This window comes from Candidatus Pantoea symbiotica, assembly GCF_056491525.1.
Window position 1 is genome coordinate 3,722,234 of sequence record NZ_JBSZHR010000002.1, and the last position, 57,671, is coordinate 3,779,904.

The 57,671-nt window shown below is 55.6% G+C and carries 53 protein-coding genes (2 of these 53 running past the window's edge); 21 read left to right on the top strand and 32 right to left on the bottom strand.

Features of this window, described 5'->3' with window-relative positions:
• From proP to ACXIZX_RS17990, 3 genes are all read left to right on the top strand, one after another.
• Positions 1-1,181, top strand: the 3' portion of a protein-coding gene (proP, locus tag ACXIZX_RS17980) for a glycine betaine/L-proline transporter ProP (protein ID WP_008108164.1). It extends 325 nt beyond the left edge of the window; only the last 1,181 of its 1,506 coding nucleotides appear in the window; the start codon falls outside the window, past its left edge; its stop codon occupies positions 1,179-1,181.
• A gap of 116 nt (positions 1,182-1,297) precedes the next feature.
• Positions 1,298-2,275 carry a porphobilinogen synthase gene (hemB, locus tag ACXIZX_RS17985; RefSeq protein WP_008108163.1) on the top strand — a complete coding sequence of 326 codons (978 nt, stop codon included), beginning with the start codon at positions 1,298-1,300 and terminating at the stop codon, positions 2,273-2,275.
• Positions 2,276-2,384: 109 nt separating this feature from the next.
• A complete protein-coding gene (locus ACXIZX_RS17990) occupies positions 2,385-3,356 on the top strand; it encodes a GGDEF domain-containing protein (RefSeq protein ID WP_008108162.1) in 972 nt (323 codons plus the stop codon).
• 30 nt (positions 3,357-3,386) lie between these two features.
• Here the strand turns inward: ACXIZX_RS17990 and ACXIZX_RS17995 are convergent, their stop codons facing one another.
• Positions 3,387-4,409, bottom strand: coding sequence for an alpha/beta fold hydrolase (locus ACXIZX_RS17995; protein ID WP_479404662.1), 1,023 nt, complete (start codon positions 4,407-4,409; stop codon positions 3,387-3,389).
• Between the two features lie 317 nt (positions 4,410-4,726).
• Between ACXIZX_RS17995 and ACXIZX_RS18000 the strand changes: the two genes are divergently transcribed.
• Positions 4,727-5,218, top strand: a complete 492-nt coding sequence (locus ACXIZX_RS18000) for a helix-turn-helix domain-containing protein (protein WP_179453150.1) — start codon at positions 4,727-4,729, stop codon at positions 5,216-5,218.
• A 111-nt stretch (positions 5,219-5,329) separates the two neighbouring features.
• Here the strand turns inward: ACXIZX_RS18000 and yfaU are convergent, their stop codons facing one another.
• The 6 genes from yfaU to ACXIZX_RS18030 all read right to left on the bottom strand — a co-directional run bounded on the left by yfaU (position 5,330) and on the right by ACXIZX_RS18030 (position 11,400).
• A complete protein-coding gene (gene yfaU / locus ACXIZX_RS18005; protein WP_258144112.1) occupies positions 5,330-6,130 on the bottom strand; it encodes a 2-keto-3-deoxy-L-rhamnonate aldolase in 801 nt (266 codons plus the stop codon).
• A gap of 13 nt (positions 6,131-6,143) precedes the next feature.
• Positions 6,144-7,430, bottom strand: coding sequence for an MFS transporter (locus tag ACXIZX_RS18010; protein WP_179453096.1), 1,287 nt, complete (start codon positions 7,428-7,430; stop codon positions 6,144-6,146).
• A 48-nt stretch (positions 7,431-7,478) separates the two neighbouring features.
• Positions 7,479-8,681 (bottom strand): L-rhamnonate dehydratase, encoded by a 1,203-nt coding sequence (rhmD, locus tag ACXIZX_RS18015; RefSeq protein ID WP_179453097.1) that lies wholly within the window; start codon positions 8,679-8,681, stop codon positions 7,479-7,481.
• A 13-nt stretch (positions 8,682-8,694) separates the two neighbouring features.
• Entirely contained in the window at positions 8,695-9,477 is a 783-nt protein-coding gene (locus tag ACXIZX_RS18020; protein ID WP_154194003.1) for an IclR family transcriptional regulator, read from the bottom strand.
• A 177-nt stretch (positions 9,478-9,654) separates the two neighbouring features.
• Positions 9,655-10,236, bottom strand: coding sequence for a CCDC90 family protein (locus tag ACXIZX_RS18025; protein ID WP_479404663.1), 582 nt, complete (start codon positions 10,234-10,236; stop codon positions 9,655-9,657).
• A 162-nt stretch (positions 10,237-10,398) separates the two neighbouring features.
• Positions 10,399-11,400: a GlxA family transcriptional regulator gene (locus ACXIZX_RS18030; RefSeq protein ID WP_479404664.1), complete on the bottom strand. Its 1,002-nt coding sequence runs from the start codon at positions 11,398-11,400 to the stop codon at positions 10,399-10,401.
• A gap of 100 nt (positions 11,401-11,500) precedes the next feature.
• Between ACXIZX_RS18030 and ACXIZX_RS18035 the strand changes: the two genes are divergently transcribed.
• Positions 11,501-12,196 carry a cysteine hydrolase family protein gene (locus ACXIZX_RS18035; protein ID WP_179453100.1) on the top strand — a complete coding sequence of 232 codons (696 nt, stop codon included), beginning with the start codon at positions 11,501-11,503 and terminating at the stop codon, positions 12,194-12,196.
• Here the strand turns inward: ACXIZX_RS18035 and ACXIZX_RS18040 are convergent, their stop codons facing one another.
• Complete coding sequence (locus ACXIZX_RS18040; protein ID WP_061719844.1) at positions 12,197-12,544, bottom strand: hypothetical protein; 348 nt, start codon at positions 12,542-12,544, stop codon at positions 12,197-12,199.
• 215 nt (positions 12,545-12,759) lie between these two features.
• On the opposite strand from ACXIZX_RS18040, the gene ACXIZX_RS18045 reads away from it, so the two are divergent.
• Entirely contained in the window at positions 12,760-14,106 is a 1,347-nt protein-coding gene (locus ACXIZX_RS18045; RefSeq protein WP_479404665.1) for a hypothetical protein, read from the top strand.
• On the opposite strand, the gene ACXIZX_RS18050 is transcribed toward ACXIZX_RS18045, so the two are convergent.
• Positions 14,103-15,287: a BaiN/RdsA family NAD(P)/FAD-dependent oxidoreductase gene (locus ACXIZX_RS18050; protein ID WP_071531663.1), complete on the bottom strand. Its 1,185-nt coding sequence runs from the start codon at positions 15,285-15,287 to the stop codon at positions 14,103-14,105. The genes ACXIZX_RS18045 and ACXIZX_RS18050 overlap by 4 nt on opposite strands.
• A 242-nt stretch (positions 15,288-15,529) precedes the next feature.
• Between ACXIZX_RS18050 and pitA the strand changes: the two genes are divergently transcribed.
• The gene (gene pitA, locus ACXIZX_RS18055) at positions 15,530-17,029 is read left to right on the top strand and encodes an inorganic phosphate transporter PitA (protein ID WP_139221449.1); all 1,500 of its coding nucleotides are present in this window, start codon (positions 15,530-15,532) and stop codon (positions 17,027-17,029) included.
• Between the two features lie 57 nt (positions 17,030-17,086).
• Here the strand turns inward: pitA and uspB are convergent, their stop codons facing one another.
• On the bottom strand, positions 17,087-17,422 hold the full coding sequence (uspB, locus tag ACXIZX_RS18060; protein WP_008108136.1) for a universal stress protein UspB: 336 nt from the start codon (positions 17,420-17,422) through the stop codon (positions 17,087-17,089).
• A 417-nt stretch (positions 17,423-17,839) separates the two neighbouring features.
• Between uspB and uspA the strand changes: the two genes are divergently transcribed.
• Positions 17,840-18,277: a universal stress protein UspA gene (gene uspA / locus ACXIZX_RS18065; protein ID WP_007889892.1), complete on the top strand. Its 438-nt coding sequence runs from the start codon at positions 17,840-17,842 to the stop codon at positions 18,275-18,277.
• Between the two features lie 67 nt (positions 18,278-18,344).
• Here uspA and rsmJ read toward each other — a convergent pair whose 3' ends face one another.
• From rsmJ to ACXIZX_RS18085, 4 genes are all read right to left on the bottom strand, one after another.
• A complete protein-coding gene (rsmJ, locus tag ACXIZX_RS18070; RefSeq protein WP_479404666.1) occupies positions 18,345-19,094 on the bottom strand; it encodes a 16S rRNA (guanine(1516)-N(2))-methyltransferase RsmJ in 750 nt (249 codons plus the stop codon).
• A gap of 8 nt (positions 19,095-19,102) precedes the next feature.
• Complete coding sequence (gene prlC / locus ACXIZX_RS18075) at positions 19,103-21,145, bottom strand: oligopeptidase A (RefSeq protein ID WP_479404667.1); 2,043 nt, start codon at positions 21,143-21,145, stop codon at positions 19,103-19,105.
• 140 nt (positions 21,146-21,285) lie between these two features.
• Positions 21,286-22,734, bottom strand: coding sequence for a hypothetical protein (locus tag ACXIZX_RS18080; protein ID WP_479404668.1), 1,449 nt, complete (start codon positions 22,732-22,734; stop codon positions 21,286-21,288).
• A gap of 163 nt (positions 22,735-22,897) precedes the next feature.
• A complete protein-coding gene (locus tag ACXIZX_RS18085) occupies positions 22,898-23,347 on the bottom strand; it encodes a hypothetical protein (RefSeq protein WP_231103509.1) in 450 nt (149 codons plus the stop codon).
• 329 nt (positions 23,348-23,676) lie between these two features.
• Here ACXIZX_RS18085 and ACXIZX_RS18090 point away from each other — a divergent pair, with 329 nt between their 5' ends.
• Both ACXIZX_RS18090 and ACXIZX_RS18095 read left to right on the top strand, forming a co-directional pair.
• Complete coding sequence (locus ACXIZX_RS18090) at positions 23,677-24,519, top strand: 23S rRNA (adenine(2030)-N(6))-methyltransferase RlmJ (protein ID WP_007889903.1); 843 nt, start codon at positions 23,677-23,679, stop codon at positions 24,517-24,519.
• 39 nt (positions 24,520-24,558) lie between these two features.
• Positions 24,559-25,371 (top strand): lysostaphin resistance A-like protein, encoded by an 813-nt coding sequence (locus tag ACXIZX_RS18095; RefSeq protein WP_479404669.1) that lies wholly within the window; start codon positions 24,559-24,561, stop codon positions 25,369-25,371.
• Here ACXIZX_RS18095 and rnz read toward each other — a convergent pair.
• Positions 25,368-26,279 carry a ribonuclease Z gene (rnz, locus tag ACXIZX_RS18100; protein WP_179453107.1) on the bottom strand — a complete coding sequence of 304 codons (912 nt, stop codon included), beginning with the start codon at positions 26,277-26,279 and terminating at the stop codon, positions 25,368-25,370. The two genes, ACXIZX_RS18095 and rnz, sit on opposite strands and share 4 nt — an antisense overlap.
• Before the next feature lie 126 nt (positions 26,280-26,405).
• Between rnz and gorA the strand changes: the two genes are divergently transcribed.
• Entirely contained in the window at positions 26,406-27,758 is a 1,353-nt protein-coding gene (gene gorA, locus ACXIZX_RS18105) for a glutathione-disulfide reductase (protein WP_479404670.1), read from the top strand.
• A 54-nt stretch (positions 27,759-27,812) separates the two neighbouring features.
• On the opposite strand, the gene dinD is transcribed toward gorA, so the two are convergent.
• Complete coding sequence (gene dinD, locus ACXIZX_RS18110; RefSeq protein ID WP_479404671.1) at positions 27,813-28,673, bottom strand: DNA damage-inducible protein D; 861 nt, start codon at positions 28,671-28,673, stop codon at positions 27,813-27,815.
• A gap of 348 nt (positions 28,674-29,021) precedes the next feature.
• Between dinD and ACXIZX_RS18115 the strand changes: the two genes are divergently transcribed.
• Positions 29,022-29,954: a nucleoside recognition domain-containing protein gene (locus ACXIZX_RS18115; protein WP_479404672.1), complete on the top strand. Its 933-nt coding sequence runs from the start codon at positions 29,022-29,024 to the stop codon at positions 29,952-29,954.
• A 259-nt stretch (positions 29,955-30,213) separates the two neighbouring features.
• Positions 30,214-30,993 (top strand): L-threonylcarbamoyladenylate synthase, encoded by a 780-nt coding sequence (locus tag ACXIZX_RS18120; protein ID WP_479404673.1) that lies wholly within the window; start codon positions 30,214-30,216, stop codon positions 30,991-30,993.
• A 61-nt stretch (positions 30,994-31,054) separates the two neighbouring features.
• Here the strand turns inward: ACXIZX_RS18120 and ACXIZX_RS18125 are convergent, their stop codons facing one another.
• Positions 31,055-31,876, bottom strand: a complete 822-nt coding sequence (locus ACXIZX_RS18125) for an SDR family oxidoreductase (protein WP_479404674.1) — start codon at positions 31,874-31,876, stop codon at positions 31,055-31,057.
• Positions 31,877-31,971: 95 nt separating this feature from the next.
• Between ACXIZX_RS18125 and ACXIZX_RS18130 the strand changes: the two genes are divergently transcribed.
• On the top strand, positions 31,972-32,874 hold the full coding sequence (locus tag ACXIZX_RS18130) for a LysR family transcriptional regulator (protein ID WP_479404675.1): 903 nt from the start codon (positions 31,972-31,974) through the stop codon (positions 32,872-32,874).
• Position 32,875: 1 nt separating this feature from the next.
• Here the strand turns inward: ACXIZX_RS18130 and ACXIZX_RS18135 are convergent, their stop codons facing one another.
• The gene (locus ACXIZX_RS18135; protein ID WP_008108119.1) at positions 32,876-33,517 is read right to left on the bottom strand and encodes a hydrolase; all 642 of its coding nucleotides are present in this window, start codon (positions 33,515-33,517) and stop codon (positions 32,876-32,878) included.
• Positions 33,518-33,770: 253 nt separating this feature from the next.
• Here ACXIZX_RS18135 and ACXIZX_RS18140 point away from each other — a divergent pair, with 253 nt between their 5' ends.
• On the top strand, positions 33,771-34,688 hold the full coding sequence (locus ACXIZX_RS18140) for a bestrophin family protein (RefSeq protein WP_323275472.1): 918 nt from the start codon (positions 33,771-33,773) through the stop codon (positions 34,686-34,688).
• 89 nt (positions 34,689-34,777) lie between these two features.
• Here the strand turns inward: ACXIZX_RS18140 and ACXIZX_RS18145 are convergent, their stop codons facing one another.
• From ACXIZX_RS18145 to ACXIZX_RS18160, 4 genes are all read right to left on the bottom strand, one after another.
• Positions 34,778-35,674 (bottom strand): alpha/beta hydrolase, encoded by an 897-nt coding sequence (locus ACXIZX_RS18145; RefSeq protein ID WP_036649417.1) that lies wholly within the window; start codon positions 35,672-35,674, stop codon positions 34,778-34,780.
• Positions 35,675-35,834: 160 nt separating this feature from the next.
• A complete protein-coding gene (locus tag ACXIZX_RS18150) occupies positions 35,835-36,182 on the bottom strand; it encodes a hypothetical protein (protein WP_137386704.1) in 348 nt (115 codons plus the stop codon).
• A gap of 26 nt (positions 36,183-36,208) precedes the next feature.
• Positions 36,209-37,558: a cation:proton antiporter gene (locus ACXIZX_RS18155; RefSeq protein WP_061719793.1), complete on the bottom strand. Its 1,350-nt coding sequence runs from the start codon at positions 37,556-37,558 to the stop codon at positions 36,209-36,211.
• A gap of 53 nt (positions 37,559-37,611) precedes the next feature.
• Complete coding sequence (locus ACXIZX_RS18160) at positions 37,612-38,817, bottom strand: MFS transporter (RefSeq protein WP_479404676.1); 1,206 nt, start codon at positions 38,815-38,817, stop codon at positions 37,612-37,614.
• Positions 38,818-38,909: 92 nt separating this feature from the next.
• Between ACXIZX_RS18160 and ACXIZX_RS18165 the strand changes: the two genes are divergently transcribed.
• A complete protein-coding gene (locus ACXIZX_RS18165; RefSeq protein ID WP_479404677.1) occupies positions 38,910-39,842 on the top strand; it encodes a LysR family transcriptional regulator in 933 nt (310 codons plus the stop codon).
• A gap of 79 nt (positions 39,843-39,921) precedes the next feature.
• Here ACXIZX_RS18165 and ACXIZX_RS18170 read toward each other — a convergent pair whose 3' ends face one another.
• From ACXIZX_RS18170 to ACXIZX_RS18205, 8 genes are all read right to left on the bottom strand, one after another.
• The gene (locus ACXIZX_RS18170) at positions 39,922-40,431 is read right to left on the bottom strand and encodes a TIGR00645 family protein (protein ID WP_008109449.1); all 510 of its coding nucleotides are present in this window, start codon (positions 40,429-40,431) and stop codon (positions 39,922-39,924) included.
• Between the two features lie 54 nt (positions 40,432-40,485).
• On the bottom strand, positions 40,486-43,158 hold the full coding sequence (kdpD, locus tag ACXIZX_RS18175) for a two-component system sensor histidine kinase KdpD (RefSeq protein ID WP_479404678.1): 2,673 nt from the start codon (positions 43,156-43,158) through the stop codon (positions 40,486-40,488).
• Positions 43,159-43,203: 45 nt separating this feature from the next.
• Positions 43,204-43,773, bottom strand: coding sequence for a potassium-transporting ATPase subunit KdpC (gene kdpC / locus ACXIZX_RS18180; RefSeq protein WP_479404679.1), 570 nt, complete (start codon positions 43,771-43,773; stop codon positions 43,204-43,206).
• 11 nt (positions 43,774-43,784) lie between these two features.
• Positions 43,785-45,833, bottom strand: coding sequence for a potassium-transporting ATPase subunit KdpB (kdpB, locus tag ACXIZX_RS18185; RefSeq protein WP_154193973.1), 2,049 nt, complete (start codon positions 45,831-45,833; stop codon positions 43,785-43,787).
• Positions 45,834-45,840: 7 nt separating this feature from the next.
• Positions 45,841-47,520: a potassium-transporting ATPase subunit KdpA gene (kdpA, locus tag ACXIZX_RS18190; RefSeq protein ID WP_008109453.1), complete on the bottom strand. Its 1,680-nt coding sequence runs from the start codon at positions 47,518-47,520 to the stop codon at positions 45,841-45,843.
• On the bottom strand, positions 47,520-47,609 hold the full coding sequence (kdpF, locus tag ACXIZX_RS18195) for a K(+)-transporting ATPase subunit F (RefSeq protein WP_081113208.1): 90 nt from the start codon (positions 47,607-47,609) through the stop codon (positions 47,520-47,522). The genes kdpA and kdpF overlap by 1 nt, the downstream gene beginning before the upstream one ends.
• Before the next feature lie 109 nt (positions 47,610-47,718).
• Positions 47,719-48,882: an HD-GYP domain-containing protein gene (locus ACXIZX_RS18200; protein ID WP_008109454.1), complete on the bottom strand. Its 1,164-nt coding sequence runs from the start codon at positions 48,880-48,882 to the stop codon at positions 47,719-47,721.
• 163 nt (positions 48,883-49,045) lie between these two features.
• Positions 49,046-50,425: an MFS transporter gene (locus ACXIZX_RS18205; protein ID WP_479404680.1), complete on the bottom strand. Its 1,380-nt coding sequence runs from the start codon at positions 50,423-50,425 to the stop codon at positions 49,046-49,048.
• Positions 50,426-50,838: 413 nt separating this feature from the next.
• Here ACXIZX_RS18205 and ACXIZX_RS18210 point away from each other — a divergent pair, with 413 nt between their 5' ends.
• Positions 50,839-51,753, top strand: coding sequence for a sugar ABC transporter substrate-binding protein (locus tag ACXIZX_RS18210; RefSeq protein ID WP_479404681.1), 915 nt, complete (start codon positions 50,839-50,841; stop codon positions 51,751-51,753).
• 93 nt (positions 51,754-51,846) lie between these two features.
• Here the strand turns inward: ACXIZX_RS18210 and ACXIZX_RS18215 are convergent, their stop codons facing one another.
• Positions 51,847-52,341, bottom strand: coding sequence for a GNAT family N-acetyltransferase (locus ACXIZX_RS18215; protein ID WP_479404682.1), 495 nt, complete (start codon positions 52,339-52,341; stop codon positions 51,847-51,849).
• Positions 52,342-52,405: 64 nt separating this feature from the next.
• Here ACXIZX_RS18215 and ACXIZX_RS18220 point away from each other — a divergent pair, with 64 nt between their 5' ends.
• Positions 52,406-54,238, top strand: a complete 1,833-nt coding sequence (locus ACXIZX_RS18220; protein WP_061719804.1) for an ABC transporter ATP-binding protein — start codon at positions 52,406-52,408, stop codon at positions 54,236-54,238.
• Here ACXIZX_RS18220 and ACXIZX_RS18225 read toward each other — a convergent pair.
• On the bottom strand, positions 54,235-55,359 hold the full coding sequence (locus ACXIZX_RS18225) for a GNAT family N-acetyltransferase (RefSeq protein WP_479404683.1): 1,125 nt from the start codon (positions 55,357-55,359) through the stop codon (positions 54,235-54,237). The two genes, ACXIZX_RS18220 and ACXIZX_RS18225, sit on opposite strands and share 4 nt — an antisense overlap.
• Positions 55,360-55,659: 300 nt before the next feature.
• Here ACXIZX_RS18225 and ACXIZX_RS18230 point away from each other — a divergent pair, with 300 nt between their 5' ends.
• From ACXIZX_RS18230 to ACXIZX_RS18240, 3 genes are all read left to right on the top strand, one after another.
• Positions 55,660-56,559: a LysR family transcriptional regulator gene (locus tag ACXIZX_RS18230; RefSeq protein WP_154193954.1), complete on the top strand. Its 900-nt coding sequence runs from the start codon at positions 55,660-55,662 to the stop codon at positions 56,557-56,559.
• Between the two features lie 99 nt (positions 56,560-56,658).
• Positions 56,659-57,600, top strand: a complete 942-nt coding sequence (locus tag ACXIZX_RS18235) for a glutathione S-transferase family protein (RefSeq protein ID WP_179453123.1) — start codon at positions 56,659-56,661, stop codon at positions 57,598-57,600.
• A gap of 11 nt (positions 57,601-57,611) precedes the next feature.
• Positions 57,612-57,671, top strand: partial view of an alpha/beta hydrolase gene (locus tag ACXIZX_RS18240; RefSeq protein ID WP_479404684.1) — the beginning only. The gene runs 546 nt beyond the window's last position; 60 of the gene's 606 nt are visible here — the first part of the coding sequence; the start codon lies at positions 57,612-57,614; the stop codon falls past the right edge of the window.

Below are 57,671 nucleotides of genomic sequence, written 5' to 3' on the forward strand. Positions count from 1 at the left end.
TCAGTACCTTCTGTATTGGCTTGATACCCTCTTATGCCTCCATTGGTATCTGGGCACCGATCCTGCTGCTGTTGGCAAAAATGGCGCAGGGCTTCTCGGTCGGCGGTGAATACACCGGCGCATCGATCTTCGTTGCCGAGTATTCGCCTGACCGTAAGCGCGGCTTTATGGGCAGCTGGCTCGACTTCGGTTCGATTGCGGGATTCGTGCTGGGTGCGGGCGTTGTGGTACTGATCTCTACCATCATCGGTGAAGAGAAGTTCCTCGAGTGGGGCTGGCGCATTCCGTTCTTTATCGCGCTGCCGCTCGGCATCATTGGTTTATATCTGCGTCATGCGCTGGAAGAAACGCCGGCGTTCCAGCAGCACGTTGAGAAACTGGAACAGGGCGACCGTGAAGGACTGCGCGATGGCCCGAAAGTGTCGTTTAAAGAGATCGCGACCAAACACTGGAAAAGCCTGTTGGCCTGTATCGGTCTGGTAATTGCCACCAACGTCACCTACTACATGCTGCTGACCTACATGCCGAGTTATCTGTCGCATAACCTGCACTACTCGGAAGATCACGGCGTGTTAATCATTATCGCCATCATGATGGGTATGCTGTTTGTGCAACCAGTGATGGGTATGCTGAGTGACCGTTTTGGCCGTCGTCCGTTTATCATCATTGGTTCTATCGCGCTGTTTGCCTTCGCGATACCGTCCTTTATGCTGATCAATAGCGGCGTGTTGGGCCTGATTTTTGCCGGTCTTCTGCTGATGGCGGTGATTCTTAATGCCTTTACCGGTGTGATGGCGTCGTCGCTACCTGCGATGTTCCCAACCCACATTCGCTACAGCGCCTTAGCAAGTGCCTTTAATATCTCGGTGCTGATTGCCGGTTTAACGCCGACACTCGCCGCGTATTTAGTAGAAGCCACTAACAATCTGTATATGCCGGCTTACTATCTGATGGTTGTCGCGGTGATTGGTTTGATTACCGGTATCTACATGAAAGAGACCGCTAACAAGCCGCTGCGTGGTGCTACTCCGGCTGCGTCGGATCTCGAAGAAGCGCGTGAAATCCTGCAGGAGCATCACGACAACATCGAGCAGAAAATCGAAGATATTGATGACGAGATCGCCAAGCTTGAGGCGAAACGTAAAAACCTGGTGCAGCAGCACCCGGACATCAACGAGTAATCTTCCCCACTCCCGCCGCCCGGCGGGAGTTTTCGTTTCCGCACACAATCCTTCATGCGCAGTGCCGAAAAGGGGTAAACTATTGCCACTTTTTTAACCTGCATAAGTTGTAGAGCATGTCTGAATTTAATCTGATCCAGCGCCCAAGAAGGCTGCGCAAAAGCGCGTCAATGCGCGAAATGTTCCAGGAATCCAACCTCAGCATCAACGATCTGGCGCTGCCGATCTTCGTTGAAGAAGGCGTGGACGATTACGTGCCAATTAACGCCATGCCGGGCGTGGTGCGTATTCCAGAAAAACGTTTGGCGTATGAGATCGAACGTATTGCTAAAGCGGGTATTCGTTCAGTGATGACCTTCGGCATTTCCCACCATACCGATGCCACCGGCAGCGATGCCTGGAACGAAAACGGTTTGGTGGCGCGTATGTCGCGTATCTGCAAAGACACCGTGCCAGAAATGATCGTGATGTCTGATACCTGTTTCTGCGAATACACCAGCCACGGCCATTGCGGCGTGCTGTGCGATCACGGCGTCGATAACGACCAAACGCTGATTAATCTCGGTAAGCAAGCCGTGGTGGCAGCGCAAGCCGGCGCCGACTTTATCGCCCCTTCTGCCGCGATGGATGGCCAGGTGAAAGCCATTCGCCAGGCGCTCGACGCCGCAGGTTTCACCGACACCGCTATCATGTCGTATTCGACCAAGTTCGCCTCCTCCTTCTACGGCCCGTTCCGTGAAGCAGCAGGCACCGCGCTGAAAGGCGATCGTAAGACTTATCAGATGAATCCAATGAACCGCCGTGAAGCGCTGCGCGAGTCGCTGCTTGATGAAGCGGAAGGCGCAGATTCACTGATGGTGAAACCAGCGGGTGCTTATCTCGATATCCTGCGCGATATCCGCGAACGCACCACGTTGCCGTTGGCGGCGTACCAGGTGAGCGGTGAGTACGCGATGATCAAATTCGCCGCACAGGCGGGCGCCATCGACGAACGTAATGTGGTTCTGGAAAGCCTGGGCGCGATTAAACGTGCCGGTGCCGATCTCATTTTCAGCTATTTTGCCCTTGATCTCGCCGAGCAAAAAGTGCTCTGATTATCATTACGCCTGGCAGCGGACATCGCATCCCGTTGCCAGGCGCTTTCAGCCTTTATGGCACCAACACCAGTGTTTCAGTAATTCCATAATTAATAAGAGTAACGCGATGAAAGCACCTGCACTGCCTGCGGACGAGTCACATCGTCTGGCCCAGTTACGTGCGCTCAACATTCTGCACACGCCGGCAGAAGAGCGTTTCGACCGATTAACCCGCCTTGCCCGTCGTTTGTTTGGCGTGCCCGTCGCGCTGGTCAGCCTGCTGGAAGAGGACCATCAGTGGTTCAAATCAGCGGCCGGTTACGCTGCTGCAACCGCACCACGTAATACCTCATTTTGTGGCCATGCAATCCTGCAAGATGATGTGATGGTGGTTGAAAACGCGCTAGAAGACGAACGTTTCCACGACAACCCGTTGGTGAGCGGCGAAAACAGCCCTGTGCGTTTTTACGCCGGGTGTCCACTGCGCACGCCCGCCGGAGCCAAAATCGGCACGCTGTGTATTATCGATCACCATGCACGCCAGTTTGATGCCGACGATATTCATACACTGCGCGATTTGGCCGCAATGGCGGAAGCGGAGCTGGTGGCTTTCCAGACCGCGACCTCAGATGAACTGACGCAAATCACCAATCGCCGCGGCTTTATGACGCTCGGCCAGCTGGCGCTGAATGAGTGCCAGGTGAAGCAGTTACCCGCCAGCCTGACGTTCCTCGATCTCGATCGCTTCAAAGCCATTAACGATACGCTCGGCCATCGCGAAGGCGACCGCGCGCTGATGGATTTTGCCGATGCCATGAAAGTGAGTTTCCGCCACGCGGATATCTTTGCCCGTTTGGGTGGCGATGAGTTTGTGGTGCTGTTTAACGGCTTGCAGCTCGCCGATGCCGAGGGCGTGTTGGCGCGCTTTGATGGTTTCCTGCAACAGCAAACGCAGAATCTGGAGCGGCGTTACGCCCTGCACTTCTCATCGGGGATTGTTGAGTTCGATCCTGACCATCCGCAATCGCTGGAACAATTGCTGGAAGGTAGCGACGAACGGATGTACGCCGCTAAGAATGGGAAAAAGAAGCTGAGTTGATGTTGGTCGCCATGAATGGCGACCCTACGGTTAATTGCCAGCTAAATCCGCGATTAATGTCTGATTAAACTTCTGCGGCTCTTCCATTTGCGGCGCGTGGCCCATGCCGGGGAATTCGATTAAGCGTGCGCCGGGAATCAGCTGCGCCACCTGCTTGCCCAGCACGTTGTAATGTCCGAGTTTTGCTTTCACGTCCGGCGGCGCGATATCGCTGCCAATCGCCGTGGTATCAGCGGTACCAATCATTAAGGTGGCTGGCACGCGCAGATCTTTAAATTCGTAATAAACCGGCTGCGTGAAGATCATGTCGTAGATTAACGCCGAGTTCCACGCCACTTTCTTGTGCCCCGGTCCGCTGTTTAGTCCGGCCAGCATATCGACCCATTTGTCATACTCCGGCTTCCACTGGCCGCTGTAATAAGTCTGCTGTTCATACTTCTTGATACCCGCCGCATCCAGCTTGAGTTCACGTTGATACCACTGATCCACCGAGCGCCACGGCGCGCCTTTGGCTTTCCAGTCTTCTAAACCAATGGGATTAACCAGCACCAGCTTCTGCGTTTGCTGTGGATACATCAGCGCATAGCGCGTCGCCAGCATACCGCCGGTGGAGTGCCCAACAATAATGGCGTTGTCGATACCTAGCTGCTGCAACAGTTGATGGGTGTTCTGCGCCAACTGCTGAAAGGTGTATTGATAGTTAGCTGGTTTGGTTGAGCTGCAGAAGCCAATCTGATCCGGCGCAATCACCCGATAACCTTTCTGGCTCAGCGCTTTGATGGTGCCGTCCCAGGTTGCGCCGCAGAAGTTCTTGCCGTGCATCAGCACCACGGTTTTGCCGTTGGCCTGCTGCGTAGGTTTGACATCCATATAACCCATGCTCATCGCTTGCTGCTGCGAGGTGAAGTTAAAGTGCTGCAGCGGATAGGGATAGTTGAAACCTTCCAACTGCTCGCCATACACATTGGCAGCGAGCGCCGGGGCGGTACCACAAAGCGCCATCGACGCCAGAATAATGGCAAGTGACTGTTTTGGCTTGAAACGAAAATCCATAGCGCCATTCCTCAAGAGTGAAAACCTTCAGTCTGGCACGTTAATTCGCGTTAAGTATTGATGAAGTGTGCCGCCAAAAAGCACGACTTTTACTATTAAGCATCTCAATGCGATGAAAAATTTGAGTTAATAATAACGTCCGTTATTACGATAAATATTCAACACCATCACAACAAGAAAACCTGTAAATTCACGAAAACCAAGACCGGTCTTGATGACAAATAACAAAATAGTTCAATAATCAGAAAACTTTACATTAATTGCAGAATGGAAAGATTAATTAAATTACACTCTGTGCGTGTTAATGGAGGACTATGATGACACAGCAAAAATACAATGAAGGGGTAATTGATTCGGTAACCGAATGGATTATGGCTAACCTGGATCAACGTTTAAGCATCGATGATATCGCACTGAAGTCCGGCTATTCTAAATGGTATTTACAGAAACTCTTCGCCCGCTATCACAATGAAACGCTGGCACGCTACATTCGTAAAAAGAAACTGGTTCACTGTATCAATGATTTAAAAGACAGCAATGCGCCGATTATCAGTCTGGCGGTTAAATACCATTTCGAAAGCCAGCAATCCTTTACTCGATCGTTTAAGCATGTATTGGGCTGCACGCCGCTGTATTGCCGCAAGCGCCAGCTCGATGATGAAACCAAACAAGCAATGCGTGAAAGTAGCGATCCCTGTGTGCTGTGTCGTCAAGCGGGTTTTGATGCCACAGAACGTGCTAAAGAGATTGTTACGCCGCTAGCGCGCAACGATAGATTTCTGCCCCGGCTCAGCTGTGTGATGCGTTGATAAATAACGGTTCTTTTATTAACGCCTTTTGACGTCAACAGACTTATTCATTTCAATTAAATGATATATTTCATCAATGAAAAACGGATGGCGCACCATCCGTTTACTCATTTAGTAGTTCGATTTATTCGGCGCGATTAAACGCTTTTTAAAATGCGCGAGCCGATTATCCAGAGCATCGGTATAAAGCATGGTATCCACACCAACAGCAACAAAGTTTGCCCCCCAACTGATGGCGCGTTCTGCCATTTCAAGATTCACTGCCAGAAAACCGGCCGCTTTTCCTGCGCTGCGGATGCGTTTAATACTGTGCTCAATCACCTTCTGCACTTCAGGATGCGCTGCATTATCGGGATAACCTAATGAGGCGGATAAATCTGCCGGGCCAATAAATATCCCGTCAACGCCTTCTACTTCCAGTAACGCATCCAGATTATCAATCGCCGTTTTGCTTTCGGCCTGAATCAACAGGCACAACTCTTCATTGGCGCGCGCCATGTAATTTTCAACGCGTCCCCAACGTGCCGCCCGCGCCACGCCCGCTCCGACGCCGCGCGTACCGTAAGGCGGATAGCGCGTCGCCTGCACCAACGCTTTTGCCTGCTCGGCGCTGTCGATCATCGGTACCAGCAAGGTGCGCGCACCGATATCCAGCACCTGCTTAATCAGTGCGGTCTGGAATTCAATCGGGCGAATCACAGGCTGGCTGCGATAAGGTGCAACCGCCTGCAATTGATGATAGAGATCCTGCACGGTATTCGGGGCGTGTTCGCCATCAATCAGTAACCAGTCGTAGCCGCTGGTGGCAGCAATTTCGGCCAGATACGACGATGTACTGCTCAGCCACAAACCAATCTGCGTTTCACCTTTAGCCAATCCGGCTTTGAAAGGATTTTTTAATGGGTCCTGCATAGCTTCTCCTTATTCAATGACTTGGCTGCTGAGAGTGCGGCAACTGACGCTCCACTTTCAGGCTGAGGATAATGATTGAACCGATGGCGGCAATCAGCGCCAGCGCCAGCAATCCAGCGGCACTGCTGTTAAATTGCATCTCGGCATTTACGCGAATCAACGGCGCGAGGAAGCCACCCACAGCACCAAACAAGTTGACGAAGCCGATGCCTGCCGCCAGCGCGGTACCAGAAAGCAGCTGCGTCGGCATGGTCCAGAACACCGGTTGCACGGCAATAAACCCCACCGCCGCGACGCTAAGCGCGATGATGGCCAACAGCGGCGAAACTAATCCGGACAAACCAATCCCGACCGCCGCCGCCAGCAACGTAAACGCCGCCACCCGGCGACGCTCGCCACTGCGATCGGAATAGCGTGGAATCAGCCAGGTACCAAACAGCGCCGCAACCCACGGAATCGCCGCCACCAGCGAGGCGAGGAAACCGACTTTAGTGCCCAACAGCGCCGCCACTTGCGATGGCAGGAAGAAGATCAGTCCATATACCGCAATCTGGATGGTCATGTAGATGATGGCGAGTTGCCAGACGCGACCATTGCGCAGCGCATCACGCAGGTGTGCAGTCGGCTTTTGCTGCTCTTCGCTGTCCAGCTGACGTTGCAGCGCCTGCTTCTCCTCTGCGCTGAGAAAACGCGCTTTTGCCGGCGTGTCGTCGATATAGCTGAAGGTGAAAACACCGGCCGCTACAGCCAGCAATCCTTCAATGATAAACATCCAGAACCAGCCGGGATGACCCAGTACGCCGTGCATTTCCAGCAGTGCGCCAGAAAGCGGTGAACCCAGCGTCAACGCCAGCGGCGCGCCCATATAGAACAGCCCCATTACGCTGGCGCGCTGCTGCTGCGGAAACCACAGCGAGGTGAGATAAATCATGCCGGGGAAGAAACCCGCCTCAGCGGCGCCGAGCAAGGTACGCACCAGCAGGAATTTGGCTTCGGTATCAGCAAACGCCATCGCCGCCGAAAGAAATCCCCACAGCAGCGTGGTGCCGCCAATCCAGCTGCGCGCGCCGAATCGCTTCATCAACAAATTGGCTGGTACGCCAAGCAGCGCGTACACCACAAAGAAGATTCCGGCACCTAACGCGTAAGCTTCATTACTCAGACCGGTATCAAGTTGATACGCCTCTTTAGCGAAACCGATGTTGGCGCGATCGAGAAACGCCAGCACGTAGAGCATCAACATGAAAGGAATAAGACGTGCGCGGTTCTTTTTAACCGCGCTTAACACCAGATTATCCATGGTAAAACCCTCACGCACGGCTGCGACGCGTCGCCGCAGCCGCTGCGATTAGTGTTGATAAGGACGCTTCAGTCCATCGCGATTCAGTTCCACGCCGAAGCCCGGTTTATCCAGCACCGTTTTGTGCATGCGACCGTTGACCGGCACCGGTTCGTTGATCAGCAGCGGATCAAACTGCGGGCGCAGCGTACTGCAATCCGGGCTGGTCATCAGGAATTCACTGAATGGGCTGTTGGTGAAGGTGATCACCGCATGATGCGAGTAAACTGAAGAGCCATGCGGCACCACCAGCTGACCGCGTGATTTCGCCAGCGCCGCTACCTCAACCAGCGTGGTCAGGCCGCCGCACCAACCCACATCCGGCTGCAGAATATCGATGCCGGTTTCTGCCAGCGTGCGGAACGATTGCAGCGTGCCGTGATGTTCACCGCTGGTGATCAACATGCCCTGCGGCGCTTGCTGTTTAAGCTGTGCGTAACCTTCAAACTGTTGCGGCGGCAAACACTCTTCCAGCCACTTGACGTTATAAGGCGCGCAGGCGTGTGCCAGTTTGGTGGCGAAATTGACGTCCTGACTCATCCAGCAATCAAGCATCAGCCAGAAATCCGGGCCGCAGGTTTCGCGATAGTGAGCGATGCGCGCTACCTCTTTTCGGATGCCTTCATCGCCATCATGTGGTCCCCACTGCACCGCCATTTTGCCGCCGATAAAGCCCATCTTCTGCGCCAGATCCGGACGCGCGCCGGTGGCGTAGAACTGCAGTTCATCGCGCACCGCGCCGCCCAGCAGTTTGTAGACCGGCAGATCGGTGACTTTGCCGAACAGATCCCACAGCGCCAAATCGACACATGAAATGGTGTTCATCACCAACCCGCCCGATCCGGCGTAGTACATGGTGGCGTTCATCATCTGGTCGTGGATCAGTTTTATATCGCTAACGCAGCGCCCTTCGAGGAAACGATTGAGATGCTTTTCCACGATGAAACAGCCCATTTCGCCACCGGTGGTAATGGCGAAACCGGTTTGACCGTTATCAGCTTCAACTTCAACGATCAGCGTGCCTAACACGTTGATGCCAAAGGATTGACGCGACTGCTCATACTGTTTGTATTTGCTCATTGGCGTGGCGACGTGGTCGTCAATCCAGTGATTAGCACCTTGATCGTGATAATCGCCGCCAGCCGCCGCTTTATCAGCGGTAGCGCCACCGGCAAAGTAGGCGCGGACAGTTTTAATTTTAGGTAGGGACATGCTCTTCTCCTGGTTACGAGGCGTGTTTTTCCGCCGGGCTACGCCAGCCCAGCAGACGGGAAATATCGCGGGCGCAGGCAATGACCTGACCAGCAAGGTAATCGCGTTTGTCGTCGTCAATCTCGAGTCGGGTGCCGACCAGTGAAATGGCGGCAACTAATTGCTGGCGGGCATTGAAAATCGGCGCGGCAACGCAGCGCACATCGGGATAATCTTCACCGTTATCAAAGCTCCAGCCCTGACGGCGAATGCGTGCCAGCTCGGTGCGGAGCGCGTCGGCATTGCGCAGCGAGGTTGGCGTCACAGCCACAAAGCGCATGTCGCTAATGATGCGTTCCTGCTCTTCAGGCCGTTGCCAGGCCAGTAAACATTTGCCAATGCCCGAGCGATAGAGCGACAGGCTTTTCCCTTCGTGCGAGCGCACGCTGATGGTGGCAGCTGATTCGAGTTTGAGGATGTAGCAGGCGTGGCCGCCATCGAGGATGCCGAGGTGACACAGCAGATTGGTCTGCTGCATTAAGCGCGTCAGACGTGGACGCGCGATATCGCGGATATCCATGTGCTGCAACGCGTGGCCGGCAAACTCCACCAGCCGCGTCCACAGGCAGTAGTTGTTGTTGCGATCGATGGTGATCAGACGCTGTTTTTTCAATTCAGCGAACAGCAGATAGGCGCTGCTTTTGGGAAGCGCCAGCGTTTCAATGATCTCGGCGGCGCTGCACGGTCCGTGCTGGGCAATGTAGTCGAGAATCGCAATGGCGCGCGTCAGCGCCGGGACGGGCGTAATTTCCAACATGCTGGACTCCAGTCTGATGATCTGGAGCGCAGTGTTGTGGTTTTAACCTCTAAGAAGTGTGCGCCGCTTCAAATTACGTGGCGCACAGTGCATTTGGCGGCAACGGGTATGCGGGAATGTGAATCGCGCCGCGCTACGAGTACAGCCGACTGTACTTGCAGCGCAGAATCAGGAAATTTAAGAGAAAATGTATTTGATGGCTGCAATGACCATCGTAGTGGCCATCACCATTAACAAACGCTTTATCCAGCGCATATCGGTTTTCAGGGCAGAGACATCGGCTTTGATAACCTCAATGTCTTTTTCAATGCGATCAAGGCGAGCTTCGACTCTGGTCAGGCGCACATCTAACGCTTTTATTTCACCACTTAGTCGAATATCCAGATCTTTAATCGCATTAGTAAGCCGAAAATCAAGCTCCCTAATTACACCACTAAGTCGGTCATCCAGTTCTCGAATAGCACCGCTAAGCCGATCATCTAGCTCTTTAATCGCACCAGTAAGTCGAACATCCAGTTCTCTAATATCGCCACTTAGCCGGTCATCTAGCTCTTTAATCACACCGATAAGTCGAACATCCAGTTCTTTAATACTCCCTGTAATGCCTTCTCCGGCCTTCATCAAATCAGAACGAGACAACGCATTATCCTGCTGCATTTCGGTAAAGATCTCGACCATGGCTTCAGCCTGCTGGTCGCTGACGCCGGCCAGCTGCAGTGCTTTAAAAGCTTTATGTGTATTCATCATCGCGAGTGTCATCCGTGAAGCTCCTGAGTTGAGGTGAGGCGTAAGCCGACATCTTGCTCAGCGAGCGATTGTTGCACCATGTGACTGTTGGTATTTTGCGTGGCGCTGCGAAAAATATCAATTAGTACAACAAGTAACGTACAGGCGGATGCGGGGCATCTCGCAAAATTGGCGTCAGGATCTGCCGCGAAAAGTTTTGCGGTATTGCAGCGGGGAGGTGTTGAGTTGCTTCTTGAAATGACGGCGCAGCATCAGCGGCGAGGAAAAACCCGCTTTTTCGGCAATCAGTTCTACCGGCTGATCGGTTTTCTCGAGAAAACGCTGCGCCATTGCCAGGCGCTGATTGACTAACCACGTGCTAAAACAGCCACCGGTCGTTTGATTGAAGCGCCGGGTAAAACTGCGGCGGCTCATCAAGGCTTTATCCGCCAGTTGTTCCAGCGTGAGCGCCTGCTGCAGATTTTCTGTCGCCCAACTCAGCGCCGACATAAAACGATCGTTGCCCGCCGAATGATAAACCGGCTGTTCAATATATTGCGCCTGCCCGCCCTGCCGATGCGGCGGCACGACCAGCATCCGCGCCACGCTGTTAGCCACATCGACACCGCACTGTTCGCGCACCAGATGCAGACAGCAATCAATGCTCGCCGCCGTACCCGCTGAGGTCACAATTTGACCTTCGTCGATATACAGCACGTCGCGATCAATCGCCACATCCGGATAGAGCCGTTCGAAATCTGCCATCCAGCGCCAGTGCGTGGTGGCGCGGCGCTGACTTAATAATCCGGCGGCACCTAATACGAATGCACCAAGGCACAAACCCACCACCTGCGCACCGCGCTGCGCCGCCTGCTGCAAGGCGTGCAGTAATTCTGCCGGTGGCAGCACGTCAGGATCGCTCCAGCTTGGCACCACCACCACATCAACATCGGCCAGTTGATCTAAGCCGTGTTCGGCCAGAATGGAAAAGCCACTGTTGGTTTTTAACGGTCCGGGATGCGTGGCGCAGATCAGCAACTGATAGCACAACGCGCCGTCATCCTGAGCGGCTTTTTCAAACACCGCGCAGGGCACCGAAAGGTGGAAGGGAATGATGTCATCGAACACCACGATACCCACTTTGATGGGCGCAGCCGTGCCTGGCATTTTTGGCGCAAATTGAACGCTATTTGTCATCCGTTGTACTCCTTCACTCACGGCGAAATCGCCATACTGCACCACATCGGAGGCCGCGCTGGCCTCTTCTTTCCGCTAAACCATCAAAGGATTATTACTCATGAAAAACATTTTCGCTTCAGGAACCTTAGCGCTGGCCATGGCGATGTCTGGCAATGCGTTCGCCGCCGAGACTAAGTCAGAAAAAGCACCAACCATCCGCACCATGAGCGGCGCCACTGCTTCCACTTCACTTAACGCGAAGCAGACCGCGGTGATTGTCATTGATATCCAGAACGAGTATTTCCCGGGCGGCAAGATGCCGATTCCCGATGGCATGCAGGCGCTGAACAACAGCAAACGTCTGGTGGCATTCGCGCATAAACACAACATGCCAGTGTTCTTTGTGCAGCATTTGGGTGAGGCGAATGGCCCGCTGTTTGCCAAAGGCAGCCGTTTCGCCGAGTTTCACAAAGATTTGCAGCCGGCTAAAGGTGACCGCGTGATCAGCAAAGCCACACCAAGCTCGTTTGTGGGCACAGACCTGCAGAAACAGCTGGATTCGTTGGGCATCAAACAGTTGATTGTCACTGGCCTTATGACGCATATGTGCGTGTCATCAACCGCACGTGACGCCGTGCCGCTGGGGTATTCGGTGATCATTCCGGAAGATGCCACCGCTACACGCGATTTGGCAACCTGGGACAATAACGTGGTCGATCACAAAGTGTTGCAGCAAGCCGCACTGGCGGGTGTGGCAGATGTGTTCGCAGAGATTAAAACCACCGATCAGGTGCTTGCACTGCCGGTGCAATAATCACTGCACCGGCTGGCCCGGTAGCAATTTCTCAGACATCAAACGGCGGCAGGAGAGATTTTCCTGCCGCGCTTGCTGCTGCTGTTCGGGCGACAAATCCTGCCACACCGCTTGCAGATGATCAGCCAAACCCTGCTGGAAATGAATCTTCTGCAATGCGTAATCTGAATTACTGCCTTCAATTATCTGCTGCATATCCTGCGCGGTATTGCCGCGTCCATCGTGAGTCAGCGTACAGAACATGGCGATGTAATAACCTTTATCCTCGTCGCTGTAATGCGGCATCAGCCACCAAACCGCCGCACTGATGATGATCAGCAACGGCACAATGAATTTGAGTTTTAACATGAATGGTTTATCCGCTGGAAATAGGAAACGCGCGATAGTAACAGCATTCGGCTGGCCGCACATATTTTGCCGGTCGCATCAATAACGTAACCAGTTAACTGTGATCAGCTTCTGAGCAATTCATTTTGCCCGTCAAAACAAGACAGGTCTTAAATAGCTCGACTAACAGGTCACTATAAGTTGCAAACCCTTTCGCAATAAATCGACCAGATACGATGAACCTGACTCAGCTGACGCTGGCTATCGGTGCACTTTGTAGCTTCGAGCCGTTATATGCTAAAGAGATAAAACCCTTTTCTTCAGACACTCCACCGCTTCCTGTAAACCCCCTTTCTCACTCATCAACCGAAGCGGTTTCAGCGCCTTTATCCGAGCATCCCCATTCCGATTCGCTGTTGCATAACGCTAAACATGCAGCCGCTGACAGCTTAAAAATGGTGGGGAAATTTTTCGCACGTAACAGCTGGTATGATGATTTCAATCCGGCGGCCAGCCGTCCGCATTTTCAGGGAAAGCTTGCCGGTAGCAGGCCCCATTTATTTTGGTTTTACCGGCTGCAGAGCTCAGTGATTGCTCCGCTTCCACCCGATCCGGATCTGATCGACCCCGTGCTCGACGGCAATCCACCTCCCCCACCGCCGCCCGTCGTGCCAAGGCCTAAGCCACAAATCCCAGCCTATGCCGCTCTGCCTGCCGCACTCTTTGGTATGGATGAAAATCTGCAAACACGCTTCATCTATGATGCACAACTTGCAGGCCGGGATGGTCGCCCTAACCTGTTCATTTCGGGTTTTAGCGTTGATGAGCGTTATCGCAGCGAAGCCAATCACAACCAAAGTGAAAACCACTACTATGGCTGGCTGATCGGCTTACGTGGATTACTGACGGAAGATGAGCAACGACAGCTGGCGCTGAGTGTGGCGATCAGTAAAGGTCACTTCACTCTGGAGCCTTCACAGTCCAACGGCAACAGCCACGGGCAGGTTGATACTCAAGGTATCAATGCGATGTTGAGCTGGCAGCCACAGTATGGCCTGCAACTGGCTCTGCCGATTAGCTTCGGTCACTATCGCGGCAATATAAGCAGTGATGAAAAAGATAAAGTGGCGCAGGTAAAAGCCCGCAGCGTTAATATAGGTGTGGATGTTGGCTGGCGCTGGCAAGAAGGTTCACATGCGTTCACGCCGATGTTGGGCACCACAATGCAATGGGCACGCATCAAGGATATTCATGACAACGACAATCTACATATTGGTTATTCGCAGCAAAAACAGCTGCAGTTCTCTGGCGGTATGAAATATGACTTCAGCCCGACAGATAGCCTGAAATTTGGCCTTGAAACACGCTATATGCAGTACAACGGCCATGCGGGCAATGTTGCGGTAGATAAAGATAATCTGCGTACTGGCCGAGGCGGTAAGCACCTGCAATTTAGCGGCAACGTTGGCTGGCAACTGACTAAGAATGTTCAGCTTAATAGCCAGCTTAAGTGGCAACATCGCCTAAATCAGGAAGGTGCCAGCAACTGGCAGACACAACTGGGTGTAAAGATTGCCTTCTAAAGCGCCTGCGCACACGCCCAGGCTGAACTCCACGCCCACTGGAAGTTGTAGCCACCCAGCCAGCCGGTAACATCCACCACTTCGCCGATAAAGAACAAGCCCGGCACACCGCGCGCTTCCATGGTTTTTGATGACAGCTGGGTAGTGTCAACGCCGCCCAGCGTCACTTCGGCGGTGCGATAGCCTTCGGTACCGTTCGGCTGTACGCGCCACTGATGCAGCGTATTAACCAGCTCGCCCTGCTGCTTGCTGTTCAGCTGCTTCAGTGTGACGTCAGGAATCTGCTTCAGCTCCTGCAGCACTTCCACCAAACGTTTTGGCAGAATCTTCGCCAGGCTGTTTTTCAGGCTGAGGTTGGGATGCGCCTCGCGCTGCACATTGACGAAATCATCCAGCGAGGTGGCGGGTGACAAATCAATGGTGACGAATTCACCTGGCTGCCAGTAGCTGGAGATTTGCAGCACCGCAGGGCCCGATAAGCCGCGATGGGTAAACAGCATCGCCTCTTTAAATAAGGTGCCATCCTGCGCGGTGATGGTGGTTGGCAGCGCCACGCCCGACAGCGTGTTGAGCTGTTCCAGCAGTGGTTTATGCAGGGTGAACGGCACCAAAGCCGCGCGCGTGGGGAACACTTTCAGGCCGAACTGTTCCGCCACTTTGTAGCCAAACGGCGTGGCGCCGAGGCCCGGCATCGAGAGCCCGCCGCTGGCGATCACCAGTTTTTCAGCCTGCACCGAAGTACCGTTCAGCTGTAAGGTATAGCCGCTGTCGTCGCGCTCGACGCTCAGCACTTCACTGCGCAGGCGCAACGTCACCTGACCGGCATCACACTCTTTCAACAGCAGATCGACAATCTGCTGCGCGGAGTCATCGCAGAATAATTGTCCCAGCGTTTTCTCGTGATACGCAATGCCGTGACGATTGACCAGATCGATGAAATCCCACTGGTTGTAACGCGCCAGCGCCGATTTGCAGAAATGCGGATTGTGCGACAGGTAGGCCGCCGGTTCGGTGTGCATATTGGTGAAGTTGCAGCGACCGCCGCCCGACATCAAAATTTTGCGACCGGCTTTTTTGCCGTTATCCAGCAGCAGCACGCGGCGACCCAATTGTCCCGCCTGCGCCGCGCAGAACATGCCAGCTGCACCTGCACCAATAATGATAACGTCAAACTTTTCCACTGCTTTTATCCGCCTTGCCCGAAAGGCGCTGATTGTAGGGATTTGCGGCTTTTAGCGCCAGCTTCAAAAAAATGCCGTAAATGTGTCATAATGTAACTCACTAATTTTTAGCCGTTTTCAGCTAAATCTATACGCTGCATTACAATTTTAAGACAATAAAGAGCTATATTTTTCTTTCATATCGCGCACGTTGTCGCAGATAATGCGCCGCGTTCATGTCCTCCCAAAATGGCGTAACGTTTATGCTACATCTGTTTGCTGGTCTCGACCTCAGTACCAGCCTGTTACTGATTCTTGCTCTGCTGTTTGTATTGTTTTACGAAGCAATCAACGGTTTTCACGACACTGCTAACGCGGTCGCGACTGTCATTTATACCCGTGCGATGCGGGCGCAACTGGCGGTTGTCATGGCGGGTGTTTTCAACTTCTTAGGTGTTTTGCTTGGTGGATTGAGCGTGGCGTACGCCATCGTTCACATGCTTCCGACCGATTTACTGTTGAATGTCGGTTCGGCCCACGGTCTCGCCATGGTCTTCTCCATGCTGCTGGCCGCGATTATCTGGAACCTCGGCACCTGGTATTTGGGTTTGCCCGCCTCCAGTTCTCACACATTGATTGGCGCTATCATCGGTATTGGTCTCACCAACGCCCTGATGACCGGCACCTCGGTGGTTGACGCGCTCAACCTGCCGAAAGTCATCAATATCTTCATGTCCCTGATTCTTTCACCGATTGTAGGTCTGGTGATTGCAGGCGGTCTGATCTTTATCCTGCGTCGCTACTGGAGCGGAACCACCAAACGTTCCCGCATCCACATGACGCCTGCTGACCGTGAAAAGATTGATGGCAAGAAAAAGCCACCGTTCTGGACGCGCATTGCCCTGATCGTTTCCGCGATTGGCGTGAGCTACTCACACGGCGCTAACGATGGTCAGAAAGGCATCGGCCTGATTATGCTGGTGCTGATCGGCGTTGCGCCGGCGGGATTTGTGGTGAACCTGAATGCGTCAGGTTATGACATCACCCGCACCCGTGACGCAGTCAATCATCTGGAGCAGTATTATCAGCAGCACAACGAGTCGCTGACGCACATGATGCAGCTGGCGCCGCCTGTGGTACCAACGCCGGATGAATCGCTTGGCGGTCCGCAGGAGTTCCATTGCGACAGCAGCCGTGCGCTGCAGGCAATCGATCGTGCGCAGCTGCTGCTTAACAACCTGCAGAGTTACGATCAGCTGACGGTTGATCAACGCAGCCAGATGCGTCGTCTGCTGCTGTGCGTTTCCGATACCGTGGATAAAGTGGCCAAGCTGCCGGAAACCAGCGCGGAAGATAAGCGCTTCCTCAACAAGCTGAAAAGCGATTTGCTGGGCACCGTTGAGTACGCTCCGATCTGGATTATTGTTGCTGTGGCGCTGGCGCTGGGCATCGGTACCATGATTGGCTGGCGTCGTGTTGCCACCACCATTGGTGAGAAAATCGGTAAGAAAGGCATGACTTATGCGCAAGGTATGTCGGCGCAGGTAACAGCCGCAGTATCGATTGGCGTGGCCAGTTACACCGGTATGCCGGTTTCGACCACGCACATTCTGTCATCGTCGGTGGCCGGTACCATGCTGGTTGATGGCGGTGGATTGCAGAGCCGCACCATCAAAAATATCGCTATGGCGTGGGTGTTCACCTTGCCGGTGTGTATTTTGCTGTCAGGTGCGCTCTACTGGATTGCACTGAAACTGATCTAAGCAAAGCGCAGAAATATTCCAGGGCGACAGCGATGTCGCCCTTTTTTATTGCCGTTTTCATTGCCAAATCGCCATCGCAATCAAACTCACCACCACCAAAAAACAGAGCCCGCTGGTCAGCACAAACTGCCCGCGCACCCGCTCACAGCGGCGAATGAACTCGTCGTCATGATGATCGTGATAGCGCTTCTCCCAGATATAGCGCACCAGCCGCACCTGCTTACTCGGCTGCCCGTGCGACGTGAAGAAACCCGCGCCATCCACATATTGATATAACAGCGGATCGCAACCGCGCAAAACGGCCAAAAGTGAGCGCAAAGAAGAGAAATAGCGCGCCATATTCACCAGACAAACCACACACAGAGCCCAAAAAAGCGCGATAGTGCTGATCATGTTCCCCTCCCGGCTGGAGCCACAACGACGTCGAACGCAGCGGGGAATTGCTGTAGACGCCGCACGGGAAATAAACCAGCCACTGAATGATGTCGATTGCATTGTTGTTATGCGAACCTGAGTGCGCGACTCATACGGCAGTGGCACTTATTTTCAGTGTAGGAGATCTGTTCAATTTTTTTCCAGCGATGATTTTCGTTCAGGGCGAGTGAAAAAGCCAATAACGCTTGATCTTCCTCACATGCGAACTTTCGCTTGCAGCATTTGTTAACAACTCTGGCTATACTCAGGACATAACAAAAACCGCCTGCAAGGCTGAAAAATTGGTTGGTGGCGCTTCATCGCCGTCTCGCGCAAAGGAATCGCCTACCGTGAAAGCAGGAAGATTGCCCCGAATCTTGAGAAAGGAGTTTTATCATGGCTTATAAACACATCCTGATTGCAGTAGACCTTTCCCCGGAAAGCCAGTTGCTGGTTGATAAAGCCGTTTCGCTGGCCCGTCCTTATGATGCAAAAATCTCGCTGATCCACGTTGATGTGAACTATTCAGACCTGTATACCGGGCTGATTGACGTCAATCTGGGCGACATGCAGAAGCGTATTTCTGAAGAGACGCACACCGCACTGAAGGAGCTTTCGATCAATGCCGGTTATCCGATCAGTGAAACCCTGAGCGGCAGCGGTGATCTTGGCCAGGTGCTGGTGGATGCGATTAAGAAATATGATGTAGATTTGGTGGTGTGTGGTCACCATCAGGACTTCTGGAGCAAGCTGATGTCATCGGCGCGCCAGTTAATTAACACCGTGCACATCGACATGTTAATTGTTCCGCTGCGCGACGAAGACGAAGAATAAAAATCAGGCCGGTTTACCGGCCTGATTTTTTTGTAGCGGCGCAATTTATTGCGCGTTGTTTGCGTAATTACCCAAGCGGCGGATAAATATCAAAACGATGGCTTTTGGTCACCACCGCATCCTGCGTTACCACGCCCGCTAACGGCGGCGCATAATCCGGACGCTTCACCACAATGCGCTTCTTCGCCAGCCGGCGCGCCGGTTCCAGCAACGCATCCGCATCGTCATCCGCACCGACCAGCGACTGAAACACGCGCATCTCTTTCTTCACCATCGCGCTTTTCTGGCGATGTGGATACATCGGATCGAGATAGACCACATCCGGCGCGGGCGTGATATCGCTCAGCGCTTGCTGGCTGACGGCGTGTAGCAGCGTAAGCCGATCGCGCAGCCAGCCGCCAATTTCCGCATCCTGATAGCCGCGACGCAAACCATCGTCCAGCAAGGCAGCTACTACCGGATGACGCTCCAGCATGCGGACGCGACAGCCCAGCGCCGCCAGCACAAACGCATCGCGCCCTAAACCGGCCGTCGCATCAACCACGTCTGGCAGATAACCGCTTTTAATGCCAACCGCTTTCGCCACCGCTTCGCCGCGACCGCCGCCAAACTTGCGCCGATGCGCCATCGCGCCCGAAACGAAATCCACGAAGATGCCGCCGAGTTTCGGCTCATCCCGCTTACGCAGCTCAAGGTGCTCGGCGGTTAACACCAGCGCCATCGTCGCCTGATCGTCCTGCTGCAAACCCCAGCGCTCGGCTAAATGTAATAAGGCGCCGTCTCCGGCGCCTGTTTCATCGATTAAACCAATTTTCACAAGCAGGCTTATCCCTGAATTCCGTAGTGTTCCAGCATCGCATCGAGCTGCGGCTCACGGCCACGGAAGCGTTTGAACAGCTCCATTGGCTCTTCGGAACCGCCACGCGTCAGAATGTTGTCGAGGAACGACTGACCGGTCTGACGGTTGAAAATGCCCTCTTCTTCGAAGCGCGAATAGGCATCGGCAGCCAACACGTCGGCCCACAGATAGCTGTAATAACCCGCCGCATAACCGCCAGCAAACACGTGGCTGAAAGCGTGCGGGAAGCGGCCCCATTCCGGGCTTGGCACCACGGCAACCTGCTTCTTCACTTCACGCAGGGTTTCGAGGATACGCGCGCCTTGCGCAGGATCGAACTCGGTATGCAGACTGAAATCGAACAGGCCGAACTCCAGCTGACGCAGGATAAACAGCGCCGCCTGATAGTTTTTCGCCGCCAGCATTTTATCCAGCAGCTCTTTCGGCAACGGCTCGCCGGTTTCGTAGTGCCCGGAGATAAACGCCAGCGCTTCCGGCTCCCAGCACCAGTTTTCCATAAACTGGCTTGGCAGCTCAACGGCATCCCACGGCACACCGCTGATACCGGATACGCCCGGCGTTTCGATGCGCGTCAGCATATGGTGCAGACCGTGACCGAATTCATGGAACAGCGTGATCACTTCATCGTGCGTGAACAACGCCGGCTTGCCCTGCAGCGGACGATTAAAGTTACAGGTGAGATAGGCCACCGGCTTCTGCAGGCTGCCGTCGGCTTTACGCATCTGGCCGACGCAATCGTCCATCCACGCGCCGCCACGCTTGTGTTCACGTGCGTAGAGATCGAGATAGAAACTGCCGCGCAGTTCGCCGCTTTCGTCGAACAGGTCGAAGAAGCGCACGTCTGGATGGTAAACATCGACGTCTTTGCGCTCTTTGGCGGTGATGCCGTAAATGCGTTTAACCACCTCGAACAAACCGCTCACCGCGCGCGCTTCCGGGAAGTACGGACGCAGCTGCTCGTCGCTGATGGTGTAGAGATGCTGTTTCTGTTTCTCGCCGTAGTACGTCAGATCCCACGGATTCATCTCGTCGACGCCGTGCTCTTTCTTCGCGAAGGCGCGCAGCTGAGCCAGCTCTTTTTCGCCTTGTGGACGAGCGCGTTTCGCCAGATCGGTCAGGAAGTCGATCACCTGCGCCGGATTTTCCGCCATTTTGGTCGCCAGCGATTTGTCAGCGTAAGAGTCAAAGCCCAGCAGCTGAGCCAGTTCATGGCGCAGCGCCAGCTCTTCCGCCATTACAGGACCATTGTCCCATTTGCCAGCATTCGGGCCCTGTTCGGAAGCACGCGTTGAATATGCACGATACAGCTCTTCACGCAATGCGGCGTTGTCGCAGTAAGTCATGACCGGCAGATAGCTTGGGATATCCAGCGTCAGCAGCCAGCCTTGCTGCTCTTTGGCTTCGGCCTGTGCTTTGGCGGCGGCCAGCGCACTTTCCGGCATGCCCGCCAGCTCCGATTCATCGGTCACCAGCTTGCTCCAGCCCATGGTGGCGTCGAGCACGTTGTTGCTGTAGGTCGAACCCAGTTCAGAAAGACGCGCCGCAATTTCGCCGTAGCGCTTCTGCTTCTCTTTATCGAGGCCGATACCGGACAGCTCGAAATCACGCAGGCTGTTATCCACCGCTTTCTTCTGCGCGGTATCCAGCGCCGCGTAGCTATCGCTCTCTTTCAGGTTGCGATACGCCTGATACAGGCCTTCATTCTGGCCAACCCACGTGCTGTATTCCGACAGCAGCGGCAGCGTTTGCTCGTAAGCTTCACGCAGTTCTGGGCTGTTCTTTACCGAGTTCAAATGGCTAACCGGCGAGAACAGGCGACCTAAACGATCGTCGACTTCAGCCAGCGGCTGCACCAGATTTTCCCAGGTGTAAGGCGCGCCTTGTGCCACAACGCGTTCCACCGCTGCGCGGCAGTCATTTAGCGCTTCGGTAACCGCAGGAACCACATGTTCAGGTTTGATGGCAGAAAACGGAGGCAGCGAAAAAGGCGTGAGTAACGGATTGGTCATAAGCGCAGTCCTTTCATGATGAAGTAGTGGCGCGAACTTTCGCGCGACGCATTTTACTAACATGCGGCTTGATGGCATGAAAATCAATGCCACTAAGTCTGGACCAACGAAGAAAAGCCCGCCAGAAGGCGGGCTGAAGATTATTTAATCGCGAGTTGGTAGTGAATCACATCGTAAGGCGCCACCCACGGCGGCAACGGCTCGCGTTCGAAGATATCTTTCGCCAGCGCCCAGCCTTCTACAGCACCGCCTTTACCGGTGAGAGACATCCCGTCATAGAGCAGCGGCGGCAGATTGCTATCAAATGGCACTTTGTCATCTGCAAAATCATTAATCACTTTGCCGCCCAGCGTGCTGACTTTGACGCTCACTTCAACCTGCTGCTCGGGGATCAGTTTCGCTTTCGCTGGCTTCACCGCAAACCAGCGCACGCCATTTTCTGCGCGCAGCGTTTTACGCTTCTCAACCTGTTTATCGAGTTGCGCATAGCCTTTCTCAATCAGCTTGCCCATGCCTTTATTGATCGATTCTTGCATCGTTGCATAACGCTGCGACATCTCTTCGCTGCGCATGGCTGACGTGCCGGTTTTCAGTTGCGTGGTTAACCCCGCGATCAACTGATCAAGGCTGATATTGAGGCCCACATCCTTCACCATCTGCAACTGCACCACTGCATTACTGGCAATGAATTGACCTAAGGTGTAACCATCGCGAGCAGCGTCACTTTTGGGAAGTGTCTCGGGTAACGCGATGGTCGAGTGCTTTTTTGCGTTATCGAGCTCGGCAGTCAATGTGGCAATATTTTTTGCCTGCTGCTGCTTCAAAGCATCTTCACTGCGTTTGGCGGCATCGTGTGCTTCACGCAGTTGTTGGTTCAATAACTCCGCATCTGCGGCATGCTGCGTTTTAAGCTGTTCCTGGCTGCGTTTTACTGCTTCCTGCGCCTCATTCAGCTGTTTACTCAACTGGGCCGCATCCTGGGCTTGCTGTTTTTTCTCAGCATCCAGCGTAGCAAGCTTTTTGGCGCTTTCGATTTGTTGCACCTTTAAAGCTTCAGCGTTCTTTTGCATGTCACTTAATGCCCTGCTTTGCTGTTGTGCATCCTTCAGCGCCTGCTTAAGTGTACTAACTTCCTCTGCCAACTGCTGTTTCTCAGCCTGTAACGCAGCCAGTTGCTTATCACTGATCGATTGCTGCGGGACGCTGCGCTGGGCTGCATCAGCCGCTTGCTGTTGAGCCGCCTTCAGTTCTTGCGTGACTTTGGCGAGGTTTTGCGCCTGCTGTTGATTTTCAGCTTCCAGCGCAGCCAGCTTTTTCTGGCTCTCAGCCTGTTGACGTTTCAGCGCCTCTTGCGACTTATCACGCTTAGATTCAGCCTGCTGCTTCTCCAGCTGATTGATGCGCGCACGTAAGCGTGTCAACTCCGCTTGGTCCGTTGATTTAGTAGTACTTTTTGGTTGTGATGTTGGCTGTGGTTTCGACGTTTCGGCCGGAATAAAAGGTTTTGCGTGAGAAGCCTCGCCAAAAGCGCGCAGCATCTCATCGTCAGAAGCCGCGCAGGCTAAAGCAGGCAACAGCGATACAGTCATTACAAGTATCCGAGACAGATAACGGGGTGTCATCACGGCCTCCCGGCGCGACAATAAGTAAACAAAAGGCTTCATCTTTATCACTGAGATAAAGATGAAGCCCGACCACAGCGCAATCACATTGCGCTGTTAAAAATAATAAATTGGAGCTGCTTTTATTAACTCAACCAGCCTGACGAATAATCAGCTGAGAAAGGCGAGTCTTAATACGGAAGCACAATTCACGGATCTGGAATTGATAACGCGGCATCACCAGATCATTGATATCAGAGCCAATGGAATCTTTAATTTGCAGATATTTATTGGTCTGTGCACCGATTTTCTGGAATTCCGCTTGATAGCTTTCATAGGAAGCCTGGCTATAAAGACGCATCGCATCCAACTCTTTACGACACTGCTGAATATTGCTCGCGCGGTCGTCGCTGAAAGATGCGCTTTCAGCTTGTGCCGGCGCAGAAGCAACAAACGGTGAACCCTGCTGCTCTGGCGCATTTTGCGCTGCAGGCTGCTCTTCCGCCATCGGCGGTGTGACTAAACTATGAACGGGTTGTTGTTTCGCGCAGCCTGTCAGTGCCAACAGGCTTGCCACCGCGATACCAGTCATTTTTTTCATTATTTTCACCAGGAATTGTTAGAGATGCTTTAAGCAAAAAATTATACGGCCTTAACCGGAAAGTTTCCTGCCAGACTCTCTGGCATTTGGCTTGTGACCGCTTGGTTTAGCGCAGACTAACTTACTTAATCTGAGGATAAAATTCGAGTACCGAATTTTCCTTAGGAATTTTCACTGATACCAGACAAGTCGCAACCGGCTATAGCGACGCATTGGCGCAAAACTTAAGCGCCTGCCAAAACGTCAGCAATTTTTATGCAGCGCGGCTATAATCGCGCCACACACGATGTTTTGACTTCCTTTGATCCAACCGCGGACCCCCTTTCTTTATGCTGAGTTATCGCCACAGTTTTCATGCCGGCAACCATGCCGACGTGCTGAAACACACCGTTGAAAGCCTGATCCTCACCGCCCTGATGGAGAAGGAAAAACCTTTCCTCTATCTGGATACCCACGCCGGTGCCGGACGTTACCTGCTGAGCGGAGAGCACGCCGAGCGTACCGGTGAATATCTGGAAGGCATTGGCCGCATCTGGCAGCAGCCGGATGTGCCGGAGTTGCTCAAGCCGTATCTCTCGGCGGTGCGTAATCTCAATCCGCACGGCACCTTAAAGTATTATCCGGGTTCACCGTTGATTGCCCGCTTCCTGCTGCGTGAAGAGGACAAAATGGAGCTGACCGAGCTGCACTCCAGCGATTATCCGCTGCTGCGCACCGAGTTCAGCAAAGATTCCCGCGCGCGCGTGGCGCGTGGCGATGGCTACCAGCAGCTGAAAGCCAAGCTGCCGCCGCTGAGCCGTCGCGGCCTGATTCTGATCGATCCGCCGTATGAGATGAAAAGCGATTATCAGGATGTGGTGAAAGGCATTCAGGAAGGTCACAAGCGTTTCGCCACCGGCGTATTTGCGCTGTGGTATCCGGTGGTGATGCGTCAGCAGATCAAGCACATGGTTAAAGATTTGCAGGCCACCAATATCCGCAACATCCTGCAGATTGAGCTGGCGGTACGTCCGGACAGCGATCAGCGCGGCATGACGGCCTCCGGCATGATCGTGATTAACCCGCCGTGGAAGCTGAAAGCGCAGATGGAAGAGCTGCTGCCGTGGCTGCATCAGAAATTGGTGCCCGCCGGAACCGGTCACTTCAGCGTCACGCAGATCGTGCCAGAGTAAGTTCGCTTACTACGTCGCCAGCCTATCAGGACAATTATCATGTGGATCATTCTGGCTGGCGCACTTGCTGTGCTGTCGCCCGCCAAACGTTTTTCAGTACTGCTGCTCACGCTCGCCACTATTTTGGGGCTGTTCGAGGATGTGCTGGATTGGCCAGCGATGGTGCTGCTCGGCGCGATTGCCGTCATCGCCTGGATTCGCGTAGAAAATAACGCGCGCTGGATTCAGCTGGTGAGCGAAGCCGCGCTGGTTGCCATCGCTATCGGCCTGTTTGTGCACTTTTTCCCCGGTTTCAAAAATCCGCGTCAGGTGGAAGATGTGCAAGCCGGGCCGCTCAGCCTGCCCTTTAGCTTCTCGTATAACTTCGATAAAGCGCTGATTCCGTTTGTGTTGCTCATCTGCTTGCCGCAGCTGTTCCGCACTAAATCCGCGCCGCCGCGACTCAAAATCTTGTGGCTGGCGCTGCTGGCGGCGATTCCGCTGCTGCTGTATGTGGCGGTTGAGTTGGGTGGATTGGCCGTTGAACCTCACTGGCCGGAATGGTTGGGCAGTTTTATGCTGGCAAACCTGTTCTTCGTGTCACTGGCGGAAGAAGCGTTTTTTCGCGGCTATCTGCAACAGCGCCTGCGCCAGAAAGGCGGCCCCGTTGCCGCGTTGTTACTGACTTCGCTGCTGTTTGGCGTGTCGCATTTTCCCGGCGGGCCGCTGCTGATGGTGTTTGCCACCTTCGCCGGGCTGATTTACGGCCTCGCATGGCAGTGGAGCGGACGCCTGTGGGTCGCCACCGGCATCCATTTCCTGTTCAACATGACGCATCTGCTGTTTTTCACCTATCCGGCGCTACAGCACTAAACCTCGAACACCGCAAAATCATGTGCCAGCTCGGTCGCTGCAAACACCGACTGGCACTCCGCCAGCAGTTTCTCCCGATCCTTAGACAAATAGCGCGAACTGAAATGCGTAGCGATCATCCGCTTCGCCCCCGACTGTTTCGCCACTTCAGCGGCCTGAATGGTGGTTGAGTGGCCGCGTCCATTGGCTTTCTCCTGCAGCGCCGCCTCCAGCGTGGTTTCGTGCACCATCACATCGGCATTCGCGGCCAGCTGCAGCGCCACCTCGGTTGGCGCGGTATCACCAAATATCGCCAGCACTTTGCCTTTGGTTGCCGGGCCAAGATAATCGGCGCCATTGATCTCACGGCCATCTTCCAGCTGGATGCGCTTACCGGCTTTCAAATCCTGATACCACGGTCCGCGCGGTACGCCTTCTGCCTTCAAACGCGGCGCATCGAGGAAGCCTGGTTTATCATGCTGCTCGATGCGATAGCCATAACACTCAATCACATGATTCATCGGCCAGGCCGTCACGCGCACTTCGCCGTCATCCAGCACCAAACCGGCTTCAATCTCGACAATTTCCAGCGGATAAGAGGTGTACGAGCCGCTCAAACTGAGCGCCGTCTCGATAAACTGACGAATACCTTTTGGTCCGTAAATGGTCATCGGTTCGGGGATGCCGGCCATTGAGCGGCTGGTAAGCAAGCCCGGCAGCCCAAAGATGTGGTCGCCGTGCAGATGGGTGATAAAGATTTTTTCCAGCTTGCCCGGCTTCAGCGCAGAGCGCATGTATTGATGCTGCGTCGCCTCGCCGCAGTCAAACAGCCAGGTATCGCCGCGTTTTGACAGCGTCAGCGCTATCGCGGTGACGTTACGTTGCAGGCTGGGCGCACCGCCGCCGGTGCCGAGGAATGTCAGTTGCATGCTATGCTTCCCTGTAATCGGACATAAAAATCAATGCTATTACAATCATAGGTGCAATCTTTGCGTCAATAATCGTCCTAGCGTTAAACTCTATGCCAATTTTCTTCCAACAGATGGACATAACGGATGACCAGACATTTTGACTACCTCGCCATCGGCGGCGGCAGCGGCGGTATCGCCTCGATTAACCGTGCAGCGATGCATGGCCAGAAGTGCGCGCTGATTGAAGCCAAAGAGCTGGGCGGCACCTGTGTCAACGTCGGCTGCGTACCGAAAAAGGTCATGTGGCATGCGGCGCAAATCGCTGAAGCTATTCATCTTTATGGGCCAGATTATGGCTTCGACACCACGGTAAACCGTTTTGATTGGTCAGTTCTGGTGAAAAACCGCAGCGCCTACATCGACCGCATTCACAGCTCCTACGACAACGTGCTGGGTAAAAACAAGGTTGAAGTGATCAAAGGCTTCGCGCGCTTTATCGATGCTAATACCGTGGAAGTGAATGGTGAAACCATTACTGCCGATCATATCCTGATCGCCACCGGCGGACGTCCCAGCCATCCCAACGTGCCGGGCGCGGAATACGGTATCGACTCTGACGGTTTCTTCGAGCTCGATGCGCTGCCAAAACGCGTGGCGGTGGTTGGCGCGGGTTACATCGCGGTGGAACTGGCGGGCGTGGTCAATGCACTGGGCGCGGAAACGCACCTGTTCGTGCGTAAACATGCGCCGCTGCGCAGCTTCGATCCGCTGATCGTCGATACGCTGGTAGAAGTGATGCAGGCCGAAGGCCCAACGCTGCACACCGAATCGATTCCGAAAGCCGTGATTAAAAATGCCGATGGCAGCCTGACGCTGCAGCTGGAAAGCGGCCACGAACAAACCGTGGATTGCCTGGTGTGGGCGATTGGCCGTGAACCAGCGACTGACAACCTCAATCTGGCGGTAACCGGCGTGGCGCTGAACGACAAAGGCTACATCAACGTCGATAAGTTCCAGAACACCAATGTCAAAGGCATCTACGCGGTGGGCGATAACACCGGCGCGGTGGAACTGACGCCGGTGGCCGTTGCCGCAGGTCGTCGTCTCTCCGAGCGTCTGTTTAACAACAAGCCGGACGAGCATCTGGATTACAGCAACGTGCCGACCGTGGTGTTCAGCCATCCGCCGATTGGTACCGTGGGTCTGACCGAACCGCAGGCGAGCGAACAGTACGGCGACGATCAGGTGAAAGTGTACAAATCCTCCTTCACCGCGATGTACACCGCCGTTACCCAGCATCGCCAGCCGTGCCGCATGAAGCTGGTGTGCGTTGGCCCGGAAGAGAAGATTGTCGGCATTCACGGTATCGGCAACGGTATGGATGAGATGCTGCAAGGCTTCGCGGTGGCGCTGAAAATGGGCGCCACCAAGAAAGACTTCGATAACACCGTAGCGATTCACCCAACGGCGGCGGAAGAGTTTGTGACGATGCGTTAAACCGCTAATCTCATAAATAACATCAGGATGCATCTGCATCCTGATGTTTTCTTATTAAAGTTCGTCGCTATCTTTTTCCAGTTTCGCAGGTTTTACCAGTGACTTCTTTTCGGCTGAAGCCAATCTGCGCTCAACTTTTTTTACATCTTCAGCAGCCGGTAAACTTTCAGGTCTAATTCCTCGACTGAGTAATGTTTCTCGTACCGCCTGGTTATTATTAACGTGCTCGCCAGATATTTGTTGCTCACTTTGCATTCGTAGCGTACGAGCATTATGAATAGTAATCTCGGTAGCAAAATCCTTGGCTTTTAAAATAATGGTTGGTGCGAAATCTGCTAATGGACGACTTTCTGGCACAGCCCACTGTACTTTCATAACCTGAGTACTGCGATTAAACAGGGCAAAATCACCTTTACTACGAATAAGTGCGAAGTTTTGGCTGCCACCCGTTTGTTCGTAAATAACGTTTGAAAGCTCTTTTTCGGTTCCGCTCAGTTTTTTCCTTGCCTGCACCCGCTCAGTTTCTAGTAGCCTTAATTCTATAAGCTCCGCTTTACGCGTCTGCATGGCAAAGTAAGTCTGCGCAAATGCAATCTCCTGCTTTCTGGGATCGCCGTTTTGGGCAATCAGATAACATGCGTACCGCGTAAGCATGACATCATCAATCTCGCGCTGCCCACCTTTGCCAAGTTGGATCATTTTCCCGACGTCGGCAAAATGATCCAGCACTTCATGGCCTGAAATCTCGCAAGCCGTTTTGGCTTTCAAAACCACACTTTGGAAGTTGTCCCATTTGCCATACCCCAGCAGATGTTGCACATCTCGCGCTAACCAGAACTCCACACCGCTATCAGTTTGTTGAGAACAGCCTTCAAAAGCATCGGTCAGCATCTGAATATGTTTGTTTTCCATCATTCCCCCTGAACTACGTGTCCACACATCACTCGGGGGATCAAACTGAACAGGCTTCCTCTACATCGATAGCAGATCCGTCTTGTTTTTCGTTAATGCTTATTGAAACTCACTTGTAATTAGGTGCTGAAAAATAGTTCAGTATTCTTCATTTCCTGCAATACAAAACTCATTTTCTTCACTACTCAATAATCCATGTACAGGATAATATTTATTTCTTTGCTGGCGGTCGCCATTAATGGCGACCCTACAACGTAGGGGGCGCATTAATGCGCATCGAAAATTTAATGGCATTGCCAGTTTAAATATTTTTTACGGGGAGAACGGTGTGAACAAAGGTCGGAAGCGGGCATGAATATTATCGATATCATTATGTCCGCAGGCAAAGCCTCGGTAGACGTGGCGCTCTACACGTTGATTCCGATTATGGTGGTAATGTTATTCATCATGAAATATCTGGAGGTCAAAGGTCTACTAGATTTTGTCGTCCGTCATGCCACGCCGTTATTAAAACCCTTCGGTATTACCGGGCTGGCATTTTTTGCCATGATTCAGCTTAATTTCGTCAGCTTTGCGGCCCCGCTGGCGGCGCTGGCTATTATGGAGAAGCGCGGCACCTCCGATCGTCATATGGCGGCCACGTTGGCGATGCTGTTTGCCATGGGCCAGGCCAGCACCTTTTATCCGCTGATTCCGGCGGGATTACACTGGAGCACGGCGCTGATTATTTCGATCTGCGGCGGCGTATTAGCGGCAGCGGCGACCTATCACCTGTTTGGCCGTAAACTCTCCGATGCGGCGCTGTTAAATGAAGATGAAGCCGTCACCAACAGCGAAACTAAAATGGGGCTGATTGGCATCATTAATAGCGCCGGTTCCGATGCGATTCGTCTGGCGCTGGGTTCGCTGCCGATGCTGATTATCTCGTTATCGGTGGTCGGTATTTTGAAGGAAGCCGGCGGGATTGAAATGCTGACGCGTCTGGTGTCGCCGCTGCTGGATAAGCTGAATATTTCCGAAGTCTATATTCTTCCGGCGCTGACTAAATGTCTGGCGGGCGGCACCGCCTATTACGGCGTGGTGGCGGGATTGGTGGAGAAAGGTTTATACAGCGCGCACAACATCAACGCATCGGCCGGATTGCTGATTCAAACCTTCGATCTACCCGGCATCGGAATTTACCTTGGCCTGTCGAGCCGATTCCCGCGCCTGTTCCGCTTTGCCGTGCCCGGCATTCTGCTTGGCATTGCGCTGCGTGCGACGGTGCATGCCATCCTGTTCTGATTACTGTTGGCGCTGAATACGCTTTTCAGCGCCATTTATAAATAACACTACAATTCACAGGCGTTATTTATTATTAGCCCTATTAATTTCATCGTTATTTTCACCCATTGCATTAGCGATATTTTTAGTACTATTATCGTAACAGACATCTCTAAAACATAATTAATCCTGATGAAATATCGGGTTAATTTACCAAACCCTTAAATTCATTGCAGGTAATATTCCTGTATATCCTTTTTTTTGCAGACAGGGTAAATCCATGAGCGGTAAGCAAATAGCCTGGAATGGCGGATTACAACCGGAAGCCATCGATATTCTGGCGCAAGATGGCGGCATGATCGTTAGCCCAACCAAAGTGGGCTACATCATCATGACCTCTGACAAAGCCGGACTGGAGCGTAAGTTTGAAGCCAAGCAACGCAAGCGCAACAAGCCGGGCGTGGTGCTGTGCGGCTCGCTGGAACAGCTGCGTTCGCTTGCGCAACTCACGCCAGAAATCGACCAGCTTTATCAGCGTCACTGGGATGAAGATATTCTGCTGGGCTGTATTTTACCGTGGCGCGACGATGCGCTGTCGCGTATTCCCGATGATGGCTCAAAAGAGCTGATGATGGATGGCCGTCAAACCAGCTGCTTCGTGATTAAATTCGGCAAGCCAGGCGAAAATATCGCAAAAGCATTGTGGGATACTCACGGGAAATTCTCTTTTGCCAGCTCAGCCAATCCATCTGGCCAGGGAAATCGCGGTTTGGTCGAAGGTATTGGCGAGCGCATTGAAGCCCGCGCCGATTTAATTATCGAAGCCAATGCTTACGTGAAATCCATTCAGCCTAACGATGCCAATAAAGTGCGCTATGAACAAGGCGTTATGGTATCGATGGTGGATAGCGAAGGTCGTCTGATTCCACAGCAAAATGGCGAGCGCAAAATCACGCCATGCCCGGTGCTGATTCGTAAAGGGTTGGATGTGGATAAAATTATGGCGCTGCTGTCCGAGATTTTCCCTTCATGGGATTACCGCCACGGCGATTATTATTGATGTGCGGTTTGCCAAGGTTTTCGTAGGGTGCGCATTCATGCGCACCTGGTTGCAGCCCTGATTACACATCCGCGCCAAACGCCACATCCCGTTGTCCGCGCAGCTCTGCCAGCCGGCTTTCCAGCGCCGTTTCTATGTTCTGATACGCCGTGCTGCCGAGCGCTAATCGCAGCGGCATGCTGGGCTGATCCAGCGTGGCGATCATCGCCATGACGCACTTCCCGGCATCGCCGGCAATGGTGAAATCGCCCAAGAAAATCGCCTGACGCAGCTGGCCTGCGGCGTTATCGCGATAAACCTCCAGCGCATCTGCCACGTCCAGACCAGCGCCAAAATTGGTTGCGGTCGGGCCGGGTTCCACCAGCAGGAAATCGATGCCGAAGCTGGCAACTTCCTGGCGCACCGCCTCGACAAATCCTTCAATGCCCCATTTCGTGGCGTGATACAGGCTGAAGTTGGGATACGCGACCTGGCCGCCTTCCGATGAAACCTGCGCAATGCGCCCGCCGCCCTGCTGGCGCAGGAAAGGGATCACCGCGCGAATCAGCTGGATTGAACCGGTGAGATTGGTGACGATCTGGCGTTCAATCTGCGCATCGCTCAACTCCTCTGCCGCGCCGAACAGGCCGTAAGCCGCGTTGCTCACCACCACATCAATGCGATCGACGGCGGCAAAAGCGCGTTCAATCGCGGGCGCGATGCTGGCGGTGTGCGCCAAATCCAGCGTAATAACCTGCAGCTGTTCGCCGTAGGTTTGCTGCAGATCGGCCATCGCCTGTTCACGCCGCACCGTCGCCAATACGCGATCGCCACGCGCCAGTAAACGTTCACTCATCAATCGGCCCAGCCCGCTGCTGGCACCGGTAATTAACCAGGTTTTCATGTTGTGCTCCTCATATTGAAAACCTGATGGTAGATCGCTTTACTGGTGGAGATAATCCACCTAATCGCGCATGACCCGGTGAGGAAAAGCCACCAATGAGACGTCCTTCCTGGCACGAACTGCAGGCCATCAAAACGCTGGGCGAGCAGCGCAGCTTTCGCCGTGCCGCTGAAATGCTCGGCTTAAAGCGCTCGTCGCTCAGCCATCTGGTAAAAACGCTGGAGCACAATCTGGGCGTACAGCTGTTTCAACGCACCACGCGCAGCGTGTCGCTCACCGATGCCGGGCAGCAACTGCTGGATCGGCTTTCGCCGCTGCTGAACCAGATGGATGATGTGCTACACGACATCTCCGCCAGCCGTCATCAGCATTACGGCACGTTGCGCATCAGCGCCAGCGATGCCTCGATCGGTTTGTTGCTGGATCACGTAGTGGCGGACTTTAGCGCGCGCTATCCCGATATTCAGCTCGATTTCGCCGCGCAAGGTACGTTGGTGGATATCACCGCCGCCGGTTTTGATGCCGGCATTCGGCTGATTGAGGATGTACCGCAGGATATGGTGGCCGTGCCGCTCGGCGGCCCGCTGACGTTTGTGACCGTTGCCGCGCCCGCTTATCTGGCAAGAAACGCATCGATTCTTCATCCGCGCGATCTGCTGCAACAGCAGTGCATCCGCCAGCGCTTGCCGAGCGGTAAACGTTATCAGTGGGAGTATGCGCAGGCGGGCGAAAAGCATGAGATTGACGTGCCAGGCACGCTGACGTTAGACAGCAACGCGCTGATGGCGCAGGCCGCCCTCGCCGGTTTGGGCATTGCTTATGTGCCGTCGCTGTATGTGGAGAAAGAACTGCGCAGCGGCCAGCTGATAGAACTGCTGGCCGATTGGCGGGTGCAATCGGCGGGGATTGCGCTGTGGTTCCCGCCCAACCGACATCAATCCATGGCGCTGCGGCTGTTTATCGATGCGCTGAAAGTCAGCCTGCCGCGCCCGACGTGATTCAGGCGCTGCGCTGCGGCGCTTTGTGCACCATGGTGTAAGCGTAATCAACGCCCATGCCGTAAGCGCCGCTGTGTTCACGCACCAGATCCATCACCGCATCGTAGGTCTCTTTGCGTGACCAGTCGCGCTGATACTCGAGCAGCACTTGCTGCCAGGTCACCGGCACCGCGCCAGCCTGCACCATGCGCTGGATAGAACGTTCGTGCGCATCGACGCTGGTACCGCCAGACGTATCGGTCACCACATAGACTTCATAGCCCTCTTTCAGCGCCATCAACGCCGGGAACGTCAGGCACACTTCCGTCCACAGCGCAGAGATAATCAGCTTTTTACGGCCGGTTTTCTCAACCGCTTCAACAAACTTCGCGTCTTCCCATGAGTTCATTGAGGTGCGCTCAATCGGCTTGGCTTCTGGATGGACCGCCAGCAGTTCAGGCCAGATGTAGCCGCTGAAGCTCTCCGTCTCAACCGAGGTGTAAATCACCGGCACGTCGAAAATTTTGCCGGTCTTCGCCAGAGCGACGGTGTTATTTTTGAGCTGCTGGCGATCGATATTCGCAACGCCGAAAGACATCTGCGGCTGGTGGTCGATGAAGATCAGCGTGGAGTTCTGTGGGTCGAGCAGGTCGAATTTAGACATGATGTGTTCCTCTAAAGTGGTTTTAAATTTGTGTGTTGTGCTGCTGGAATGAACTTTAGAGAAGGCGAGCAGGAAGAGATAACGCAAAGAATTTTACAACTTGTTCAAAGTGTTTTTAGAAGATTGATTTAAATAAATAAAATGGCATTTTCACCGTGTAATCTGCCTTAAAAAGAGCCGGATTTAGCGTTGTTCAAGGGCACTGACCGGCGTAACCTGTCGCCACAAAACCTAAAAAATACACCATCGCAAAATGATCGTACGTCCTCATCAACACTGGTTTCTCCGGCTGTTTGACTGGCATGGATCGGTGCTCAGCAACATCGTGTTCCGCCTGTCGCTCAACCTGCTGATGTCACTGATCGCCATCTTTGGCTATCCGTGGTACTCCACTTTCGGCATCCACCTCACCACCGCGCCTTTTAGTTTGGTCGGTGTGTCGATCGCCATCTTTCTCGGCTTTCGTAATAACGCCAGCTATGCGCGTTTTATCGAAGCTCGCACCTTGTGGGGCAGCCTGCATATCACCCAGCGCTCGCTGCTGCGGCAGATCAAAAGCATTCGTGGCGTGAGTGAAGAACAGGTGCGGGAATTTACCGGCTTGCTGCTGGCATTCTGCTGGTGCCTGAAACATCGCCTGCGTAAAACTGATGTGCAGGCCGATTTACAGCGTTTGCTGCCGGCCAGCTGGCACAGCAAAGTGCTGCATCATCCCATGCCGACGTCGCAGATTTTATTGTGCTTGAGTGAATGGCTGGCGCAGCGCCGCGATGAAGGGTTGGTGTCGGATATTGTCTGGCAGAGCATTGATGAAAATCTTAATCAGCTGTCGGCGATTCTGGGCGGTTGCGATCGCATCGCCAGCACGCCGATTCCATTCGCCTACAGCCTGATTCTGCATCGCACGGTTTACCTGTTCTGTACGCTGCTGCCGTTTGCGCTGGTGGCGGATTTGCACCTGATGACGCCGCTGGTGTCGATGTTTATCTCCTACACCTTTTTGTCGCTGGAAGCGCTGGCGGAGGAGCTGGAACATCCGTTTGGCACCGCACCGAATCATCTGCCGCTCGATGCGCTGTGCGTCAATATCGAACGCAATTTGAAAGCGATGAATGGTGATACGCCGCTGCCGGAACCGTTGCAGCCGGACGCGAATTTTAATTTGACGTGAACCAGGTCGCCATAAATGGCGACCCTACCCCGATCCTGTAGGGTCGCCATTCATGGCGACCTTCCTAATACACACCAACCCAATCTGCTTTAACCCTGATTATCCAACCAACGCACATACGCCTGATCCCACAACGCGGCAGGCGTACCCGCTTTGCCGAGACCAAAACCATGCCCGCCGCTGCTGAGCTCAATCAGCTCAACCGGCACGCGCATGCGGCGACAAGCGTCACGCATCATTTCGGTATTGTGGGGATTGGAGGTGTGATCGTCCTCGGCCTGCGCGAGGAAAGTCGGCGGATATTGGCGCGTCACGTAGTTCTGCACTGACCAGTTGGCTTCCTGGGTTGGGGTGGCGTTTTGGCCCACCATCATCAGATGTGTGTTAGTGCGCTGATACGGCGCTTCAAGGGTGATCACTGGATAGATCAGCCCAACGCTATCCACATTTGGCCTGATCTGGTCCAGCGGATCCTGCGCCGGATAGGATTCGAAATCCGGACGTGCCGCCGCCATGCCAAGCAGATGTCCACCGGCGGAGAAGCCCAGCACATGCACTTTGCGCTCCATCGAACGCACCAGACGAATGGCGCGTTGCGCATCCTGCAGCGGCGCCAGATTGCCCGCCTGCCACTTCTCACCCGGTAAACGGTAGCTAAGCACATAAACGGTATAGCCGCTGCCATTCAGCCAGCGCGCCACCGGCCAGGCTTCGCGGCCCATGCCGATAAAACGATAGCCGCCGCCCGCCGCCACAATCACCGCTTCGCCGTTGGGATTTTCCGGGCGGAAACGTTGAATAGCAGGTGAAACGATATTGGTCCAGGAGCCGTGGCGATCGACTTTGAGCAAGCCTGAAGGGCCGCCGCCGCCCGGCGGATCGTCGGGCCACAGCGGAATGACGTCATCGCGAGCAAAGAGTTTGCCCGTGGTCATCGAGAGAACGGTTGCTCCAGTAGCCAACAAAAAGTGACGACGTGTAATCATCTTGCCCAGTGCCAGTATGCAAAAAATGCCAGCTTCAACAGCTGAATCTCATTATGTGACGCATGTCTGATTTCGACGTTGGCGATTATGTACGTAAATCGTACAAAAAAGCCATAAAAAAACGCGCCTAAAAAGGCGCGTATTCTTGCGATAAAGACAATCAGTCCTGTTGCTGGAACTGCGTCATTACCGTTTGTTCACATTGCGATTGGTCATGACGCAGTTTGCCGCGCTCATCCTCACCCAACTCCAGCCACGCGCTAATCACTTCCTGCGCGATTTCTTCATTAAATTCAGGTTGCTGCATGGCCGATGAAGACTGGCTGGCCGCGAGTTGTGACTTCAGCTTCTCCGTGTAGCCATCTAAATCGCTGGTCTTCTTTTCACTGCTCACCAGATGACACAGCTGGCTGGCATAAACATTCTCTTCCTGATTATTATCACCGTCGGCAGCCAAGGCACCGGCCGACAGCGACAGCCCAACGAGGGCGAGTAATAACGCTTTCATAATAGGCTCCAATAATTTCCAATAAATCAGTTTTCGTTTTGTTCGGCGCGTGCGGCCTGACGGGCAGCACGCCAGTTCAACAACGGCGTGACAGTGATGCCGTGCAACACAATGCTGCACACCACTAACGTCAGCGCCATATCCACCATCTGCTCCGCCTGCGGTCCACGCATGCCGTGCACCCATGCATAGGCAATATAATTGATACTGCCGATGCCGCGAATACCCAACCAGCCAATCAGCAAGCGGCGCATCAGCGGAATATCGCAACGCCACGTAGTGATCCACACCGCCAGCGGACGCACCACCACAAACAGCAGCAGCGCGAGGCCGATACCGGTGAGATTCCAGTGCTGCGCCAGCGTAATGCCCAGCACCACCATCATGCCCGCCGCCAGCAAGCGCTCGATAGTATCACCAAAGGAGAGCGCATCGCCGATCACCAAACCCACTGATTTCACCATGCCGCTGCTGCCCTGCGCCATGCGCTGACCGGTATTAACGCGCGCTTCTGCTGGTAAGAAACGCTCCTCTTCAGACATCTCATCTTGCGGATAGTGCTTCACCACGCGTAATTCCGCGCGACGTAACCCGACGCCCGCCGCAAAGGTGGCGAGGAAGCCCGACGCATCAACCGACTGCGCGGCAGCATAGCTCAACGCAATCAGCGCCAGTGCGAACAGATCGTTAGGTGCGACATCCTGATTGGCGGTACGTAAATGCGTCGCCAGCTGACCGATCAGCCAACCCAGCGCAAAGCCGATTCCCAGCCCGCCGCCAATCGCCCACAGCGCATCTTTGGCGAACCATTCACCCAGCGCAGCGGTGCTCAGTTCGCCCGGCTGCAACAGCAAAATCGCCAGCATCAGCAGCGGCAGCGCCGAGCCGTCGTTCATGCCCGCTTCGCTGGAGAGCGCCACTCGCAGGGCGTCGTCATCACGCGCATCGTTCACGGAAATCAGGCTGGCGAGCACCGGATCGGTCGGCGCGACAATGGCACCAAACGCCAGCGACATCGCCCAGTCAAAGCCAGTGATCCAGTGCACCAGCAACGTCATGCCGCCGACGGTAAGCAGCATCGCCGGAAACGCCAGCCTGACGCCAATCCGCCACGCATGTGCGTTGAGCGGCAAGCGCAGTTTCAGCCCGGTGATAAACAGCGAGGCCGCCATGGCGATTTCGGTGAGATGCGCGGCGAGATTGGCGTGACCGATGATGTCGACTTGCAGCAGATTGAGCATCCACGGACCACACAGGATGCCCGCGAACAGGTAGAGACCAAATGAGGTCACTGGCCCACGGTGAATCCACCCGGAAGCCAGTGACATAAGAAGTAGCAGACCGCCGGTGGCGGCGGTCCAGGCCAGGAAATTCATAACGCTCCGTTTTTAAATAACATTCTCCCTTAAGCCTGGCACATGTTAGGCGATCAGTTTTTCAGATGACGGCTGGCGAGGCGAATCATCAGGGCAAGCGCAGCGGCCAATGTTGAGAGTGCCACCACGCCGGTCCAGCCCCAATGTGCCAGCGCCAGGCTTCCCAGCGCCGCACCGGTTGCCATGCCGATAAACACCACAGTAAACATCAAGGCGTTAAGGCGGCTGCGTGCTTCCGGCGCCAGGCTGTAAACTAGCGTCTGATGCGCCACCAGCGTGGCCTGCACACCCAAATCAAAACCGATGGTGCTGATGATAATCAGACCCAGCTGAGCCGGCATCGGCAGCAACGGCAACAAGAACATCAGCGCGAACGACACCATCACCAGCGTGGCACCGTACTGCGTAACACGCGCTGGGCCGATGCGATCCGCCACGCTGCCAGCTAACGGCGCGGCCAGAGCGCCTGCGGCACCCGCAAGGCCGAATGCCCCGGCGACGGCGCTGTCCAGATGGAAGTTTTGACTGAGCATCAATGCCAGCGTTGACCAGAAGGCGCTAAAGCCCACCGACAACAAACCTTGCGCCAGCGCGGCACGGCGCAGCGTTTGATGGTGCTGCCACAGATGCGCTAGCGACAGCAGCAGACGCGGATAGCTCACCGAGGTGCCCGGCGTAAAGCGCGGCAGCACGCGCCACAGCGCAATGCTAATCAGCAACACCGCCACCGCCGCAATCATGTACATGGTGCGCCAGCCGAAATACTCCGCCACCACGCCGCTCACCACGCGTGACAGCAAAATCCCCACCAGCAATCCCGTCATCACTGTACCAACGGTTTTGCCGCGGCTGCGCTCCGGCGCTAACGCCGCTGAAGCTGGCACGATGTCCTGCGCCACGGTGGCGGTTAAACCGGTGACGAAGCTGGCGATCAGCAAGGCATTCAATCCGCCCGAGAAGCCACACAGCAACAGCGCAGCAACCAGCAGCAAACCTTTAATCAGAATAATGGTGCGACGATCGTGACGGTCACCGAGCGGGGCCAGTAGCAAAATCCCCAGCGCGTAACCGGCTTGCGTCAACATCGGCACCATGCCGACGCTGCCGATCCCGACATTGAACTGTTTGCTGATGATATCCAGCATCGGCTGGCTGTAATAAATCGATGCGACGCTGAGTCCGGCACCGGCCGCGAGCGTAAAGACCAGCGGCGCGGGCAGTTTTTCAGCTGGCATGGCTGACGTTGAGATGGCTGACATAGTGGATTCCCCCGTGAATGTGCGCTTATTAAAGCGCGTCGCCGCCATACGCGGTAGACTGCTCAAACACAGAACTGTTATGCGTGGTGCGTATGAACAACATCTCCAGCCTGGATCGCATCGAACTGATGCAGACCTTTATCCGCATCGTCGAGAGCGGATCGCTCTCAGCCGCAGCCACCCAACTCGGTACCACGCAGCCCACCATCAGCCGTCGCCTGCAGGCGCTTGAGCAGCGGCTCGGTCTCAAACTGATTATGCGCACCACGCATGCGCTGAAACTTACCGACGATGGCGAGCGCTGTTATGCGCAGGCGCGTCAGCTGGTAGCGACCTGGCACGCGCTGGAGGATGACCTCACCGGCGCCAGCGACGACCCGATTGGCACCTTGCGCGTGCGGGCGCCGCATGCGTTTGGCCAGGATCAGCTGATTGAACCGCTGATCGATTATCTGCATCGCTATCCACGCTTAAACGTGGAGTGGACGCTGAATGACCGCACGCCAGACTTCATCAGCGAAAACATCGACTGTGCGATTCAGGTCGGTGCGCCCAGCGATGCGTCAATCGTGGCGGTGTTACTGGCGGAAGTGCCGCGCTTTGTGGTGGCGGCACCGTCGCTGCTGGCCGCGCATCCGCCGGTTGCAGAGGTTTCGCAGCTCACCAATCTGCCGTGGCTGGCGCTGACCAGTTTTTATCGCAATGAAATCGCCTTGCAGCGTATTAGCGATGGTCAGCCGCTGAATCTGGCGATTGCGCCGCGCCTCGCCAGCGACAGTTTGTACGCGGTGCGCAAAGCGGCCATTGCGGGCATGGGCGCGGCGGTGGTGTCGTCGTGGGTGGTGCAGGAGGATTTGGCGAAAGGCGATTTGATTCAGCTGCTGCCGGAGTGGCAAGCGCCGCCGCTGCCGGTGTGGCTGACTTATCCGTGGGCGAGCTATTATCCGGCGCGGTTACAGAAGTTTTTCGCCATGATTCGGGAAGTGATGCCGAAGTTAGCGGGAGCGCAGCCGCCGACGCGGTAGCGGAAATGAAAAGGTCGCCATAAATGACGACCCTACGCGATGGTTTTGTAGGGTCGCCATTTATGGCGACCTGGATTCATCACATTTTCACCGCTTTCTTATCCCCCTTCGACATATTATCCAGCCAGCCCATCACAAAGGCCGACAGCACAAACGTCAGGTGGATAATCACGTACCACATCAGCTTTTCATTCTCGATGTTGCGCGCGTCCATAAAGATACGCAGCAGGTGAATCGATGAAATCGCCACAATCGAGGCCGCCACTTTGTTTTTCAACGAGCCGGAGTCCATTTTACCGAGCCAGCTCAGCTTCTCTCTGTGCTCATCAATATCCAGCTTGGAGACAAAGTTCTCGTAACCCGAGAGCATCACCATCACCAGCAAACCGCCGACCAGCGTCATATCCACCAGCGACAGCAGCAGCAGAATCAAATCGTTCTCCGCGATGGTGAAGACGTGCGGCAACAGGTGAAAAATTTCCTGGAAGAATTTGATGGTCAGCGCCAGCAGGCCCAACGAAAGTCCCATGTAAACCGGAGCCAGCAGCCAGCGCGATGAATACATCAGGTTTTCGATAAAACGTTCCATAAGTTCCCATTAATCAACAAACAAGTGGGCGAGTATAACCGAACTTATGTGAAGTTATTTCAGCCCTTCTTCAGAAATTTCCGGTGCGGCGGGCAGCGGCAATGACAAACGGAACACCGCGCCGCCTTCCGGCCGATTCTCCGCCCAGATGCGCCCGCGATGGGATTCGATAATGGTTTTACCGATCGCCAACCCCAATCCGACGCCCGGCACCGCCGACTCTTTATCGCCGCGCGCAAACTTGTCAAAAATACGCGTGAGGTTCTCCGGCGCGATGCCGGGACCGCTGTCCCACACCGCAATCTCCAGCCGATCGCGATCGCGCCACGCCCGAATACCGTGCTGCGCCGCATTGCCCGCGTATTTCAGGCTGTTTTCGATCAGATTGGTAAACACCCGTTCCAGCATGGCGCTGTCGCCTTTGATCAGCACCATCTCGGGCAAATCGAGCATAAATTCATGGCCCTTCAGCGACGGGCCCATGCTGCTCAGCGCGCCGCCAATCACCTCATCCAGCGCCACCCACTCTTCGCGCAGATTGAGTCCACCTGATTGAATGCGCGCCATATCCAGCATATTGCTCACCAGCCGGATGGTGCTCAGCGTCTGTTCGCGAATCTGATTGGCCTGGCCGACATACTTCGACTCTTCGCTGGCCAGATCGAGCATCAGCATCTCCGCCTGACCAAACAGCACCGTCAGCGGCGTACGCAGGTCGTGCGACAGCGCCGACAGCAGCGCGTTGCGCAGCTGCTCACGCTCGGCGGCCAGCCGCGATGCCGCTTCACTGTGCGACAGCGCCATGCGTTCCAGCGCGTTGGCGATTAGCACGGTGAAGGTTTCCAGTAAACGCTGCTGCTCAGGAATCATCAGCTGGCGCAGGTTTTCCGGTTCTACCACCAGCAAGCCGCGACAGTGATTGCCACTTTTCAGCGGCAGAATCTGGTACGGCACCGCAGGCAAGGTATCGGTGCCCGCGCCCGCCGGTTGGCCTTTGCTGTAACTCCATTTAGCGATGGCCAGATCCGGCGGCGTACCAATTGCGGTATCGCCCACGGTTTGCAGCTCGCCCTGTTCATCCGGCAGCAGCAGCAAACTGCGCGCCTGCAAGGTGACATCAATGATGCGCTGGCTGGTGCTGGCGATATCCTGCGGCGTCAGGTCGCTGCCGAGCGCTTTTGCCATCTCATACAGATGCCGCGCGCGCTGTTCTCGATAGCGCGCCACTTTGGCCTGATAGCGCACGCCCGCCGTAAGATTCCCAACAATCACGCCCACCGCCAGCATCACCGCGAAGGTCACCAGATACTGTAAATCCGACACCGCAACGGTGCCGGTCGGCGCGACAAAGAACAGGTCGAAGGCGATGATGTTGATCACCGTGGCGAACACCGACGGCCAGCGGCCATAGCGCAGCGCCACCAGCACCACCGCCAGCAGATAAATCATCACGCTGTTGGCGGGATCAAACTCAACCAGCAGCCAGCGTCCAACGCCGGTGACCAAAATGCACAGCAGCAGCGCCATCAAGCAGCCGCGCAGATAGAGCCGCCATTTTTCGTTGCTGGCGCGCTGGCCGCTGAGTGGATGCGGCGCATCGCGCACCGGTTCATCCAGCGCCACCACCAATAAATCGAGATCCGGGCCGAGTTCGCCGAGGCGCTGGGCAAAGCTGTCGCGCCGCCAGCGCCGTTGCGGCTGGCGACCGGTCACGATCTTGCCGAGATTGTGCCCGCGCGCGTAGCGCAGCACCGCGCGTGCTTCATCGGGATCGGAGAGCGTGGCGGTTTCCGCGCCAAGTTCCTGCGCCAGCTGCAGCGTGCGCAAAATGGCGCGACGGCGCGCTTCCGGCAGCCGATTGAGGCGTGGCGTTTCGACATACACCGCATGCCATTCGCTGCCGAGCCGCGCCGCTAAACGTGCAGCGGTGCGCACCAGCTTTTCGCTGCCGGTATCGTCACCGATGCACAGCAGAATGGCGTCACGCGTGTGCCACACTTTGTCGCGGCCTTGCTGATCGCGCCAGGCGCGCATCTGGTCATCCACGCGATCGGCGGTGCGACGCAGCGCCAGCTCGCGCAGTGCGAACAGATTGCCTTTACGGAAGAAGTTCTCTATGGCGCGTTCGGCGCGGTCGCCGACGTAGACTTTGCCCTCTTTCAGCCGCTGACGCAGATCGTCCGGCGGCAGATCCACCAACACCACTTCGTCGGCGCTATCGAAGAAGGGATCGGGCACGGTTTCACGCACCTGAATGCCGGTGACGCCGCCGACCACATCATTCAGGCTTTCCAGATGCTGCACGTTAACGGTGGTGATGACGTCAATGCCCGCTTCGAGCAGCTCTTCAATGTCCTGCCAGCGCTTGGGATGGCGCGAACCCTGCACGTTGGTGTGCGCCAGTTCATCCATCAGGATCACCGCCGGATGGCACGCTAATGCCGCATCGAGATCGAATTCAGCATGACGTGAACGTCCGGTGGCACGACGTGGTAACAGCGCCAGCCCGTTGAGCAGCGCGGCGGTCTCTGCGCGATCGTGGGTTTCCACCACGCCAGCGAGCACGTCGAGACCTTGCGCGCGCAGGCGCTGCGCCTCCTGCAGCATGGCGAAGGTTTTTCCCACGCCCGCGCAGGCGCCGAAGTAGATTTTCAGCTTACCGCGATGGCTGTCGCTGTGGTTTAGCAGCAGCGCATCGGGATCGGGGCGGGCAATTTCGTCGTTCATCGATCGTCCATTGAAAACGGTCGCCATTAATGGCGACCCTACGGTTTATTGCAAATCATCCAGCGCCAGATTGAGGCGCAGCACGTTTACCGTCTCTTCGCCGACAAACGGCAACAGCGGGCGTTCGGTATGGCGCACAATCAGCGCCTCAACATCCTGCAGCGCCATATTGCGCGCGGCGGCGATGCGCGGTGCCTGCCACAACGCGGCTTCCGGCGAAATGTCCGGATCTAATCCGCTCGCCGACGCCGTCACTAACTCCACCGGCACCGCTTTGGGTGCTTGCGGATTAGCCGCACGCAGCGCAGCGACGCGTTCCGCCACCGCTTTGTCCAGTGCCGGATTGCTGCCTGCCAGATTGCTGCCGCTCGAGGCCAGCGCATTATAAGGCGCATCGCCGGTAGCGGAAGGTCGACCCCAAAAGTGGCCCGGCTGATTAAATGCCTGACCAATCTGCTCGGAACCGCGTACCGCGCCATCCTGCTCAATCAGCGAACCGTTGGCCTGGGATGGGAACCACCATTGCGCCAGACCGGTAGTGAGCAGCGGATAGACCGCGCCGGTGAGCAGCGTAAGCACTATTAACAATACAATAGCCGGACGTAACTGACTCATTTCTCTTCTCCTTAAGCCAGACCAAGCAGCGTCAGCAGCAGGTCGATGGCTTTAATACCAATAAACGGCACCACTAATCCGCCCGCACCGTATATCCACAGGTTGCGACGCAGCAGCGCCGCCGCGCTCAGCGGGCGATAACTCACGCCTTTCAGCGCCAGCGGAATCAGGAACACAATCACCAGCGCGTTAAAAATTACCGCTGACAGAATCGCCGAGTTCGGCGAATGCAGCCCCATCACGTTGAGCATATTGAGCTGCGGATAGGTGGCGGCAAACGCGGCCGGAATAATGGCGAAATACTTCGCCACGTCGTTGGCGATACTGAAGGTGGTGAGTGAACCGCGCGTCATCAGCATCTGTTTACCGATGTGCACCACTTCCAGCAGCTTGGTCGGATTCGAATCGAGATCGACCATGTTGCCGGCCTCTTTCGCCGCCTGAGTTCCCGAGTTCATCGCCACCGCCACGTCAGCCTGCGCCAGCGCTGGGGCATCGTTGGTGCCGTCGCCGGTCATCGCCACTAAACGCCCTTCAGCCTGATACTGACGAATCAGCGCCAGCTTGGCTTCCGGCGTCGCTTCCGACAGGAAATCATCGACGCCCGCTTCCGCCGCAATCGCCGCCGCCGTTAACGGGTTATCGCCGGTGATCATCACCGTTTTAATGCCCATCTTGCGCAGCTCGGCAAAGCGCTCTTTGATGCCGCCTTTAACGATATCTTTCAGCGCGACCACGCCCAGTACCTGAGCGCCTTCCGATACCACCAGCGGCGTACCGCCAGCACGCGCCACCTCTTCCACGGCGGCATTAACTTCCAGCGGGAAACGGCCATGATTGGCTTCGATATGGCGACGAACCGCATCGACCGCACCTTTGCGGATTAGGCGATCCTGCACGTTGACGCCGCTCATGCGCGTTTGCGCCGAGAACGGAATAAAGCTCGCGCCCATGCTGCTCAGATCGCGCTCACGCAGGTTAAATTTCTGCTTCGCCAGCACCACGATGCTGCGCCCTTCCGGTGTTTCATCGGCCAGCGACGCTAGCTGCGCCGCATCGGCCAGTTGCTGCTCGCTGACGCCCGGCGCAGGCAGGAACTGCGTCGCCTGACGGTTACCGAGCGTGATGGTGCCGGTTTTATCCAGCATCAGCACATCGACGTCGCCTGCCGCTTCCACCGCACGGCCGCTGGTAGCAATAACGTTCGCGCCCAGCATGCGGCTCATGCCCGCCACACCGATGGCCGACAGCAAGCCGCCGATGGTGGTAGGAATCAAACATACCAGCAGCGCCACCAGCACCGTGATGCTGACCGGCGTGCCGCCATACGCCGAGAACGGCCACAGCGTGACGGTCGCCAGCAGGAACACAATCGTCAGCGACACCAGCAAAATGGTCAGCGCCACTTCGTTCGGCGTTTTGCGGCGTTTCGCGCCTTCCACCATCGCGATCATGCGATCGAGGAAGGTTTCGCCCGGATTGACGCTGCACTGAATCACCAGCCAGTCGGAAAGAATGCGCGTACCGCCGGTCACTGACGAGAAGTCACCGCCCGATTCACGGATCACCGGCGCGGATTCACCGGTAATGGCGCTCTCATCCACCGATGCGCCGCCCTCCAGCACTTCGCCGTCGCACGGAATGATGTCACCGGCTTCCACCAGCACCACATCGCCTTTGCGCAGCGTATCGGCCGCCACGCTGTGCCACGCTGCGCCGTAGCGCGCTTCGGCCAGTTTTTTTGCATCGCTGGTTTTGCTGATGCCTTTCAGGCTGTTGGCCTGCGCCTTGCTGCGCCCTTCTGCCAGTGCTTCGGCGAAGTTGGCGAACAGCACGGTAAACCACAGCCAGATGGCGACGCCAGCGGTAAAGCCCGCGTTGCCGCTGAGCGTGCCACTGGCCATGCCCACCGCCAATACCGAAGTCAGCACGCTGCCGATCCACACCAAAAACATCACCGGGTTGCGGAACTGTACGCGCGGATCGAGTTTTTTCAGCGCATCCAGCATGGCAACGCGGGTTAGCGCCGCATCAAACAGCGCCAGTTGTTGACGACTCATGATTCCGTTATCCCTGAATAAGTTGCAGATGTTCCGCGACCGGGCCTAATGCCAGCGCGGGGATGAACGTCAATGCGCCCACCAGCAAGACGGTGCCAATCAGTAGCGCGATAAACAGCGGGCCGTGCGTTGGCAGCGTACCGTTGCCCACCGGCTGAATTTTCTTCGCCGCCAGCGAACCGGCAATTGCCAGCACCGGAATGATGATGCCGAAGCGGCCCACCAACATGCAGAAGCCGAGCAGCAGGTTCCAGAACGGGGTGTTGGCGCTCAATCCGGCAAAGGCGCTGCCGTTGTTGTTAGACGCCGATGACACCGCATACAGCACTTCGCTGAAGCCATGAATGCCGGGATTGGCCATGCCCGCGCGACCGGCGTCGGTCATCATCGCCAGCGCGGTGCCAAGCAGCACCAGCGTTGGCGTCACCAGAATCGCCAGCGCGGTCATCTTCATCTCCCACACGTCGATTTTCTTGCCCATGTATTCTGGCGTGCGACCGATCATCAACCCGGCGATAAACACACCGAGCAGCACGAACAGCAGCATGCCGTACAGGCCAGCACCGACGCCGCCAAACACCACTTCACCTAGCTGCATCAACCACATCGGCACCATGCCGCCGAGCGCGGTGAAGGAGTCATGCATGGCGTTAACCGCACCACACGACGCCGCCGTGGTGATCACCGCAAACAAGCTGGAGTTGAGAATGCCGAAGCGCGTCTCCTTGCCTTCCATGTTGATGGCGCTGTCCGCGCCAAGCGCGAGGAAGTGCGGATTACCGCGCAGTTCGGCCCACATCACGGTGATCACCGCCAGCACGAACATGATGGTCATCGCCCACAGCAGCATGTGGCCCTGACGACGATCGCCCAGATGCTGGCCAAAGGTGAAACAGAGTGCCGCCGGAATCAGGAAGATGCTCAGCATCTGCACGAAGTTGGTCAGCGCCGTCGGGTTTTCGAACGGATGCGCCGAGTTGACGTTGAAGAAACCGCCGCCGTTGGTGCCGAGCATTTTGATCGCTTCCTGCGACGCCACCGGACCGAGCGGCAGCGTCTGCTGCGCGCCTTCCAGCGTGGTGAGCGCATGGTAAGGTTCGAAGGTTTGAATGCTGCCCTGGCTAACGAAGAACAGCGCCATCAGCAGGCTGATTGGCAGCAACACGTAAACAGTAATGCGCGTTAAATCGCGCCACGCGTTGCCGAGCGTCGCCAGCGAACGGTTGGCAAAACCACGAATCAGCGCAAACGCCACGGCGATGCCGGTCGCTGCCGACAGGAAGTTCTGGACCGTGAGGCCCGCCATCTGACTGAAATAGCTCAGCGTGCTTTCCCCGGCGTAGGATTGCCAGTTGGTGTTGGTGACGAAGCTGATGGCGGTATTAAGCGCCAGATCCCAGCTCAGATTAGGCAGATGCTGCGGGTTCAGCGGCAGCGCGGCCTGCGTCATCAACATCAGCAGCAGCAAGGCAAAACCCAGCGCGTTAAACAGCAGAATCGCCAGCAGATAGTGCGGCCAGCGCATGGCGTCGCCGTCGGCTCCGGCCAGTCGCCACAGCGCGCGTTCGGTGCGCGGCAGCAGCGGCTTGTCAGCCACAAACAGGGCGAGATAACGTCCCAGCGGTTGTGCCAGCACCATCAGTACCAGCAGAAATACCGCAATTAGCATGAATGCATTCGCAGCCATCAGAATGCCTCCGCATTAAGCAGGGCATAAATCAGGTAGCCCAGAAGAACAAACACCAGCACGATGCCGGCTATCACGCCCACGCTCACAGCAACCTCCAGAGGATTTTGGTAGTGCTGCAAGCATGCGCGGCGCGGCATAAAAAAGAGGTAAAAAGGCGGGAAGCGGGCGTAAATAAAGTATAAAAATGGTGAAGAATTAAGCGCTTTCTAACGCCCAGATGCGGTTCAGATCGATGTTCTGCCACAAGCCGCTGTCTTCCGCTCCGGTGATGCTGTCGGTGCAGAAGCTGTCGCCGAGATCGAGCTCTTCCGGTTTCACTTCACGTTGCGCGTGCAGCGACCAGAACACATGCACTTTGGGCTTGAGCAACGATTTTTCGCCCGCCTGCACCACCAGCGCCACGCGCCCGGAAGCCAGCCGCACCAGCGATCCCACCGGATAGATGCCGATAGTGCGCACGAAGGCGTGCAGCAGCGAGTTATCGAAGTGGCCACGCCAGCTCAACATGTTGTGCATCGCTTCGGCAGGCGTCCAGCCTTTACGATAAGGACGATTCGAGGTGACGGCATCATAGACGTCGCACACCGATGCCATGCGCGCATACAGTGAGATCTCCTCGCCTTTCAAACCGTGCGGATAACCGTTGCCGTCGTATTTTTCATGGTGATGCAGCGCGATATCCAGCAGATCTTCACCGGCGTTAGCTTCCATTAGCATCTGCGCGCCGACAATCGGGTGCTGGCGCATCACGGTGAACTCTTCATCGCTGAGCTTGCCGGGTTTATTCAGAATCTCCAGCGGCACCGCGGCTTTACCCACATCGTGCAGCAAACCGCCCATGCCAACACGGCGCAGCTGATGCTCATCGAGGCCCATTTTTTTGCCCAGCGAGATCATCAAGCCGCACACCGCCATCGAGTGCAGATAAGTGTAATCGTCGTGATTCTTCAGGCGCGCCACGCTCAGCAGCGCAGTCGGTTCGCGGGTGATCGAACCGGCAATTTGATCCACCAGATCAAGGGTGTAATCGAGGTCGAGGCCCTGCCCCATGCGCGCCTCGTTAAACATCGCCAGCACTTGCGGTTTCCCCTGATTGAAGATGCTTTGCGCCTGATCCATCTCCTGGAAAAACGGGGTTTTAGGAATATCTTTTTTCGGCGCAGGCGCAGCGGGCGCCTGAACCGATTTGTCGAGATCGATCCATAACTGCAGGATCCCCTCATTGCGGATCATCGCGATCTGGCGTTTATCAGTGATCAGCATTTGGTTGCGAATGCGCTTATCTTTGACCCACCAAACCTCAAGTTTGTGGATAAACATTCCCTGCCGCAGTTCGTCAACGTTAATCAGCTTTATCACGATATCGCTCCTTAATATCAGTGGGTGGTAAGGAGGTATCGGCAGCTGAGCAAAAAATCTTCAGGAGTGATTTGTGCGATCGGTGAGGTTTGCGAGATGGGTGCGCATAAATGCGCACATTACGATGGTGCGGGCTTTGACCAGGTGCGCATGAATGCGCACCCTACGTCGTAGGGTCGCCATTCATGGCGACCAGGGTTGAAATCTCCTGCTCCTCGCCAACGCGTTCAATCGGTCCCATCACCAGCAGGAACAGTAAAGCAGCGACTACGCAGTGCGCGCCGACAAACACCAGCCCGATGCTGTAGCTGCCGGTTAAGCCGACGATGATGCCGAACAGCAGCGGCGTGATAAAACCCGCCATATTGCCGATGCCGTTGAAGATCGCGCCCGCCAGGCCAACCGCTTCTTTTGGTGCGGTATCGCTGACAATTGTCCAGGTTCCGGCACCTGCCGCCACGCCTTTACCGAAGAAGGCGAACGACATAATGGCGATAATGCCAACGTTGCTGGGGATCACCGCCGCCAGAACCAGCGATGCCGCCATCAGCATGCCGACGATGTACGGCGTTTTACGCGCCCAGGATAAACTCCAGCCGTTTGCCAGCAGTTTGTCGGAGATATAGCCGCCGCTGATGCCGCCAAGGAAGCCAAACACCGCCGGTGCGATGGTGGCAAAACCGGCGTCGAGAATGTTCATGCCACGCGCCTGCACCAGATAAATCGGGAACCAGGTGATAAAGAAGTAGCTGAGCGCGATGATGCAATATTGGCCGATGTAGGCGCACCACAGCATGCGGTTGCTGAGCAGCTTTTTGAACATCGCTTTGCTCAACGGCGGACGCGCTTTTAGCGTTTGCGCCGAATCAATATCAACCAGCGCGCCGCCCTGCTCAATGTAGCGCAGCTCATTTTCCGATACCCGCGGGTGATGGCGCGGACTGCGCATAAAGCCCATCCAGACAAACACCGCCAGCACACCAACGCCGCCCAGGACGAAGAACGGCCATTCCCAGCCGAAGCGCGACACCAGCCAGCCGGAGAGCGGTGAGAAGATAGCGACGGCAAAATATTGCGCCGAGGCGAAGAGTGAAGAGGCGCGGCCGCGTTCGGCGCTGGGGAACCACATGATCACCGCGCGCGCATTGGCGGGAAAACTCGGGGCTTCAATCAGGCCCAGCGCGAAACGCAGCGCAAACATCAATGTCAGTGCCATGGTCATGCCGCTGGAGAACTCGCCGACAAAACCCATCAGCAGCGTGGAGATCGACCACAGCGCCAGCGTCACGCCATACACTTTTTTGGTGCCGAAGCGATCAAGGAACAGGCCGCCGGGGATCTGGCCGATCACATAGGCCCAACTAAACGCCGAGAGGATCAGGCCAAGCTGGATCGCCGAAAGTCCAAACTCATCTTTGATCGCCGATCCCGAGATCGACAGGATCGAGCGGTCGGCATACGCCACCACGGAAAGAAACAGGATCAGGCAAAGGATCCAAACGCGTACGTGGCTGTTCTGTGGACGATTACTGGCTTTTAGCATGGGCTGAATTCCTCAAATGAAACGTGCCGGAATACCGCTTTATTTCCCCTGTTCAGCAACTATAGGAAGCAGTTTCAGCCGTGGTCATTGTGCGAATGGCGGAATCGACGGTGCTAATTAGCGCCAGATTTGGCAGCCAGCACAAAGCGAGGTGCGGCGCTGCACAGAACCTTAAAGATCCGCGCGCCTTTGCACCGCAATGTGCGCCAGCTCTAAGAAAATCCTTTGCAGCGCAACTATGAGCGCGCAAAGCAAAGGCGCACCCGAGAGCAAAGTGTGCGCCTGGCTGCAAAATCCAACCGTGCTGATTGTCAGCCGCCTAGCGGGCTCGTAGGCTGAAAATGATTTCATTAAGCCATTTTTGATCTTGATGAAATATTCATTCTAATAACAAGCTTACTCTGGAGTCTGCGATGAAAACCCTCAAGGCGATTGTGTTGCTCGGCCTGCTCTCAACATCAGCCTCGGCGCTGGCGGAAAAAATTGGCGTGTCGATGGCCTACTTCGATCAAAACTTCCTCACCATTATTCGCCAGTCGATTGATAAAGAAGCCAAAGCGCGCGGACTCGATATTCAGTTTGAAGATGCACGCGGTGATGTTGGACGGCAAACCGATCAGGTGCAGAGCTTTATCGGTGCGGGCGTGGATGCCATCATTGTCGATCCGGTCGATTCTGCCAGCACGCCGCAGCTCACCAAGCTCGCGCAGCAGGCAAAAATTCCGCTGGTCTACGTAAACCGCACGCCGGGCGATAAAACGCTGCCGGCGGGCGTGGTGTTTGTCGGCTCCGACGAGCGTGAATCCGGCACCTTGCAGATGGAAGCGCTGGCGAAAATGGCTAACTACAAAGGTAATGTGGCGATCATGATCGGTAATCTGACCGATGCCGGTGCGCTGCAACGCACTAAAGACGTTGAGCAAGTGGTGGCGAAATATCCCGGCATGAAAGTGGTGCAGAAACAGCCCGCCAACTACGCGCGCAATGAAGGCATGGATTTGATGAATAACTGGCTGGGCAATGATGAAGCGATTGATATCGTTGCGGCTAACAACGATGAGATGGCGATTGGCGCGGCGATGGCACTGGCCAAGGGCAATAAAAAGGTGCTGGTTGGCGGCATCGATGCCACGCCAGATGGCCTGAAAGCGCTTTCGCAGGACAAAATTCAGGTCACAGTGTTCCAGGATGCGGTCGGCCAGGGCAAAACGTCGGTGGATGTGGCGCAGAAGCTGATCAAAGGCGAGAAAGTCGATTCACACGTGTGGATCCCGTTCGAGCTGGTGACCAAAGAGAATATGCAGAAGTACGTTGATAAATCACAATAATTACCGCCAATTTTAGGGTCGCCATTTATGGCGACCCTAATGCAGAGTTTCCTGCGTTGATTGAGAAGGTCGCCATGAATGGCGACCCTACGGTTACGTGCGTAACTGAGCCATCTGCACGATATCGTGATACTCGCCGTCGCGCAGGCAGGCTTTGCGCTTCACGCCTTCGCGCTCGAAGCCCAGCTTTTGATACAAGCGCAGCGCACGTTCGTTATCGTGGAACACTTCCAGCTCGATGCGCATAATGCCGAGCCAGTTAAAGGCGTAATCCATCGCGTTTCGGATCAGCTTTTCGCCAATGCCGCGCCCGCCAAACGCCGGATCGACGCCGATACCAAAACTGATGCTGTGACGCGTGCGTGGACGCTGCTCGACAAACAGCGTGAGCTCGCCGACCATCGCGCCATCGATCTCCGCAACAAAGCCGATGTATCCCAGCTCATCCATCTTTTCGAATTTTTTCTGCCAGGTCGCCACGCTCGGGCACGGCAGCTGCGTGGTCCAGCGATAAACGTCAGGATGGCTGTAAAGGTGTTGGTAGGCGGCGGCATCGCCCGGCTCACGACCGCGAATGTGTAAATCCATGTCGGTAATCCCTTTTCACTTGCACTAAGCTGTTAACTCTCACCATTTCGGGAAGAGTGACTCTATGTTGTATCGCCGTTTTGAACGTTTTATCAATATTTTCCAGGATGCGCCAACCGATTCCCCGCCCGCCAGCGTCTGGCCGTTCTACTTCTACTATCTGCGTCAGGTGTGGCCGAGTTTCGTCGCGCTGCTGATTGTCGGGCTGGTGCAGGCGCTGATCGAAGTGGCGCTGTTCAGCTATCTCAGCCGCATCATTGATCTGGTTAATCACTCCACGCCCGCCTCATTGTTCAGCGATAACTGGCAAATATTGTTGTGGATGGGCTTTGTGGCGCTAATTCTGCGGCCGGTGGTGATTGCCGCACACGATATGCTGGTGCATCAAAGCATCAACCCAAGCATGACCAGCATGATCCGCTGGCAGCATCACAACTACGTGCTGCGCCAGAGCCTGAACTTCTTCCAGAACGATTTTGCCGGGCGCATTGCCCAGCGCATCATGCAAACCGGTAACTCGCTGCGAGATTCGGCGGTACAGCTGGTGGATGCCATCTGGCACGTGGTGATTTACGCGGTGACCTCGCTGGTGCTGTTTGCCGAAGCGGACTGGCGCCTGATGATTCCGCTGGTGATCTGGATTGTGGCGTACAGCGTGTCGCTGAGCTTCTTCGTGCCGCGCGTTAAACAGCGTTCGGTGGTGTCATCGGAGGCACGCTCAAAATTGATGGGCACCATCGTCGATGGCTATACCAACATCGCCACCATCAAACTGTTCTCGCACAACGATCTGGAGAAACGTTACGCGCGTGAGGCGATTCAGGAGCAAACCGACAAAACCCAGCACGCCAGCCGCATGGTCACCACTATGGATATCACGCTCTCGACGCTCAATGGCTTGCTGATTGTCAGCACTTCCGGCCTGGCGCTGTGGTTGTGGAGCCAGTCGCTGATCAGCGTCGGTGCGATTGCGCTGGCGACCGGCTTGGTGATCCGTCTGGTGAACATGTCCGGCTGGATCATGTGGGTGGTGAACGGCATCTTTGAGAACATCGGCATGGTGCAGGATGGCCTGAACACCATTGCGCAGCCGCTGAGCGTGCAGGATCAGCCGAATGCAAAAAACATGCAGGTGACGCGCGGCCAGATTCGCTTTGAGGATGTGCGCTTTGATTATGGCGGCAGCCGTCAGGTAATTAATCGCCTCAACCTCAATATCAAACCGGGCGAGAAAATCGGGTTGATTGGGCCGTCCGGCGCCGGTAAATCCACCCTGGTGAACTTGCTGCTTCGGTTGTATGACATCAACAGCGGACGCATTGTGATTGACGATCAAAATATCGCTGAAGTGACGCAGGAAAGCCTGCGCGGGCAAATCGGCATGATCACCCAGGACACGTCGCTGCTGCACCGCTCGATTCGCGAAAACCTGCTGTATGGTCGTCCGGATGCGACGGAAGAGGAGTTGCAGGCGGCGATTATCCGCGCACGCGCCGACGAGTTCATTCCGCTGCTCTCCGATCCGCAAGGCCGCACCGGTCTGGATGCGCACGTGGGCGAGCGCGGCGTGAAGCTGTCGGGCGGTCAACGTCAGCGTATCGCCATCGCGCGCGTGCTGCTGAAAGACGCGCCGATTCTGATCATGGACGAAGCCACCTCTGCGCTGGATTCCGAAGTGGAAGCGGCGATTCAGGAGAGCCTGGAAACACTGATGCAGGGTAAAACGGTGATTGCCATCGCGCACCGTCTTTCAACTATCGCCAAAATGGATCGTCTGGTGGTGCTGGAGAAAGGTGAGATTGTCGAGATGGGCAACCATCGCGAACTGCTTGCGCACGGCGGACTTTACGCGCGCCTGTGGCAGCATCAGACCGGCGGTTTTGTCGGCGCGGATTAATCACCACGCCGATACGGTAAGGCGTCGCGCGCTTCAATTGCCCAGCCGCGCACGCCTTCCCGTTCCTGCAGCAGAAAATCCCCCACCGCATCACGCAAACCGGGATGGCACAGATAGTGCCACGAGTGCGTGATATGCGGTTCAAAGCCGCGCACCAGCTTGTGCTCGCCCTGCGCGCCCGCATCAAAACGCTGTAAACCTTCCGCGATGGCGAAATCCATGCCCTGATAGAAGCAGGTTTCGAAATGCAGCCGATCAAACTCCGCCAGACAGCCCCAATAGCGGCCATACAGCGTGTTGCCGTCCATTAAGCAGAACGCCATCGCCGCCGGTTGGCCTTGCAGCGTCGCGATCACCACGCGAATCGAACGCGGCATGCGCTCTGCCAGCAGGCTAAAGAAGTGGCGCGTCAAATAGGGTCGCTGGCCGCGCACCGCATAGGTGTTGGCGTAACAGGTGTAGACGAAATCCCACTGATCTTCGCGCAGCTCATCGCCGCGATACCAGCTGAATTCAAAGCCGCTACTCATCACCTGTTCACGCTCTTTGCGCAGCTGTTTGCGCTTGCGCGACATTAGCGAGTCGAGGAAATCCTGGAAATCGCGATAGCCTTTGTTGTGCCAGTGATACTGCAAGCCAAGGCGCTCCAGCCAGTCCGGCTGCTGCTGCATGATTTGATTGGCGAACGGCGTGGTGAAATTGATATGTGCGCCGCTCAAACCTTGTTCGTAGAGATTCTCCGGCAGCGCGCTGAGCAGTTTCAGCACCGCATCTTCATCGCCCAGCAGACGTGCGCCGGTCACCGGACTGAACGGAATCGCGCCCAGCCATTTCGGGTAGTAAGGAATACCGGCGCGCTGGCAGGCATCCGCCCACGCATGGTCAAACACATATTCACCGCGCGAGTGGCGTTTGCGATAGCCGGGAATGGCGGCACGCAGCACGCCGTTTTCGCGCCACAACAGGTGATCGGACTGCCAGCCGTTTTCAGGCCGCACGCTGCCGCTCTCTTCAAGTGACAGAAGAAAGGCATGGCGTAAAAACGGTTGATCGTCAGGTAACAGCGCATCCCATTCGACGGCGGAGATCTCCGCCAGCGACGACAGATGTAGCAAAGACATTCACGGCTCCCGGCCAGATGAAAGCAGGCGCCTAGTTCAACAGGTTTTCCCGTGTGGGAAAAGGTGCAGCGCACTGAATGTGTAATCAGCAGATTTGACCAGACGGTCGCCATAAATGGCGACCCTACGACGGACCGGCACGATTTTGTAGGGTCGCCATTCATGGCGACCCACGGCGGACCGGCGCGATTTTGTAGGGTTGCCATTCATGGCGACCTTGCCCATTAATGCGCAGTGCAGAATTTGACACGGGCGGCCCGCAGGCCGCACCCTACGATTTTCTCGTCAGCTGGAATTTTCATGGATCGACTCGATTGTGACCGCATGTTTGTCGCCGTGCTGGAAGTCGGCAGCTTTGCCGGTGCGGCTGAACGCCTCGGCACCAGCAGCGGCCAGGCGTCGAAGCTGGTCTCCCGGCTGGAGCAGGAACTTGGCGTGCAGCTGTTTAAACGCAGCACGCGTGCGCTGTCGCCCACCGAAGTCGGTCGCGCCTATTACGAACGAGTAAAAACGTTACTCGAAGCCTTTGATACGCTGGATGCCACGGTGCGCGACAGCGCCACAACGCCGACCGGCCGTCTGAAAATCAGCGCGCCCGGCACCTTTGGTACGGCGGTGTTAGCCAGCGTGCTGGTGGAGTTCGCGCGCCATTATCCGCAGATCGAACTCGACGTGAACTTCTCCGATCGTGCAGTCAACATCGTCGATGAAGGCTTCGATATGGCGATTCGCATCGGCAAGCTTGACGACAGCAGCTTGATTGCGCGCCGCCTCGGCGATGTGCCGATCCGCGTGGCGGCCTCTTCCGGTTATTTGCTGCAACACGGCACGCCACAGCATTGGCGCGATTTGGCGGCACATCAGTGCATCAGCGATACCAACTTCCGCGATCCCTGGCACTGGCCGTTTGTCACGCCGTGCGGCGACAGCGTCAGCATGCCAATTCGGGGTCGTCTCTGTTTCTCGAATACTGAAGCCTGTTTGCAGGCAGCGATTGCCGGGCTGGGCATTGCGCGGCTGCCAGGTTTTATTGCCGCGCCCGCTTTGCAGCGCGGTGAAATCGTCTCGATATTAGAGGAGTTCGCCACGCCGCCGCTCGGCTTGTTCGCGCTCTATCCGCCGGCACGTCATCTGGCGCAGAAAACCCGGCTGCTGATCGATTTCCTCGCCGCCCATTTCCAGCAGCATCCGCCCGGCTGACTCCTTCCAATTTGGAAGCAATGAAAGCCATTTTGCCCGGATTATCACCCAACCAGCAGCGCTGTATGCTCACTCCATCAACACATAGGAGAGAAGACGATGCTGGTAAACGGTAAGTGGAGTGCAGAGTGGCATCCGGTGCAAGCCACCGACAAACAAGGCGGTTTTGTGCGCCAGACATCCAGTTTTCGTCACTGGATCACCGCAGATGGTTCCAGCGAATTTGCTGCCGAGCCGGATCGTTATCACCTCTATGTGGCACTGATTTGTCCGTGGGCTTCGCGCACGCTGCTGGCACGCACTCTGAAAGGGCTGGAGAAAGTGATCAGCGTGTCGGTGGTGGAACCGCAGCTCGGTGCGCAAGGCTGGCGCTTCGGTGATTATCCCGGCGCGGACCGCGACTGGCTGAATAAAGCCGAATACATTCATGAACTTTATACCCGCGCCGATGCCGATTTCACCGGCCGCGCCACCGTGCCGGTGCTGTGGGACAAAAAGACGCAAACTATCGTCAATAACGAGTCGGCCGATATCCTGCGCATGCTGAACAGCGGCTTTGGCGCGCTGGCGGACGATCGCATTGATCTTTATCCCGAAGATCTCCGTGCAGAGATCGACGCGCTGAACGAATCGATCTATCCGCGCCTGAATAACGGCGTGTATCGCACCGGCTTCGCCACCACGCAGATCAGCTATCAGCAGGCGTTTAACGATGTGTTCAGCCAGCTGGATGAGCTGGAGCTGCGTTTGCAGGATGGCCGCACCTTCCTGCTCGGCGAGCGCTTAACCGAAGCGGATATCCGCCTGTTCGTTACGCTGGTGCGCTTTGACGCCGCCTATCACGGCCTGTTTAAATGCAACCTGCGCCGCCTGCGTGACTATCCGCTGCTCGATCGTTATCTCAAGAGTATGCTGTCGGTTTCTGGCGTGCGTCAGACGGTGAATATCGACCATATCAAGCAGGGCTATTATTCGATTAAAGCGCTGAATCCCAACGGCATTGTGCCGGTTGGCCCGGATATGGCGGCCTACGGTTTATAAGGAGCAGTGCGATGGCAAAAGCGTTAGTGATTTTTTTACATGGCGTCGGCAGCAACGGCGACGACCTCGCG

Coding starts and splice junctions, on each gene's coding strand:
- kdpD (WP_479404678.1), bottom strand. CDS start 43,158: ATGAACGACGAAATTGCCCGCCCCGATCCCGATGCGCTGCTGCTAAAC.
- ACXIZX_RS18115 (WP_479404672.1), top strand. CDS start 29,022: ATGAATATTATCGATATCATTATGTCCGCAGGCAAAGCCTCGGTAGAC.
- ACXIZX_RS18035 (WP_179453100.1), top strand. CDS start 11,501: ATGAAAAACATTTTCGCTTCAGGAACCTTAGCGCTGGCCATGGCGATG.
- dinD (WP_479404671.1), bottom strand. CDS start 28,673: ATGATGGAAAACAAACATATTCAGATGCTGACCGATGCTTTTGAAGGC.
- ACXIZX_RS18145 (WP_036649417.1), bottom strand. CDS start 35,674: ATGATTACACGTCGTCACTTTTTGTTGGCTACTGGAGCAACCGTTCTC.
- ACXIZX_RS18025 (WP_479404663.1), bottom strand. CDS start 10,236: ATGACACTCGCGATGATGAATACACATAAAGCTTTTAAAGCACTGCAG.
- prlC (WP_479404667.1), bottom strand. CDS start 21,145: ATGACCAATCCGTTACTCACGCCTTTTTCGCTGCCTCCGTTTTCTGCC.
- ACXIZX_RS18140 (WP_323275472.1), top strand. CDS start 33,771: ATGATCGTACGTCCTCATCAACACTGGTTTCTCCGGCTGTTTGACTGG.
- ACXIZX_RS18090 (WP_007889903.1), top strand. CDS start 23,677: ATGCTGAGTTATCGCCACAGTTTTCATGCCGGCAACCATGCCGACGTG.
- ACXIZX_RS18135 (WP_008108119.1), bottom strand. CDS start 33,517: ATGTCTAAATTCGACCTGCTCGACCCACAGAACTCCACGCTGATCTTC.
- ACXIZX_RS18235 (WP_179453123.1), top strand. CDS start 56,659: ATGCTGGTAAACGGTAAGTGGAGTGCAGAGTGGCATCCGGTGCAAGCC.
- kdpA (WP_008109453.1), bottom strand. CDS start 47,520: ATGGCTGCGAATGCATTCATGCTAATTGCGGTATTTCTGCTGGTACTG.
- ACXIZX_RS18120 (WP_479404673.1), top strand. CDS start 30,214: ATGAGCGGTAAGCAAATAGCCTGGAATGGCGGATTACAACCGGAAGCC.
- ACXIZX_RS18020 (WP_154194003.1), bottom strand. CDS start 9,477: ATGTTGGAAATTACGCCCGTCCCGGCGCTGACGCGCGCCATTGCGATT.
- gorA (WP_479404670.1), top strand. CDS start 26,406: ATGACCAGACATTTTGACTACCTCGCCATCGGCGGCGGCAGCGGCGGT.
- ACXIZX_RS18205 (WP_479404680.1), bottom strand. CDS start 50,425: ATGCTAAAAGCCAGTAATCGTCCACAGAACAGCCACGTACGCGTTTGG.
- kdpB (WP_154193973.1), bottom strand. CDS start 45,833: ATGAGTCGTCAACAACTGGCGCTGTTTGATGCGGCGCTAACCCGCGTT.
- ACXIZX_RS18155 (WP_061719793.1), bottom strand. CDS start 37,558: ATGAATTTCCTGGCCTGGACCGCCGCCACCGGCGGTCTGCTACTTCTT.
- ACXIZX_RS18030 (WP_479404664.1), bottom strand. CDS start 11,400: ATGACAAATAGCGTTCAATTTGCGCCAAAAATGCCAGGCACGGCTGCG.
- ACXIZX_RS18130 (WP_479404675.1), top strand. CDS start 31,972: ATGAGACGTCCTTCCTGGCACGAACTGCAGGCCATCAAAACGCTGGGC.
- ACXIZX_RS18045 (WP_479404665.1), top strand. CDS start 12,760: ATGAACCTGACTCAGCTGACGCTGGCTATCGGTGCACTTTGTAGCTTC.
- ACXIZX_RS18220 (WP_061719804.1), top strand. CDS start 52,406: ATGTTGTATCGCCGTTTTGAACGTTTTATCAATATTTTCCAGGATGCG.
- ACXIZX_RS18225 (WP_479404683.1), bottom strand. CDS start 55,359: ATGTCTTTGCTACATCTGTCGTCGCTGGCGGAGATCTCCGCCGTCGAA.
- ACXIZX_RS18000 (WP_179453150.1), top strand. CDS start 4,727: ATGACACAGCAAAAATACAATGAAGGGGTAATTGATTCGGTAACCGAA.
- rnz (WP_179453107.1), bottom strand. CDS start 26,279: ATGCAACTGACATTCCTCGGCACCGGCGGCGGTGCGCCCAGCCTGCAA.
- rhmD (WP_179453097.1), bottom strand. CDS start 8,681: ATGTCCCTACCTAAAATTAAAACTGTCCGCGCCTACTTTGCCGGTGGC.
- ACXIZX_RS18165 (WP_479404677.1), top strand. CDS start 38,910: ATGAACAACATCTCCAGCCTGGATCGCATCGAACTGATGCAGACCTTT.
- hemB (WP_008108163.1), top strand. CDS start 1,298: ATGTCTGAATTTAATCTGATCCAGCGCCCAAGAAGGCTGCGCAAAAGC.
- uspA (WP_007889892.1), top strand. CDS start 17,840: ATGGCTTATAAACACATCCTGATTGCAGTAGACCTTTCCCCGGAAAGC.
- ACXIZX_RS18040 (WP_061719844.1), bottom strand. CDS start 12,544: ATGTTAAAACTCAAATTCATTGTGCCGTTGCTGATCATCATCAGTGCG.
- ACXIZX_RS18010 (WP_179453096.1), bottom strand. CDS start 7,430: ATGGATAATCTGGTGTTAAGCGCGGTTAAAAAGAACCGCGCACGTCTT.
- uspB (WP_008108136.1), bottom strand. CDS start 17,422: ATGATCAGCACTATCGCGCTTTTTTGGGCTCTGTGTGTGGTTTGTCTG.
- ACXIZX_RS18170 (WP_008109449.1), bottom strand. CDS start 40,431: ATGGAACGTTTTATCGAAAACCTGATGTATTCATCGCGCTGGCTGCTG.
- ACXIZX_RS17995 (WP_479404662.1), bottom strand. CDS start 4,409: ATGGATTTTCGTTTCAAGCCAAAACAGTCACTTGCCATTATTCTGGCG.
- ACXIZX_RS18230 (WP_154193954.1), top strand. CDS start 55,660: ATGGATCGACTCGATTGTGACCGCATGTTTGTCGCCGTGCTGGAAGTC.
- ACXIZX_RS18080 (WP_479404668.1), bottom strand. CDS start 22,734: ATGACTGTATCGCTGTTGCCTGCTTTAGCCTGCGCGGCTTCTGACGAT.
- ACXIZX_RS18150 (WP_137386704.1), bottom strand. CDS start 36,182: ATGAAAGCGTTATTACTCGCCCTCGTTGGGCTGTCGCTGTCGGCCGGT.
- ACXIZX_RS17990 (WP_008108162.1), top strand. CDS start 2,385: ATGAAAGCACCTGCACTGCCTGCGGACGAGTCACATCGTCTGGCCCAG.
- yfaU (WP_258144112.1), bottom strand. CDS start 6,130: ATGCAGGACCCATTAAAAAATCCTTTCAAAGCCGGATTGGCTAAAGGT.
- ACXIZX_RS18215 (WP_479404682.1), bottom strand. CDS start 52,341: ATGGATTTACACATTCGCGGTCGTGAGCCGGGCGATGCCGCCGCCTAC.
- kdpC (WP_479404679.1), bottom strand. CDS start 43,773: ATGAGTCAGTTACGTCCGGCTATTGTATTGTTAATAGTGCTTACGCTG.
- pitA (WP_139221449.1), top strand. CDS start 15,530: ATGCTACATCTGTTTGCTGGTCTCGACCTCAGTACCAGCCTGTTACTG.
- ACXIZX_RS18085 (WP_231103509.1), bottom strand. CDS start 23,347: ATGAAAAAAATGACTGGTATCGCGGTGGCAAGCCTGTTGGCACTGACA.
- ACXIZX_RS18125 (WP_479404674.1), bottom strand. CDS start 31,876: ATGAAAACCTGGTTAATTACCGGTGCCAGCAGCGGGCTGGGCCGATTG.
- ACXIZX_RS18210 (WP_479404681.1), top strand. CDS start 50,839: ATGAAAACCCTCAAGGCGATTGTGTTGCTCGGCCTGCTCTCAACATCA.
- ACXIZX_RS18095 (WP_479404669.1), top strand. CDS start 24,559: ATGTGGATCATTCTGGCTGGCGCACTTGCTGTGCTGTCGCCCGCCAAA.
- ACXIZX_RS18160 (WP_479404676.1), bottom strand. CDS start 38,817: ATGTCAGCCATCTCAACGTCAGCCATGCCAGCTGAAAAACTGCCCGCG.